This is a genomic window from Ruegeria sp. BI11 (assembly GCF_056538005.1).
The window spans coordinates 1-57671 of sequence record NZ_JBQFSM010000014.1; the positions used below are offsets into that span (position 1 = coordinate 1).

The window sequence follows — 57671 nt, forward strand, 5'->3', positions numbered from 1 at the left end:
CGCCCTCGTCGGCTTCACCGGCGTCAGGGGTGTTCGCGCCGGTATCCGGCTGAGTGGAGCCTGTGTCGGGTTGAGTGGAGCCTGTGTCGGGTTGAGTGGAGCCTGTGTCGGGCTGAGTGGAACCGGTGTCGGGTTGAGTGGAGCCTGTGTCTTCTTCCCGCTGAGTGGTATCGGGGGTGCTCGGGGACGAAAGTCCGCCAGTGTTAACAAGAGTGGAGCCGGAGCCAAGCGTATCCGCCAAGCTGCCTGCCTTTACGACATAGTTGTTATACCCATCTGCGTCAGCGGTCGCTGCAAAGGTGAAGTGCTGGGCGTATTCGCTGGGCTGGATCAACGCGTTATTGACGACGGTCCAGTCGCTTTGGCCGGTGTAGCCCAGGATATTCGACGTAATGTTCTGCTCGATCGTTACGTTCTGCGAGTCTTCCGAGATGTTGATGACCGGCACTTCGACGCTGCCTGACAGTGTCTTTTCATCCACGTGCAGGACGGTGTTGCTCCGGACTGTCAGCCCATCCACGCCATAAAGCGAAATGCCGTGCAGGTGGCCGTTGTAGATCGTGTTGCCTTCGATCAGTACATTGTGGTGTATGACACTCGGGTCGCTGATGTTGGCACCGTCACCGCCAGCCCAGATGGTTTGGGTGAAGTCCCCTTGCCCCATATCGAAGACGTTGTCGCGGATGATGATATTGTCACTGCCGCTGCCGTTGGCACGCTGGATCTGGATCATGTCGCGGTGATCGCCGGAACCGGCCAGGCCACCGAAGTCGTGAATGTGGTTCTGTTCAACCCGGATATTGTCGACGTTGTCAAAGACCAGACCGTCGGAGCGGATCGAGTGGATATCGTTGCCGATGACATCGATGCCGTCAGTATTTGCGGTGATGACGGCCTTCCAGAAGTGTTTGAATTCGGAGTTGGTGATGTCAACGTTGCTCGAGTCGCGGACGGTCAAACCGGTTCCGGTGCCGGTGCCGCCGGAGATATCGCCTTGGAAGACCGAATTGTTGAACGTGATGTCCGTGCTGTTGTAGACGCCGAAAACGCTTAGATATTCCGGATCGCCTGAGCTGGCGTTGTAGTCAAACAAGACGCTATCGAACGTGATGTTCGACGACTGGTTGATGTTGACCGCAGAGAAGCTTGCCATTGCATTTGGATCTGCGGATTGGATTGTCACATTTGATGCGAACTGTTCACCGCGCAGGTTCAGGCTACCGTAGTCGCCTGCTGCAAGCAGTATCGTTTCCCCACCTGTGGCCTGTGACAAAGCCTGATTTAGCTCCGCCGCAGAGGTTACTGTGATTGTCGTAGACATCTTCCACCTTCTGTTTCATGGGCGCTGTGAGTGGCAGCGCACGGGATTCCGCGCACCCAGGACAGAGGGAACAATCGCACAAGGGCGACAAATGGGCCTAAATGTGGCTATGCTGGAAACTGTTGCCTGTATTGAGACAGTTTTGCCCCAATTGCCTTCATTTCCGAGTGAACTCGATACTCAATACCGGGAATTGTTCCTCATCCCTTAGCGGTATTTGACTGTTCCCATAATTGATTTCGGTGTCGCAACAATCGCCATAAAAAAACCGTTTTTCCGGCGCGTCCTCGCGTATCTCTGCTAGGTGTCGGCAATGAATTGCCCGATTACCTAGGGTAAACTTGCTGAGTTCCCGAAATGAACCGCAGGTCCAGGGGGAGATTTATCGCCAATTGTGGTGCCGGGAGTGTGAGTTTTCGGGGGCAGGTCGCAATAGACAGTTTGAAATCGCTGGCCTAGACTTTGAGGCAGGCGCAGATCGGAAAGGTGTATTATGCCTGGATCAAGTCTTTTGGCTCTGGCAGGGGCGGTTGTGTTGATGTTGGGTACTGCGGTGACTGCCGGGACCTCTTGTGCGGGCCGGGATTTCAAGCCGCGCATGGCTGCGTCGACCAAAGGACAGACAATAGCAGACGCAAATGGTCTTGCGGCGGCGCTGCAGAATGCGCGGGGCGGTGAGATCTATTTGCTTGCTCCGGGCAATTATGGTGCCCTGAAACTGGGTAAGTCGTTTCGGTCGCCGGTGGTGATCCGGTCGGCTGATCCCGGCAATCCCGCGTGCTTTAACCGTGTGGTTCTTGACGGGGCCAGCAATCTTCATCTGGACGGCATTTATTTTGACTACACGTTCAAGCGCGGTGAGCCGGAACATATCGCTTACTTCGTCATTCAGAACAGTAACGATATCAAGATTTCAAACTCGGCCTTCATCGGGGATCGCGCCAGAGGCACGGGCACACTTGGCGACGGCGATGGCACCGGGCGTGGCCTGTTGCTGATCAATACCGCCGACATTGACATCATCAACACCGAATTCAGAGAGTGGTGGAAAGCCATCCTGACGGTCAATTCAAATGGTGTGAGTGTTATCGGCAGCCACATTCATTCGATCCGGTCTGACGGTCTGGCCTTCGATAACGTCGACAACATCCGGGTCGAGCGGAACTATATTCACAACTTTGGCAATGCGGCCGGTTCCAGCGACCACCGCGACATGATCCAGATTCAGCGCGCGAATAAAAGCGGCAGTTCCAACATCACCATTCGCGATAATGTTTTTGATATGGGCAGCGGCGGTTTTGCCCAGACGATCTGGGCTGGTGGTGACGGTCAGGACCTGGGCAACCGCCAAATGCGGCACCGGAATGTGCTGGTCGAAAACAACATGATCTACAATGGCCATATCCATGGCATCTCGATCCATGGCTCGGACAATATATCAATTCGAAAAAATACGCTGATCAGTGTTCCGGGGGGGCATTCGGCCCCGACCATCAACATCTCAGCGGATTCGACATCCGTGGTGATCGAACAGAATGCGACAGCGCCGATCATCGGATACGAAGGTCAGCGTAACTGGGCGGTACTCAATAACGCAATCATTCAGAACCAAAGCCCGTCGAAAGGCGGCTACTACGATAACGAGTTCATCTATTATGCGGTTGGTCGGCGAAATGGATACAATGAATACGGCGTGCGTCAGGGCGGTTTGGTCGATCAGTTGCAGGCTGGCTCGACATTGGCAAAAAATTACCCCTCGCGCAGGTAAGGCATGACTGGGGAAACTGAGGCATTGGCCCCGGTAGGCCAGAAGGTCTGGCCAGCTCTTCGGCAGACCTTTGGATTATGCGCTTCAGGAAGCGTCATTCATAAGAGAGCAAGGGTTTAGATGGCCACGCTTTTATCAACAAAAGCCAGAACCGAGGTGACAAAGCCGCTTGTGGTGATGCTTTTGATATTTTCCTTTGCAATGCCATTCTTCTTTTTCTTGGGCGGGATGAAGCTCAATGGACATCGGGTGGTCCTGCTTCTCTTTATGTTCCCGGCGGTTTTTGGTTGGCTCAGCGGTCGGGCAGGAAAGATCAGAGGGATCGATTTTCTAGTCATCGGTTTCGCGTTTTGGTCTGCGCTTTCGCTTGTCGTGAACCATGGTATCGCGAGTACTTGGGAATTCATCGGGATGCTTATTATTGAAACTCTGGTCCCATATTTCATAGCTCGGACATATGTACGGAATCTTGGGGCTTTCAGGCATTTCGTGAAGTGCTTCTTTGTGCTTGTCTTGATCCTTCTGCCGTTTGCCATGTTTGAGGCTAGTACGGGAAAGGCCCCGCTGCTGGAGATTTTCGGAAAAGTGTTAAACGTATATTCTTGGCAGGGGTGGAAGTTCGAACCGCGGTTGGGCTTCATGCGAGCTCAGACAACGATGCCTCATCCGATCCTGTTCGGGATATTCTGCGCGCCGGCCTTTGCGCTGACTTGGTATGTGCTGGGGTGGAATAAATCGCTTTCTTCCAGGGCCGGTCTTACTTCTATTGTCGGGGGGGCAGTTTTCTTTTCGATTTCGTCGGGCGCCTTCCTGAATGTCATTATACAAATGGCGCTGATGGCTTGGGACCGATGCCTTTATTTCCTCAAAAACAAGTGGAAAATTCTGATCATCGGTTTTGCCGTGCTGTATTTCATTGGTGAGATCTTCTCTAACCGAACCATGTTTCAGGTTTTTGCGACGCATTTCACGTTGTCGCCAGGAACAGCCTGGATGCGCATCCATATTTTCAACTTTGCATCTGACGATGTGCTGCAAAATCCGATTTTCGGCATTGGTCTAAGTGAATGGACCCGCCCCAGTTGGATGTGGGCACTAAACAGCGTGGACAATTTCTGGCTTGTGATCGCCCTGCGGTACGGCTTCCCGGGGCTGTTCCTGCTAGTTGGTACCTTGGCCATCCTGTTCTTCCGGATTGGGAGCATGCCGTTGAGTGGGCCGACAGCGGATGCCCGACTGGGATATCTAATTTCATTGTTTGGTCTGATCATGTCTGCCGTCACGGTGCACTTGTGGGACGCCACGTTCTGTTTCCTGATGTTTTTTCTGGGGGCAGGGGTCTGGTTTCTTGATGCAGAGGATCAGTCGGATCAGGATGGCGAGATGACTCAATCTGCCGAGAGTGCCAAGAAAATCCGCTATACGCGCTTTCCGGATGCGACGCCGGGTGAACTGCCGCTGGCGCGTACGACCCGATCGGTCACCCGGTGACTGTCCAGCGCCGCCGCATCATGCCAATGGCGCGCCGCAGACGGCGCAAGGGGGGCATCCGGCCTGCCAGGATCACCTGCATCTCATCTCGGGTCATGTCACCACGCAGCGATGTTCGGGGTCGTAAAAAGGTATTCTGACGGTAAACGCCGCCGTCGCTGGACCATGCTGTTGCATAGCCAGAATCGCGCAGGGCTTGCAGCACCCGAACATCGTAGCGACCAAAAGGAATTCCCGCCTCGGTGATCCGGGCGCCGCAGATCTGCTCTAGTTGCGCGCGTGACGTGCGCAATTCTTCGGTCAGCGCGGCATCATCCAATTCGGGCCAGACAACGTGGTCGATCCCGTGGCTGCCAATCATCATGCCCGCATCCCGCATGGCGCGTAGTTGCCCTTTATCCAAAGACCGCGCATGCCCAATCCGCCCGGTAAGAACGAAGAAGCGAGCCTTGAGACCTCGGGCGATTAGTGCGGGCAGGGCGACGTCATGATCAGAAGGATTGCCGTCATCGAACGTGATGGTGAAGGCATTTGGATCGGGGGCAGCGGCAATTTGATCGAGGACATATTCGAACTGATCGATCGACAGCCAATAGTCGGCTTCGCCGGGATCCAGCGGATATTCAGGTGTTCCGACACCGTGAAAGTTTATGCCTATTGAATGTGTCACTGACGCGCCTTCTTCAGGTGGGTATGAGCTGATTCAGCGGCGCGGATCAGGGTTGATATCGCACCCGGGGGGCGGAATTCGTACGGTCCGGCCGCTTGCAACTCTGTACCACCGGTGCGCTGCTTGTAACGTGTGACCGAGGGGTTAGTGTCAGGGTCTATTCCGCCCAAATCAAAGTCTTTCACGCCCTGTTCCCGGCAATGCAGTATAGACTGCCACATCAGGTAATGGCCGGCATTCAGCCGTCGTCCGGCATCCAGTGTGGCGCCAAAAAGATAGACGGCGCAGGTTCCTGCCCGTCCCAGCGTCATTGCCGCGATATCAGTTCCGTTTTTGCAGGCGAACAGGATCTCGTGGGAAAAATCCGGACCCTGCAGAGCGTAATAAAACTCCGGAGGGATATCCGGGTAAAAGCCCTTGGCCTCCTGAACCTGACTGTAAAGAGGGTGAAACCGGTCGGCGGCTTGCGCAATCGGCAAGATGTCCAGATCCAGGCCGGCTTTCAGCGCATTGCGCAGGGGGTTGCGCCATTTTCCGTGTAGGGCGCGCATCAGCGTGTCTTCGTCCTGCTCACAGTTCACTGTGATGGTCCGGTAAGGCGGTGAGCGATCTGTGGGATAAAAGCCTTCATCGGCGGCGAGTTGATCAAGGCTTGGAGCATCATGCCAGGGTGTCGCCGGAAACCGCAGGCGCAGAATATGTCTGGTGCTTTGGGCATATGCGCGCAGCGCAGCCAGAATGGCGCGCAGTGTGTCAGGGGTGGGATCGGGTTGGTCACGGTGTCGTACCAGCGGCCCGGCAGCGGCCCATGCGATGCCGCGCCGAAGACCGGGGACCTGTTTGATGCGCAGACACACGGCGGCGATGGGGTGCCCGGCTGGGGTCGCAAGCATGATAAAACGCGGCTCTGCCCCGATCCGTTTCGCTGCGGCGCGCGCATAAGTCAGACTCTGTTCATAGGTCAGATCCCGGAAGGACGCACTGAGTGCGGGCCATTCACTTTCGGTCAGAATCTGTATGGACAGCTGTTCGGTGATCATGCCGGACTCATATCCTTGTTCTGATCCAGGTGGACCACAAAGGTTTGTGCGCCAGCGGGATCACCGATCGCAGGCGCGGGGCGGTGCGGCCGAACCAGAGCCTGTAATAGGTCAGGTGCAGAAAGCGGGCCCAGCCGAGACAGATCTTAAGCCGGAAAGACGACCACGCCGAGCGTCGTGAGACGATCAGGCGATGGGTGGGTACGGGTTCACCGCCATAAACCAGCTTATAACCGTATGCGCCGATCCCAGCCTCGATCCGTGTCACGCCTGCGTTGATCAGCTGCTCGATCATCTGGATCAGGCCGATCTTGCCCAGGCTGAGGCGCTCCAGTTCCGGATCGGTTGATCTGGCCGGCAGCCGCCATTGGCAGACCTGCCCCGTGACCAGGCAGAATTGGGTGGCCAAAGGGCCTTGCGGACCGTGCTGTTCGACGAACCAGGTCTCACGGCTCTGCAAAGTTGCCTCTGCCAGATCGCTGTAGAACGCCGCGCTGCCAGGCCAGTCCACGAAATGGCCACCTTTTCCGATCTCTTGCCATTGTTGGTTGTGAAAGCCAACGAAGTCTTCGAACGCGCTGCTGCCGGGGTGGGTTAGCCGCGACGTCAACTCGTGATCCTTTTGCAGGTGTTTCAGGTCCCGCCGATATTGGTTGCGTCGTTTCTTGGACAGGTTTGCAAGGTATCCGTCAAACGTATCGGGCAGTTCGAAAACCGTGTGTGTGCCGGACGGTGTATCCGTCAGGATCAGCGCCGACGCGGTACTGTCTGGGGTCAGAGCGTTGCGAACGGCGGCGAGTATGGTACCACGCTCGGACGCAGGGCTGAAGCTGACCAGATGCGCGCGGTCATCCCCCAGAAGGCCGGTCAAAGCCTCTGCCAGACTTTGTTCGAGCACGTGCTTTTCGGCTGCAAGCTGAAGACCCACCGTATTAGGGTCTGTTGCGGCCAGCTTGGCGATACGTATCCTGATCGGACCGACCCAAGCTGAATGGATCATGAAGGGCAGCAGGGCGACCAGTTGGTCTTCGCTGTCGCGCGCGACAAGGGTTCTAAGTGTCCTGCCGTGCCCAAAATGCGCCCACCAGGTCAGAACCCAGACCGGTGTGGCATAAATATCCGCACCTGCCCGTTCAGCCAGATCCCCCCATTCAGCGGCCATACCCTCAAGGGGCTCTGCACCGTCGACCCATTTGAATATCAGCTGGGTGCCTATATCCCTCACTCTGTCGGCTCCTGGCTGGTCAGGTGATACCGAAGCGAGGCCCGGGCCAGACGCCGCCGTGCGGTGGCCTCGTCCCGCTGGTTTGCAGCTGACATGACAAACCGCAGGATGGAAGACCCGACAAAGATCACCCGGCCCCAGAAAACGCCCCAGAGGCCGTAATGCTTGCGCAGATAGATCATCTTGCTTTTCTGCATCTGGACGAACATGCGTGACCGGATCTGAGCGGTGCTTTTCCCGCCGCCTTCAAGATGCAGAATTTGCGCTTTGGGCGCAAAGACACAGCTCCAACCGGCGTCCCGGATGCGACGGCACCAATCGGCCTCTTCGGAATAGACAAAGAAGGCCTCATCCAGCAGGCCCACGGCGTCAAAGACATGACGGGGCACCAGCATGAACATGCCCGAGACCACATCCACTTTGCGCTCTGATTGTCGGTCCCAATCTCCGTATTCAGCGTGGCTCAGAAACCGATTATGCGGTGACAAACGGTGCAGCCCGAATTCGATCAACGCCAGATTGCCCGGCCCGGGATCGGCGAAACAGGTGCGCTGTATGGTGTTCTCATCTTCCAGAACCTGACACCCGACACAGCCCACGTCGGGGTGCTGCCCCAGCCAGCCCAACATGGTGTCGATGGCACCGTTCAGAATGATGGTGTCGGGATTGAGCAGCAGCAGGTTGTCGCCCCGCGCGATCTCCAGCCCCTGATTGTTGGCGGCGGCAAATCCCCGGTTCGCGTCGTTTGCGATCAGGTGGACATCGGGAAACTCATCACGGATCAGATCCGCGGAACCATCGCTTGAGGCGTTGTCGACAACGATGACCTCATGCGGCTGTCGGGTTTCGCGCGCAACAGAGATCAGGCAGTCACGCAGGATATCCCGGGTGTTCCAGTTCACGATGACGATGGAAACAGCGCATTCGATATGCGGGCTGGGCGACGATGAATTCATGAAACCCTGTTCTCTTTAACCACTCACATCTTCAAATTGTTTAGCCATTGTTCCGATCTGTGAATACACTGAACATGATCAAACGATGGCTGTTGTTTAAAAGTGGCTGTGAAATTCAAAGTAAATATATCAGTGCATTGAGGTATTAGTTTGGCAATGCAGCACCCTGAGGGGCAAGATAGCGTTGAGATTGAATGCGCTGAAGCCCTGACCACAGAACGGCATGATGAGTGGGTGACGTTCCTGAATGCGGCCAACCGTCAGCACCCCCGGCAATCTCCATTGTTTGCAAATTCGGAACAAAGACTCGGACGCAAGGTGATTTATGCCTCAGCAAGCCGTAATGGTGCGCTTGTAGGTGTCGCCCTGATTTCGTTGGAGCCGCACCCGTTCTTGTCTGGTGCCTGGTCCCGTGCCCATTGTCTGAGTGGCCCGGTTTGTGATGGGGCACCTGAAATGGCGGCATTTCTGGATATGCTGTGCGCACGCCCCGAGCTGGCCCGGGTCGGCAGTCTGAACGTCACTCCGTTCTGGACCGAAGAGGATGCGGAAACGCTTGATGCGGTTCTGGGTCGCAAGGGGTGGCGCATCGCTGAAGAAGACCGGTTTCGCCAAACCGGGTGGGTGGATATATCCGGAACGCCCGAAGAGATCATGAAGGAATTCTCCAAAAGCGCGCGACGCGAGGTTCGGCGCGCCGAGCGGCAGGGCGTTTCGATCCGCGCGGCAGAGACGCCCGACGAATTTCGCAATTTCATAGAAAGCATGAACCGGATGCGTGTTCAGCGCGGACTGCCAGAACTGGATGTCCCCGCCTATGAGACAGCGTTCGAGGATGTACTGCGCCCCGGCGATCTGGGAACTGTACTGATGGCCTGGCAACAGGAGGTCTTTTTGGCAGGCCTGTTGGTCTATCGCAGCAAAGATGTCGTGCATGGGCGGCATTTCACCACCGAACCTGACAATCTGCGGGCTGCCGGCAACCTGCGCATCGCTCCGGCCTTGTGGCTGGAGGCGATGATCTGGGCTAAGGAAAAGGGATGCACCATTCTGGATGTTGAAGGGTATCACGCACCGGTTCCGGGCGAAAAGAAGTTCAATATTCACAAGTACAAATCGGAATTCAGCCCGCGTGTTGTTCGGCGCATTTCCGCGCGAGAGAAGGTTGTGAACCGTTATATCTATCTGACAGGGAATGCGCGGGGGCTGATCCGGGGGCAGTTGAAAAAGGTCAAACGGGCGGTTTCGGGCTGAGCCCGGATACCTGCAGGAACGCTTGGAAAAACAGAACATGACGTTGGCGAAAAAGGGCAAGGTGCAGTTGATCCGGGGGGCCGCGAAACGTGGGCCAACGGTCTTTGCCCGACAGGTCTGGCTGGCCCTGATGGACAGTTTCGTGCGCAAGCGACATCTGGTTTTTCGGTTGGATGGGGATGGGTTTGACCAAAACCCCCGGGCCGGGTGTGACGCGATACAGGTGCGGGAAGTCATCTCGGCGGATGACTTGCTTGAGGAAGATCTGGATTTTCTGAAAGCTTCCGATGCTTCGCATGACTGGGGTGCGGTCGCGTGGCTGGAGGCTGGATGGCGGCTCTGGCTGTTGGAAGACGCAGGCCATGTTCAGGCGCTGGCCTGGGTTCGGGACGCTGCGCATAGCCGCGATTTTTTCGTACCGCTCAGCAACCGGGAAGAGTTGTTCTGGCATGTCTATGTCCTGCCGCAATACCGGGGCCGGAATTTGCAGGGTCAGCTTTGGCGCGCGATTGTCGCGAACAGGATGTCCGAGGGGGTTGAAGGCTTTTTGACCAACTGCCGGGATTACAATTTGCCGTCCCGGCGCAATATTCTGAGAATGGGTTTCCAACCAGTCGGGCATTGCGATGAGAACCGGTTTACCCGCCGCAGAGTCTGGCGGAGTTACTGAAACGTACGAGTTGATATGAGTGCCAACCCACATAAAACCGCGCCTGATTGTGCTGACCCTTCGATGAAGATGTCCAATCTGTTTCGTCGCGATCCTGCGGGCGGGTATACGGCCCTGTTCAAGGGCCGCTCGGTTTTCTGGAGCTTCAATACCCGTGTGGCGATCCGGGCGGCCTGCGATCTTCTGGAATTGCAGCCCGGGGATGAGGTTCTGGTGCCCGCTTATAATTGCGGCTCCGAGGCGGATCCGCTGATCGATGCGGGCCTCTCGGTCCGGTTGTACCCGGTTTCTGAAGACCTGATTGCCGATCCCGCACGTATTGCACCGCTGATTACAGAGCGAACGCGGGCCATTTATGTGATCCACTATTTTGGCGTGATCCAACCGGCTTTGGCAGAGCTGCGTGCGCTGTGCGACCAACACGGGTTGCGCCTGATCGAGGATTGCGCGCTGAGCCTGTTAAGCGGCGCGTCCCCGGCAGAAGGTCGTATTGGCGATGTGTCGGTGTTTTGCTTCTACAAGTTCGTTCCCGTCCTCGAAGGCGGTGCGCTGGTCATCAATGCACCAGACCTGACAACTGCGCATCCGTTTTCACAATCGCCACCGCAGAAAAAGGTCCTGAAGACGTTGGCGCGCGCAGGGCTGGCAAATGTGCTGGGTCAACAGCGCATGAAAGGATTGAAGCAAGCATTGCGTGGGCGCGATCCGGCGGAAACGGTCGCCAATTCTACTGAGGATCAACTCGAAGACATTCCATGGCATTACTATTTCGATCCAGCCCTTCGGAATACCCGCATGAGTTTCTTTGCATCGCGCCCGTTGCAGGCCTTTTCCGTCTCCGAGGCGATTTCGATCAGGCGGGCGAATTGGGACCGCTATCGGGATCTGCTGGCTGGCATGTCAGGAATACGCATGCTGCTGCCGGAGCTTACCCCTGAGACCTGCCCGCTCAACATGCCGATCATTGTTGAGAACCGGGACCGGGTTGTACAGCGGTTGCAGGATCGGGGGATCGGTGCGACGCCCTGGTGGGCAGGCTTCAATCGCAATCTGGACTGGACAGGCCAGGATGAGGCGATGGCGATCAAGAACAGCGCTTTGGCATTGCCGTTGCACCAGTATTTTTCAGGGGTGCATGTCGATCATATCGTGGTCGAACTGAAAGAGGCGCTTGCCACCTAACCTGCAGGAAAAAAACCCTGCCTCGAAAGGGGCAAGGTGTGGGGCAGCGCCTTAGTGCGCCGCGATAAATCTGGATTTGATTTTGGCGGCCATATCCAGTGCAAGGCTTTCAAACCCCTTGGGCCTGCCGGACAACTGCCAGAGCAGTAAGTGCGTTCCGACATAGGCAACCACGCCGACCAGAACCTTGACTCCAAACCGGATGCGCAGCAGCGGTAAGTCCTCTGCCGTGTTATAAGCCCAGCCCACTGCGTCGCCGCTGCCATAAGCGCTGCTGACGAACAAAACGGCAATCAGCATGACAAAGGTCGCAGCGAACGTCCGCCAGGCGATGAGGATCGGAGCCAGAAAGCTTTCGCTGCCAAAATCTCTGGCCATGACCAGCGCCAGACCAATCGCAAACAGGCTGCCTGCACCCGCCCCGAATATGGCCCCCAGAAAGCCATGATTAGAGCCCAGCAACATGAACATGGTCGTGACAACCAGCAGGATGCTATTGCGCAGGAACAGGCGTTTTGTGTCCCCCTGAACATAGCTTGCGGATCGGACATTGGCCTGCAGCGTTTCAATGGCTTTCAGCGGTGCAAGAACCCATATGACTTGTGATGCGGCCAGCCATTCGTAACCGGCGACAACCACTATCAGATGGTTCGCGACCAAGGCCAGACCTACACTTGACGGAATGACGATCCCCAACAGAACGGCATTGGCCTGTTCAAAGGCCTGCTTGTCGGTGCCCTGGGTTCTCGAAACGCTGGCCAGCCCGGGATAGATCACCCGCTCTAGTGGGCCGATGATTTGGTTGGTGAACAGATTTACAAGGCGATAGCCCACCCGGAAAATCCCCGCATCCGCCAGACCCAGTGAGAAACCGATGATTATCTGAGGCATGTTTACGGTCAGGAACTGTGTAATCTGGGCTCCCAGAGACCATGACGAAACATCGATGCAATCATGCCAGCATTTAAGAGTCAGCCGGGGCCACATCGGGGCGACGACAAAGGACCAGGTCACTCGAACGATCTGGGTTGCGATGCTGGCCACGACGATGGCCCAGAAGTCGCGCCAGAACCAGGCCAAGCCAACCGCCAGTGCCGTATATACGAATCTGCTGATGGCTTCTTCGGCCGCGAGAAAACCAAAGCGGAGATTTCTTTCCAACAAGGGAAAGCGGGTGCTTCTGAGCGCGCTTATGATGGCAATGAAACACAGGGCCGGAACAAGCGAGGTCAGTTCCGACAGGCCGAAGAATCCCACCAGAGGGGCGGTGATCCAGATGAGAACCGCCGCGGAAATCCCAAGCAGCAATTGCATCGTAAAGACCGTATTCAGATGATCGTCGGTTATTTCCGGCTGGCGTATCAGCACCATGGATATGGCGCGCTGAATGATTTCCAGAAATGCTGCGCCGATAATGAAATAGGCAATGATCCCAAAGTCGGTAGGTGTCAGCAGACGCGCCGTCACAACCAACGTCAGAATGCCCAGAACTTGGCTGAACGCCCCGGACACAAACAATGTTGCCGCACCCTTGGTCAGGGTGGTGCTGCGATTGGATGCCTCTTGGGTGTTCGGATTAGGATCAGAGGGCTGTGGCACCTGCGCCGTCTTTCCATTTTTGGTACAATAAGCCGTTTGACATTGGAATGTTTCCACCTTTCCTAACTTTAAATTAGCGCCCAAACCTGTGTGATCTCAAATCTGGAAATCTGATCGGGTGACTGTTAGTCAAGTTTCAGAACGCTTTTCCAGCCAGGAACGTATATTTTTTTGTTTCGTGTCAGAAAGTTGCTCAGCATGTTAAAGTATATCTTTGTTTTGTGTCAGAAGGGTGCCTCGTACTCCAAGGGGAATTTTCCGTAATTTTCACAAATTGGATCTCAATCATGCAAGGGCGATAGCCATACAGAGCACCGAATGTGAGCCAATATGGTTAGAGTAGTAAGTATTAGGTTTTAGAGCGACTGGACGAAATGAAGATTGCGATTTTCGGATTGGGGTACGTGGGCTTCACGGCGGCATGCTGTCTGGCTCGCGAAGGGCATGAGGTGGTCGGCATTGATGTGAATGCCGACAAGGTCGCGGAAATCACTGTCGGGCAACCTCCGATCAAGGAACCCAAAGTAGCCGAGCTGCTGACCGAGGCTCTCGGCAAGAACCTGATACACGCGGTGGCGGAAATACCGGACCTGTCCGATGTGGATCTGGCCATTGTCTGTGTCGGCACGCCCAGCTCGACCGATGGCTCGCATAACATGGATTTTGTGGCCGAAGTGACGCGCCAGATTGCCGAGACCGTATCGCCTGATCGGGTGCGGCCGTTGACGGTGGCGTATCGGTCGACCTTCCGGCCCGGTACGGTGCGTCAACTGATCGAGCCGATCTTCCGGAACTCACTGGGGGATCAGACGGCACAGGCCGTTGAAATCATCTACAACCCGGAATTCCTGCGCGAAGTGTCGGCGGTGGATGATTACTTCAACCCACCCAAGATCGTTGTCGGAACAGCGGATGGAAACCGTTCTGACGTGATGGATGCGCTGCACGAAAACCTGGATGCCCCGGTGTTCTATACCGCCTTTGAAGAGGCCGAGATCACCAAATTCGTCGACAACACCTGGCACGCAACCAAGGTGGCATTCGCCAATGAGATCGGCCGCATCTGCCACCGGATGGGGGTGTCGGCGAAAACCATGCATGAGATCTTTGTCTCGGACACCAAGCTCAACATCTCGCCCTACTACACGCGTCCCGGGGGCGCGTTCGGGGGGTCCTGCCTGCCCAAGGATGTCCGCGCGCTGCAGCATATCGCCAGTGAGGTCGGGGCACATACGCATCTGATCGACAGCCTGTTGCAGACCAATCAGGCGCACAAGACATATCAGGCGCAGGACATCATGGACCGGCTGCCCGAGGGGGGCAGGGTGCTGATGGCGGGGCTGGCCTTCAAGGCCGGAACCGATGATCTGCGCGAAAGCCCCAATGTCGATATTGCCCGGCGGTTGCTGGACGCAGGCTATCAACTGTCGGTCTATGATCCGGCTATCGAACCCGCCGACCTGCGGGGCCAGAACCTGGGCTATGCATTTACCCATTTGCCCAATGTGGGCAACCTGCTGGTGAGCCGGGCTACGGCCGAGGCCGGACCGTGGGATCTGGTGATCGGATCGAACCGGATCGTGCGTGATCTGAACCTTGGCGATACAGAGGTGGTGCGGACCTATGAATATGACTAGCCCGCCGCCTGCCGTTCAACCGATCTCGTTCGAGGAACTGCGCCAGACCCAACCCCTGAAGGGGCTGAAAGTTCTGATCGTTGTTGAAAACCTGCCAGTGCCCTTCGACCGCCGCGTCTGGATGGAGGCGCGCACGCTGGCTGCCGCCGGCGCGCTGGTGTCGGTCATCTGCCCCACCGGCAAAGGCCATGGGGAACGCGTGTGGGAAGACGAGGGGATCAAGGTCTATCGCCACCCTCTGCCTTTGGATGCCAGCGGGGCGCTGGGATATCTGCTGGAGTATGGCGCGGCACTGTTCTGGGAAAGCTGGCTGGCGCTGAAGATCAAGTTCACCCGTGGTTTCCACGTCATCCATGGCTGCAACCCGCCCGATCTGATCTTTCTGGTGGCGCTGCCGTTCAAGCTGTTTGGCGTGCGCTATCTGTTCGATCACCACGACATCAACCCCGAGCTCTATGAGGCCAAGTTCAACAAGCGCGGCTTCTTCTGGAAGCTGATGAAGACGTTCGAACGGCTGACCTTCGCCTCGGCCCGGGTGTCGATTGCCACCAATGAGAGCTATCGCAAGATCGCCATCGAACGCGGCGGCATGGCGCCCGAGGATGTATTCGTCGTCCGTTCGGGCCCGGACCTTAGCCGCCTGCAACACCTGCCGCCGAACCCCGACTGGCGCAACGGCCGACAGTATATGGTGGGCTATGTCGGCGTGATGGGCGATCAGGAAGGCATCGACCTGCTGCTGGAGTCGGTGGCGCATCTGGTGCAGGTCCAGGGGCGCAACGATATCCAGTTCTGCCTTGTGGGCGGTGGCCCCAGCCTGGACAAGCTGCGGGAACAGTCCGCCGATATGGGCTTGTCAGATTACGTCACCTTCACCGGCCGCGCGCCGGATCATGACCTGTTCGAGGTGCTGTCGACCGCAGATGTCTGCGTGAACCCGGACAGGGTGAACGAGATGAACGACAAATCCACCATGAACAAGATCCTCGAATACATGGCGTTTGAAAAACCGATCGTTCAGTTCGACGTGACCGAAGGTCGGTATTCAGCGCAAGAGGCGTCTCTTTACGCGCGCGCCAACGATCCGGTGGACATGGCGGACAAGATCACCGCGTTGCTGGCCGATCAGGAACGCCGCGCCACCATGGGCCGTTATGGTCGCGCCCGGGTTGAGGCTGAAATGGCCTGGCCCCACCAAGTGCCCGCCTTGATCGCGGCCTATAAGCGGATCTGGAAGGGGTAAAACCCGCTAAAACGGCACAAAGCGCGGCAGACGGTTCAGGCTTGGCTCCATGAACTTTTGCAGCCTTGCATCTGCGTCTGCCTCGGTTTCATCAGGCAGGATTGGGGTGACAAAGCGGACCAGGGCACCATCGGTACGGCCCATGGTGAAGCCATCCTGAATGACGCTCATCTTGGCGCGGAAGTCATTGACCATGCGTTTGCCACGCTGTTCGAACCAGTAATAGACCAGCTGTTTTGAAAGCTCTTTCTGGATCACCGCGCGGTTGACGGTGAAGCTGCCGTAAGGGGTGTTGCCGGGATTGATCTCGTGTGGTTCAAGGCTGAAAATTTCCCACCCGCCCACAGGCAGGCAGACCTGGGGCGAATGGATGCCGTCGCCTTCGGTTTGATTGTTGTAAAAGGCCACGAACATATTCACGAAATCGCCGGATTCCCTGTCAATATAGCTGGCATTCAGGTAATCGCTGGCAGCCAGCGTCTGTTCGACCTGAGGGTCAAGGCTGGTGATCGTACCGGACCAGGAACCAAGCTGGCGCGGGTACAGAACAAACGGATCACGTTCGATGGGCTGGATGTCCGAGGCGGGCCGCAAAGCCCAGGCCGTTGAGACGGCCAGCGTCAAGATGGCAGCCGCGGCCAGCGCCGCAGACGCTTTGATGCCAAAGATGCGCAGCGCAATGGGGCCGAACCCCTCGACATCCAGATCGATTGTCTCGGCAAAGGGTTTCGGATTGGAGGTCAGGCGCTGCAATCCAACCGCCATAAGGAACAGAATGGCCACGCACAGCAGGAAGATGATCCAGCCTTCGAAGAAATGCATGAACCCTTCGGCCTGTTCGATGCCGTTATGGTTCACCAGAACACCAATCACGCCGATGCGGACGGAATTCATCAGCACGGTCAGCGGTGCGGCCGAGAGCATCAGAACCACCTTGTGCCAGATCGGGCCGCGATAGAGCAGGGCAAAGAGGTACGAAAAACTCAGGATCGGGAACAGGTAGCGCAGCCCGGAACAGGCCTCGGCCACCTGCAGCTTGTAGACGCCCAGATCAATGACATTGCCTTCGATAAAGACCGCAACACCGGCCATCTGCACGAACCAGACCCCAAGTTCGGATGACACCCATTGCAGGAAGATCGTGAGCTTCCAATAGACGAATTGCGGCAGCGGCAGCATGAAAACAAGATGGACCACCGGCAGCTGATGGAGTTTTCCGCGCTGCCAGCCGAACACGGTCAGCATGACACCGCCGGTCCAGATGATCATGGCATAGGTAACGATATCCGGGATGCGGGTCAGATTGCCCAAGATGGCGATAGCCAACGCCGCAACAATCACCAGAACACCCGGCCAACGATCATGAATGGCGGGATGTGGGGGCGGGTAATTGCGCAGCTCGCGCAGGAACAGATACAGCGAGATGATGGGGATCAGGGGGCCGTGGCTGTATTCCGGGGTGCTCCAGGCCGCACCTAATGAGACGATCCCGATCCAGAAGATTGGCACCGACCCTGCCAGAAGCAGCATGAACCAGAACAACCCGCTGGCATTTATGGCCGGCAGGGTCTTATGCGCGGTTCCAATCGTATGGTTGCCGCCCTGCATTGGTGGCCCTTCGATTCGAGATGAACTGTCAGTGCTCATCATGCACGAAATGGAGGGGCGCTAACGAGCTCAGAAAATGGGCTCCGGATTTTTTGATCCGGAGCCGGGAAAATGCGGCTGTAATGGGCCGTTTGTTTTCGCTCTCGATGCAAACCAAAGCCACATCACGGCTTCAGGAAGAACCGCCGCCCTAGCGTGAAATAGACAGAGCTTGAGGTCCCTTCAAAGGTATCCTGTTCGTCTCTTTCATACTGGTAGCCCATGGTCATTGCCCAATCATTGGTAATTGCTCGGGTATATGCGGCAGAGATGCTAGCGCGCTGGCGAGGGTCAGCTGCCGTGGGCCCTTCGTTTTCCTGATCGATGAAGTTGACGTTGAAGGAAATCGCCGAAACAGGGTTGATGAAGTAATCGTAGGTCAGGAAACCAGTTGTCTGGCGGGTTTCCTCACTTTGCGTGCTGGTGCCGACCAAGCGCTGAATCGTGACGGCCACCTGGGAATTGCGCAGTTGATGGAAATAATTGAGTTCACCAATTGGCGTGACTTCGTCAAATGGCCCGCGCGTAAACCCGACGTTGAAATCCAGCGATCCGTTGGTGCGTTCATAGCTGCGCCCGACAGTTGCATTCGTTCTGGAGCCGTTGACCCCGAAAGTCTGGTCAAGCAGGATGCTTGCAACCCCGTCCGGAACTTGCCTGTTCCAGGCAAACGAGGCCACATAATCCTCATCAACTGTGTTGGTATTGAACGCGCGCAGCGTGTCGTCGACCTGAGAGAAACCCACATTGAAATCGACCGTCGTAACCGGAGAGACCTCGTAGTTGGCGCCGACTGTGACCGTCGTCGTTTTTGTATCGGTCTCCGGGGTATCATCGGCCCTAAAGTCGTTATACGAGAGGTTGAGGTTCCCCTGTAGCACCGGGTTGAACCGGAAAAAAGTCTCCAGCCTATAGAAGTCTGTCCTGTTATCAAAAAGGTTCGGGTCGATCGTGTCCTGATAGGTTCGTTCAAAATGATCGTATGTGAAGCGAAACCCAACCGGATCGTTGATGCCGACCTGCCAGGTCAGATTTCCACGGCTGTCGACCTGATCGCCGATGGTGCCCAGAACGTCGGCGGAATCGATGCGGCCATCAAGATTGACGTCGGTGATTGAGCGGTTGAAGGCCAGATCTCTTTCGCGATATTCCGCCAGTATTCCAAACTGGCTGTTGCTACTGTCGCGCTGATAGCTCAGCCGCGCGGAGGGGTCAGAAAAGCTCGACTCCGTGCCAATGATCGGCTCATTGGCGATCCGGTAAAGCCCCGAGAGATCGAAGGCCAAAGTCGAACCCGGCGCTTGATTGAGAACGCTAAGCGCCAAAGAGTTTTCCCACCACGTTGTAGAGCCAAGCGAGGGATCGGTCAGTCTAAGGTTGTCGTCCCATCTGAGGGACGACAGGTAATCGAGCGTGTAGCTCAACCCTTCGCCCGTGCCTTGTTGTTGCAGGCCAGTGGCAGGCAGGCCAATTCTGCGCGCAGGGTTTTGCCGCGCCAGATCTCGGATCAACTGCTGACTGGTGGCCTGCTGTGTCTCAGTTCGTGGCGTAGATGTCGGATCTACCGCTGTCTGCGTCGCAGAAATTTGCTGCGTCCCGGTTTGCGGTACCGATGCCTGTTGTGCCGTTGTTTGTTGCCCGGCTGCCGGTGCAAAAGTAACAATACAAGCTGTCCCGCTCGCTAGCGCGAAGGACAGCTTGTTCCGAATTTTCCCCACTTGTGTTCACCCCTATTCGAACAAGCGGCGAGCAGGTACGACTATAACGTCTCCGGTTTTGAGAATCGTGTTGCCTTTGATGCTGCTGCCCGTGCCATTGTAGTTATAAAGATATCGGTTCATTACGCCTGTTTTTTTGTCTGCCCTGCGCAGTTCGATGCGCTTGCGGGCGGCGAATCTGGTCAGGCCGCCAGCCTGAGCCAATGCTTGGAGAATGGTTGTCCCCTCCGAGGCCAGGAGCTTGCCTGGCACAGTGACTTCTCCCATCAGGAAGACATCAATTGTTGGTCCGGTTATCCCTTGTCCTGTGGTCAGGGAAGGTGGCGCCAGCGAGGCGATCGAAACAAATACCGTCGGCGGCGTATTGAAGTTCGACGCCAGAGCGGAGGAGAGAGACGATCTCAGACCATCCAGCGACTGACCGGCTGCCCGCATCGTGCCCACCAACGGAAAGTTAATGGAACCGTCGGGCAGAACCAGAAGCGTCCGGTTGAGGGTGGGATCTTCCAGTACCTCAACCTGCAGTCTGTCATTCGGTTGTATTTGATAAGAGCCTTGTGCAAAAGCACTGCTCGCCACGACAATTGTGGTGACGAATGCAATAAAAAATCCGATTACCGTACGCATTTGAATATCTTTCACCTTTCCCTCTTTATGCCTTTTTCGATTCACTGGGGCAATTGGCCAGTATTGTTATAGGTAAAATATGCGGCAGAAATGCAGCGGTGTATCTTACCTGTTTTTATTGCCCGGCAGCAGGAGCTGCCTCCAGTCGTTCAATCTCGGTTTCAAGCGTTGGTGTGACATCCAAAGACGGCTTCAGGGCTTCAGCCGTGCGATAGACGCGAAGCGCTTCCTCGGTTCTGTCCAGGGCCGCATATGTTCGGCCCAAATGATAAAGCACCAGGGGATGCTCCGGCAAAGCTCGTGCTGCGGGTTCAAGGTAGATCCGCGCTTCTTCGTAATTGCCCATCCGGTACGCGACCCAACCATAAGTATCCTGATAAGCGGGTACGCGCGTGCCCCGCAGACGTCGAACCAGATCATTGGCGCGTTGCAGGCTTTCGTCATCGCTGCGATAGGTTGTCAGCAGGCTTGCCAGATTGTTGGTTACAGCCAAAGAGCGATTGCTGAGCGGATATAGTTTTTCATAGACCGCGATTGCCTGGTCCAGCTCTCCGGCACGCTCGTGATTGACTGCCTGCAACATTAGAAGGTCAGGGCTTTCGGGCAGCACGGCCAATGCCTCAGCCAGGATGGCCTGGGCTTTTGCGGTTTGGCCGCGTTCGTTCTCAAGCGCGTATAGTTCCAACCAGGCTCGGGTCGCGTCCGGGTGATCTTCGAGAATTGCGCGATAGAATTGCTCGACTTCATCGAGGTTTCCCTCGCCGGACAGCGCCCGTGCCTTGAGGAACCGCAGCTGCAGAGAGTCGGGATCCTCTTCCAGCAACTCGTCAAGACGCTCGAAAGCAGCGGCGGCCTCTCCTCTGGCGAACATGGAGCGGATAAGTGCGATATCGGCGGGCAGGCCAAATTCGGGGTCGTTGGCCAGCTCATTCAAAAACTCGGCCAATTCTTCCGAACGTTCCTGAGTTGCCAGCATTTGGGCTTTCAGCTCATTTGCCATGCGTCGGACTTCGGGATCGTCCAGCTTATGGATTGATCTCTGCACAGCTTCCAGCCGTTCCCAATCCTGCATGCCCAGATAGACCTCGCCCAGCTGGAAAAGCAGACCTGGGTGATCCGGGGATTGACGGAGGGCATCCAGCAGAACGCGTTCGGCTATTTCAGGATCGTCCTCGGCAATCAGGAACCGGGCGTAATGCAGGGTTTCTTCCGGGGCATTCCGAGAGACTTCCACCGCCAGGGCCAACATTTCACCCATCAGTTCCCGGTCGCCGTTGCGCTCATGCGCGGCAGCCATGAGGGACATCAATTGAGGATCGCGAGGGGCCTGGGCAAGCGCTTCGCGCAAAAGCACGATTGCGTCGCCTGTATTGTCCTCTTCAATCAGCCACGAGGTCTTGAACTTGAGCGCATCCACCTGAGACGGATCTTCTGCCAGCACCTTTTCGATCAGGACGCGCGCCTGTTCAGGCTGTGCGGCGTTGAAAAGCATCCGGGCGAATTCCACCTCGTTTTCCCGGGTCTGGGTGGTTCTTTCCGCGCCGTCCGTCAGGGCCTGCATTTCTGCGATGGCGGTTTGTTCATCACCGGATTGAAACCTCAGCGTTGCCCGCAAGGTTTTTAACCGGGATGTATTGGGGCCGTCTTCGGAAACGATTTTATCGATTTCAGAAATTGCCGCCGCAGTGCCAAGGTGTTCATTCAGGAAAGCGATAAGTCTTTGAACCGGCGTATAATCTTCGGATTGCACGTCCATTTCTTTGCGCAGTATCTGCTCGGCGGCATCCAGATTGCGCTGGTCGATATAATGCTGCACGAGCATCTGCTCTATGCCCGGATCATCGGGAAACACCTGCGCCTTCCGTTTAAGCAGTGCTTCGATTTCCGCAGGTTTGTCCAGTTCCTGCAGCGCACTGAGCCGGGTCGTGTAAAGACTTCTCAATTCGGGTGAGATCGCCAGAGCTTTATCCGTTGCGTCCAGCACACCGTGCCAGTCCTGGTTCCTGCTCAGATAATCGATCACAGTCAGCCGCGCCGTCATCAGTTCGGGATGGCTTTCAGTTATTTCCCGAGCGGTGCGTACGGTTAAATCCACATTGGCCTGATTGTTGGCCCTGACTGCGTCGGTATAGGACAGCATATTGTTGATGGATTTGACCTCGACATTGTCTGGGGCCAGCTCCGCCGCAAAGGCGCCATGGCGGCGCACATCCTCCCAGTTGCCTAACTCAAGGGCCATTTCGGCCAGGGCCTGATGACCTTCGAGATTGTCTGGATATTGTTCGATCAGCCGCAGGTACTGGCCATAGGCGCTGGAAGTGTTGCCGCGATCGCGTTCTAGCTTGGCGAGCGTAAGACGGGCCTCTTTGTGCGTGCCATTCAGTTTGAAAACATTCTGGAATTCGACCATCGCCCGCGCGACATCACCGTCTTCCAAAAAGGCGAGCGCAGCCTGGTAATGTGCTTCGGCCCGTTCCTCGGCCGTGTCGCAGGCGCTGAGCAACAAGGTCATCGCAACACAGGCGGTGGCCAGATATTTGCTGATGGCGGCTCGGGTTCTGCTCAATGCTGCACTCCCGTAGAATTCACGAAAAGCACTTAGGTGCTGGAGGCGCCCGATCGTACGGGAGCTCAGCAACCGGTGCAGCGCAGAACGGCGGTGATGGTCTGTACCAGAATCGAAGTATCTGTGCCGAACGACATGTTCTTCCAATATTCAGAATCGTGGTACGCGCGCTCTGCAAATGTGGATTGATTGCGTTTGGAAACCTGCCAAGGCCCCGAAATGCCAGGGCGCATGGCAGTGTAGAATTTACCGGGGTAAAGCTTTTGCTGGTTCACCATCATCGGGCGTGGCCCGACCATCGACATTTCCCCGATCAGGACATTCCAAAATTGAGGCAGCTCATCCATCGAGGATTTGCGCAGAAACGATCCGAACTTGATGACGCGCGGATCGTCGCGGAGCTTCTGATTGCGGTTCCATTCATCCCGTGCGTCAGGGTTGGCCTCCAGATGTTTCTTAAGAACCGCCTCGGCATCATGCACCATGGTGCGCAGCTTGAGCATTTTGAAGATCTGACCGTTCTTGCCGACACGTTCCTGTCGGTAGAACGGGGTCACGCCCTGAAAGGCCAGAAACACGGCGAGGAAGAAAATCAGCGGCACAACGAATGGTGCCGCAAGCAGCACAAACACAATATCAAAGATGCGCTTTCCCTTACTTCTGTAGAACCCCGGGTAATGCACCGTGGCCGGTATTACAGAAATATTCGAGTAGCCCGCGCCAGCGTCGGCCACTTCTTTGGAATGACTTGTCACTATTTAAACCCCCAGCGCACACAAATACTCAGGAACCGATTACGCTCGACCTCAATTTACATCCAAAAACCGTTATATTTTTATGTCTTTCAAAGCCCTGCCGCTATACACATGTTGGCAGGCCCCCGCCCTTTGATTGTTAGCAAATTATGGTCAGTTTGCAAAACATTAATCCTGTCAGCCCCCTCCCGCAATCGATGGGAAAAGTAAGCCTGTCAGCGGTGCTGAAGCCCACTGCTTGATTTGTCCCAGTGAAGTTTCTGAGGATGTTGTTTCGTATTTCGATACAATGATCTTGTTTTGCGCATATTGATCTAAAATAAGGGCTTATCGGCAGCGTGCAGAGGAACACTCGGCGCTGGTCCTGTTCGATCTGTTTGCGCTGTCCTGGCCTGCCTAATTTAAGTCTTGGTGGAAACAATTATCGGAAACCGCCCTGATTGGGGCGTCAATTCATCATGTGTGAAGTTAAGTGATGCTTGCTACATTGATTTTGTGGCAGAGTAATACCCAAGTACTTCTGGTTTATGTGATATATACGGTGTGTAAGGGTTTTCTGGTGGTTCAGAGTATGGGTTTGGGTGATCTCGGGGGGGCCAGTACGAGGTTTGACAAGGCGGAAGGCAACCGTGGTGCAATGGCGTCCAACGATGGATTTTATCTAGATTCTTTCGGGCTTGACCGGCGGCCTTTCACACTGCTTCCGGATCCAGGGTTTATGTATTGGTCACCGCTGCACAAGCGCGGTTATTCGGTCTTGCAATTCGGCATTATGAGCTGTGCGCCGATTACGGTGCTGACCGGAGAGATTGGCGCCGGAAAAACGACGCTCATTCAACAACTTCTGAGTGAAATGGAGCGGGAGATTACGGTTGGATTGATCTCGAACGCTCAGGGCGGTCGGGGAGAGCTGCTGCAGTGGGTGCTGCATGCCTTGGGCCTGCCGATCGAAAAAGATGCAGCCTATGTGCAGCTGTTCCGGGCGCTACAGGATTTTCTTGTCTCGGAATATGCCGCAGGGCGGCGTGTCGTTCTGATTTTTGACGAGGCGCAGAACCTGACGGTCGAGGGATTGGAAGAAATCCGCATGTTGACCAACATCAACGCAAACACGGATGAGTTGATCCAACTCATTCTGGTGGGCCAGCCCGAGCTGCGGGATATGGTTATGGATCCCAAGATGCGTCAGCTGACGCAGAGGGTGGCTGCAAGTTTTCATCTGGAACGGATGGATGTGACCTCGGTCGAGCGCTACATCAGACATAGAATGCAAATCGCTGGCGGCTCGGGCGGGGAATTCACGGAAGACGCCTGCAAGATGATTTTTCACCAAACCCGCGGCGTCCCGCGCTTGGTGAACCAGTTCTGCGATTTCGCCCTGCTCTATGCCTGGACAAATGAATCCGAGAAAGTGGATGAAGGGATTGTCAATCAGGTGATCGAGGATGGCGTGTTCTTTGGTGGCAACTCACTTGAGAAGGAGCTGACAGTCTGAGATGGGCCCGGTTCGTTATTATAGTTCCATATTTCTGAGGCGATTTCCGTATTTTTTGATCGTCGCCACGATTATTTCAGCCGTATCTATTGTTGTGGCAATAAACTTGCCGCCCACCTATCAATCGCAGATGCGGTTGATCGTTGAATCTCCGCAGATTCCGGGAAATCTGGCGGCCAGTACCGTGAACACACCTGCGGTTGAGCAGCTTCAAATCGTCGAGCAACGCCTGCTGACGCGACCGGTTCTGCTCGATATCGCGCGGCAGTTCGAGGTTTTACCAGATCAGGCCGAAGCAACCCCGGATCAGATCGTCGATACCATGCGCCGAAATACATCCATCTGGATTAATGCGGGTCTAAATCAGGCCAACCTGATGACAATCGCATTCGAGGCCCGGTCCGGCCAAATCGCGGCGGGTGTGCTCAACGAATACCTGACGGAAATCCAGAAACTGGACGTGGATTACCGCAAGACGCGCGCCTCTGGCACATTGGATTTTTTTCAGCAGGAAGTTGAGCGTCTCAGTGACGAGCTTGCCAAGCGCAGCGCACTTATTCTTCAGTTCAAGAATGAAAACTCGGGCGCTCTTCCCGACAGCCTGCAATTCCGGTTGGCGCAGCAGGGGGCGCTGCAGACCAATCTGGAACAAACCGACCAGCAGATTTTTGCGCGCCAGGGCCAGCGGGAAAACCTTCTGGAAATCTACGGCTCAACCGGGCAGGTCGTCGGTGTCGGGCAACAAAACATGACGCCAACCCAAGCACGATTGGACGAGTTGCGCAGTCAACTTGACAATCAACTGGTGATTTACTCTGAAAACAACCCGCAAATCCGACTGCTGCGGGCCAGGATCAGCAGGCTTGAAGAGGTTGTTGCAGCCGAGCAAGCGGCAAACCCCTCCGAAGCTGAAACCGGCAACTCTGCCCTGGACCTCCAGTTGGCTCAGCTCGACTCTCAGATCGCGGCGCTTGAGGATCAGAGGATCGTGATTGAAGAGCGTCTTACGAAGCTGACACTGACCATTGATCAGACCCCTGCAAACGCGATCACACTGGGGGAACTGCAGCGTGACCATGACAACATACAGACACAGTACAACAATGCCGTCGATCGCTTGTCTGCGGCCTCGACCGGAGAACGCATCGAAGTCACATCTCAGGGGCAGCGCATTTCGGTGATCGAACACCCGACCGCGCCAACCTCACCGAGCAAGCCCAACCGCCTGATGATTGCCGGTGGTGGCACGTTCGCAGGTATCGGTGCGGGGTTGGCGCTAGTCCTTCTGCTGGAACTTTTGACCCGATATGCACGCAGACCCGAAGATATAATCAACAAGCTTGAGGTCTGGCCAATCGCCACCATCCCTTATGTTCCCACCCGGCGTGAAATCGCGGTAAAGCGCGTCGCCTGGGTGGCAGTGATTTTGGCTATTCTAATTGGCGTTCCCGCAGGTGTTTGGGCGGTACACACATATTACCTGCCCCTTGATCTAATCGCTGAGAGAGTGATGGACAGGCTGGAGGTATACTGGTGACTTTTACTACGATCAGGCTTGGGAGGAAGTAATGGACCGTCTTCAGATGGCGATTCAGAAAGCCCGCCAGGCGCGTGAGACGCGCCAAACCCAACCGCTGATCCTGGAGGAAGCGCTGCAACAGCACCCTCCGGCGGACAATACGGATGATCTCTGGCAGAGCCTCCCAGAGATCGTGATCGATCAGAAATTCATATCGCGCAATCGTCTGATGTCGTATCAGGGCGGCCCTGAGGCAACACCTTATGATATGTTGCGCACCAAGATGCTGCAGCAAACTTTGACCAACGGCTGGCGTCGCGTGGCACTGACCTCTCCTTACAGCGGATGTGGCAAGAGCACATCAGCGGCCAATCTGGCTTTCAGCCTGGGGCGGCAGGAAGATCTGCGCACGATCGTAATCGATTTCGATATGCGTCGCAGAGGGCTGGCCGACATATTGAAGCAGACCGGTAGACACAGTATGGCCGATGTTCTTAGGGGGAAGGTGCCGTTTCACGAACACGCCCGGCGTCACGGTAACAATGTGATTTTCGGGTTGAATTATGTTTCGGCGCGCAATCCGGCTGAAGTTCTTCAAAGCCGCCAGACGATCGAAATGCTTGAGCAGATCGAGGAGGAATACAAACCCGATATCGTCCTGTTTGATACCCCGCCTCTGATGGCAAGCGATGATAGCCACGGCTTCCTCAGAAACGTCGATTGCGCCCTGCTTTTAGCCGCGGCCGAGGAGACCAGCATCGACCATATTGATGTGGCCGAGCGGCAATTGGCTGAGCTGACGAAAGTCATGGGGATCGTATTGAACAAATGCCGTTATATCAGCGGGGCCTTTGGCTATGAGTACGGCGCCTACTGACCCGGCCCCGGTCGATGCCGTCATCATCCCCCACTACAACGACCTGCCAAGGTTAGAGCGGTGTCTGCGCGCTCTTCGGGAAAATGATCTGGCGGGTACGGAAATTGTCGTTGTTGATAACGCGTCGCCGGTTTCTCTGGACGATATGTGCCAGACCTTCCCCGAGATACGTTTTGTGACAGAGCCACGGAAGGGCGCGGCGCATGCCCGCAATCGGGGGGTTGCCGAGACCACCGCATCAAGACTTTTTTTTATCGATGCCGATTGTGTTCCCGCACCCGATTGGCTGACCGTCGGCCGACAGATTGCTGATCGTGCCGACCTGATTGGCGGTCGGGTCGATGTTTTCGATGAAACCCCGCCCCCGCGCAGTGGGGCCGAGGCGTTTGAGGCGGTATTTGCCTTTAATTTTCGCCGATACATTGAGGTTCAGGGTTGTTCCGGCGCAGGCAATCTGCTGACCCGACGCGACGTATTTGATGCCATCGGCGGATTCATCAATGGGGTGTCGGAAGACCGGGAATGGACCATGCGTGCGGTAAAGCACGGCTATAGCCTAATTTATGAAGACAGTTTGCAGGTCAGCCACCCCTCCCGGCAGGATTGGCGCGCGCTCAAGGCGAAATGGCGCAGGACCACACAAGAAGCATATCAACTGAACGGGACGGGACTACGTGCGCGTTTGCGTTGGGCTGTCCGGGCAGCGGCGATGCCTGCCAGCGCCGTGGTGCATACCCCAAAAATTTTAGTCAGCGGCAAGCTGACTTCGACTGGTGAGGTTTTGCGGGCAATCGCGACATTGTTCCGCCTGAGATGTCAGCGCATGATTTGGATGCTGCGCCAAGCAACCGGTGGTGCGATCTGAATCTGGCCAAATAAAAAGGGGCCGTGAAACGGGCCCCTTGTCACAGGTCCTGTGCAGCTATCACGCAGTCTTGCGGCGGCTGATCAACACTAGGCCACCAAGGGCAGTCAAGAGCAGCAATCCACCAGCTGGCAACGGAACAGCTGCCACGTCAGTGTTACCGTTGGTCCCTGACGGTGGTTTGGTAGTTGACCAGGCAAATCTCAGATTCTGAGTTGGGCTGTTGCCGGTAGATACCGATCGGGGCGTGTTAATACCGGGTTTCACGCCCGACGTGCCCCGAATAGTACCCGCTATGGCGTCGGCCCAATTCACTGTCAGGCCGGGAAAGAACCCCAGAATGTTTACCGTGATCGACGATTTCCTCGGACGATTAGCGCGCTTAACATTTGAGTAGGAGCCCAATTTGAACACGCTGGCCCGGCGTTGGGTAAAAACCGAACCCACAAACAAGGTGTCTGGATTGATGCTGCGGTGATTGTGATTATTCCAGACTGTAGCTGCGCTGGCCGCACCTGCTATGAACACCGAAGCAGCAAGTACTGTCGCCATCAGTTTCAATTTTCTAAGCATCTGGCTTCCACCCTCAATCCCACTCATACACAACCCGCACGTATCTTTGGCGTGGTCCCTCTCATTGGATTATAACCAAAAGTTACCTGATCACGAAGCCTTCTTTGCAGGATTGTGGCTTTTTTTAGGCAGACTGCAGCTCTCAATAACGCAATGATGCGCTCATCTTTTTTGCGTTCCTTTTGGGGTCGAAATATCTTGAAACGCGTCGGCGGCCTTTTTCTTATGATTATTTGGCGACTTAAGAGATTTGTCGGCTTTGTCATTTGCCGCCAAAGTTACGGATGAGCTCGGCCGCACATCTCTCTGTGAGGTTGCCCATTCCTAAGGCAGGAGGAAGGGTATTGCCAAAACGAGGGCCTGCTCTGCGCGCAAGGGGTGAAACAAAGAGGTGCATGCCTTACGATTGTTTACAAAAGGCAGTTCATGGCAGGGCGGTTGGCCCGCGCTTAGCCTGGGATCAGAACAAAACTGGAGGTCATTTGCATTTAGGCTTCGTTGCACGCTGAGATTGGTGTAGCTTCAATCCAGTCGTGAATACTGAATTCTGGCACCTGATTTTATGACCGAAGTCGATTTTTTACCGATCATAGTACCTTCCCAATCATTGAAGAGGCGGTTCTGATGGGTGTTGGCCAAAACGTAGTTATTGAGTGTACTGATGAATGTGCCTGACTTTTATCCCAGCGACATGAATTTGAATGCCAAGCGCATTCTGGTGACCGGCGGAGCCGGATTTCTGGGATCCCATCTCTGCATGGCGTTGCTGGAACAGGGGCACGAAGTTCTGTGCGCCGATAATTTCTTTACCGGGCGGCGCGCCAATCTGCGCCACATACTGAACCATCCCCGTTTCGAGGTCATGCGCCACGATGTGACCTTTCCTCTCTATGTCGAAGTGGATGAGATTTATAATCTGGCCTGCCCTGCCTCACCATTCCACTATCAGCACGATCCGGTGCAGACGACCAAGACGGCAGTGCATGGTGCGATCAATATGCTGGGGCTGGCCAAACGGGTCGGCGCGCGCATTCTGCAGGCATCGACATCCGAGGTCTATGGCGATCCGCAGATACATCCGCAGACAGAAGACTATGTCGGCAACGTCAATCCAATCGGCCCCCGCTCGTGCTATGACGAGGGCAAGCGTTGCGCAGAGACTTTGTTCTTTGACTATTATCGACAACACAACTTGCCGATCAAAGTGGCGCGTATCTTCAATACATATGGGCCGAACATGCACCCTGATGACGGCCGCGTGGTTTCTAATTTCATCATGCAGGCCCTGACCGGGAAGCCGATCACGATCTATGGGGATGGCAGCCAGACCAGATCCTTTTGCTTTGTGTCCGATCTGATCGACGGGCTGATCCGGCTCATGAACTCGCCGGAAGAGGTGACCGGGCCGATCAATCTGGGCAACCCGGTGGAATCGAGTATCCGGGAGTTGGCGGAAAACGTGATCCGCATGACCGGATCAACCTCGGAACTTGTGTTCCATCCCTTGCCACAGGACGATCCGATTCAGCGCCAGCCGGACATAACCCGTGCGAGTGATCAGTTGGATTGGGCGCCTCGGGTACCGTTGGAAGAGGGGTTGGAAGCAACGATCGCCTATTTCCGGAAAATAACCGTAGCAGCAGAGAGTGCTGCCCAAGAGACATGAGCATTTCCACCTGCTCTGACAGCCCGACCGGGCGGGTCGGAGTGCTATTGCTGGTGATCGCGGTCGCCCTTGTTTGCCTGTCAGCACTGCTAATCAACGGTGGACCTCTCTTCTACTATGACACTGGCAGCTATATTCGCCAGGGTACCGTGGCGTTGAATACCGTCTTCCCCCCACCGGTTCAGGCGGACGGCACGTTGGCCTCGACCTACGGGGCCGCCGATGATGATGGCACGGCAAGCGGTTCAAGATCCGTAATCTACGGGTTGATCGTGGCGATGTTTTTTCGGGCCAACTCCCTTTGGGGTGTTCCCGTCGTGCATTTGGCGGCAGTTTTGCTTGCGACCTGGTTGCTAGCCAGAACCGCCAGCCGGTTTCTGGATGGGCCTCGGCAAACAACTGTAATGATTGCAATTCCGCTGGTGGCTGCCTCCTGCGCCGCACTGCCGTTTTACATCGCATACCTGATGCCCGATATATTCGCACCGGTCCTTCTGATTGCGATAGCCGCGCTTGGTGCGTTCGGTCATAAGATGGCCCTTTGGGAGCTTCTGCTGATATCTGGTCTGGCACTGTTCGCCGTCGTTTTGCACCCGTCCCATATCGCAATCGAGGCGCTAATGATCCCTATTGTCTGTCTGGTGGCTCTGGTTCGGAAGGTATCGGGCCGCTGGCGTGCCCCGGCCCTGCTTGCGTTGATTCTGGTGCTTGCAATTGCCGAGCGGGAAGCCTTTCGGGTTGTCGTGGTCACCAAGACAGACAAAGAGGTTGTCTATGCCCCGCACATCACCGCTCGATTGATCGTCGACGGGCCGGGGATGGATTATTTGAACGAGGTTTGCCCGGATGAAAACATACCGACCTGCGCGCTGCACGAGGCGCTTTCCTGGTCCGATAACCCGGAGCGGCTGACGGCATCCCACATAATTTTTGAACTCTCCCCCGAGCTCGGATCGTACCGGCACCTGTCATTTGATGATCAGAAAACCGTGGCCCTTTCCCAGCGGGACTTTGCCCTGCAAGTTCTGATTACGCGACCTGTCGCGACCTCTCTGGCTCTGGCAGGAAATGCGCTTCAGCAGCTTCTGACTTACAGTATTGAAATGACAATTCCGTCAGACGACATGCTGGATAACGCACGCCAACTGGCCAGGTTGGACGAAACCCAATTTGACCTGATCCCGGACGGATTGCTGAAACAGGATCAAAGTTGGATCCCGTATATTGAAGCGGCTCATCATGCCGTTTACGCAATTTCGTCTGTGTTCATTTTGTGCCTGCTGCTTTGGCCGGGCAGCGTGCCGCGTGAAATAAAACTGTTCGCGTTGCTTATTCTGGCCGGGATTGCGGTTAACGCCTTGGTTTGCGGAGGCCTGTCCCAACCCGCAAACCGTTACGGGGCGCGGGTCATGTGGCTATTGCCATTTACCGCTGCCTTTCTTTTTCTTGTCAGGTGGCCATTGTCGCTACGGCCCAATGCCGGAAGGATTTAACGATGTCAGATGCTGCCCTTTCGATCAGCGTAGTCATGCCTGCCTATCGGGCCGAACATCTGCTGCCGCGGGTCTTGCCGCCGCTGATTGATATGCTTGAGGCGGGTCAGGTGCAAGAAGTTCTGGTAGTCGACGACCAATCTCCGGACGGCACCGCCGCACTTGCAAGCCAAATGGGGGCGACGGTTCTGACAACACCCGTCAATGGCGGACCGGGGGCGGCGCGCAATTTGGCAGCCAAACACGCGACGGGCGATGTTTTGTGGTTTGTGGATTCTGACGTCATCGCCTGGCCGGATGGGCCGGAACATATTCGCCGGGCGATGTCCGAAGACAATGTCGCCGCAGTATTCGGCTCTTATGATGATGCGCCGGACGGGCAAGCGTGGTTCTCACGCTATAAAAACCTTTTGCATCGTTATCACCATCAGCGTGCGCAGCGCGAGGCACGAACCTTCTGGGCCGGTTGTGGTGCAATTCGGCGGGATGTGTTCAATGAAGTCGGCGGGTTTGATGTCAAAACCTATGAGGTGCCGTCGATCGAAGATATCGAACTGGGTTATCGGATCGCCAATACCGGGCGCCGCATCCTTGTCGAGCCCCGCCTGCAGGGCAAGCATCTGAAGGTTTGGACCATCCCCAACAGCCTGAGCACGGACATCTTCTGCCGCGCCCTGCCCTGGGCCCGGCTGATGATCTCGCGCGAGGGGCTGACGGATGATCTCAACACCTCGACCGCTGAACGGGCGCGGGCGGCGATTGCGGGGCTTTTACTGCTGTCGGTTCTGGCCTTGCCGTTCTGGCCGGGGACGTGGCCTCTGCCGTTGCTGTTCCTGACGCTGGCCTTTGTCGCCAACCTTGATCTGGTGCGCACGATGGCTGGGCATGGCGGGCCGTGGTTCGCGTTCAAATGCCTGCTCTATCATCAGGTCTATTATGTCTATTCAGCCAGTATCTATGTCTGGTGCCTGTTTGAGTATCATGTGCTCAGACAGAAGCAAAAACTGAATGTCAGCCGAAACTAAGACCCTTCGGAGGGGTAACATGACGAAAGCGATCATCCTCCAACCGTGGGCAATAGTAGCCGCCCCCCCTGTTTTTGTATTCCGGGCGATCACTCGGCAAAATGCACGATGCATTAAATTTGGCGGATTGGCATGTCGGTCAGAAGCGTAGTTACCTTCGTAGTGACGGGGGGGATCGTCACAGCTGTTCATGTCGCGGTTGGGCTGATTGCACATCACCTTGGCGGCCTTGATCCGTTCGATGCCAACCTTGTGGCGTATTCGGTGGCATTCTTCGTGTCCTACTTTGGTCATCGGAATTATTCCTTCCGGTCGCCCGGGCAGATTCGAAGGTCGATGCCGAAGTTCTTTGTAATTTCAGTTATTAACTTGTTTCTGAACCAGATTATCGTTTTCACCGTCTCAGATATGTTTGGGCAACCCTATTGGGTGTCGCTAGGTGTCATGATCGCGATTGTGCCGACATTTACCTACGTCATGAGCAAGATCTGGGCGTTCAGTGACGGTGATTTTTGATGGATGAGTTCGAGGGCATGACGGAGTCGATGGAAATCCGCCCTACGGACAGACCGTCAGAGACACCCGCACCCATCCATGTTCCGAAATTCGCCGTCCTTTGCCTTGCAATCATCCTGTGCGGCCTGGCGCTTGCTTACCTGATGTTCAAGATCGTACAGTTGGCGGATATGCCGGGGTTCGACTTTCGCTACATCTGGCTGGCGGGGGATATGTGGCTTGATGGCATAAACCCGTATGGCAGCAGCTATGAGGCGACAGGTGCTGCCAAGATCGATACGGGGCATATACCGATCATGTGGGTCTATCCGCCAACATGGTGGGCTTTCGTCACGCCCTTCGGGGCGCTGGATTTGAATGCGGCGAATGTTGCCTGGAACATCTGCGGAATTGTTCTTGTCATGGCCATTTGCGGTCTGGCGACCAGCGCGTTCCTAAGGGCGTTCCCCGGGCACGGTCAGGCAATCGCCGAGCGCGCCGGGGGTTTGAGTTTCCTCCCCGTCTTCAGCGTGTTGTTTTTTCTCATGGCGCTGCTGGAGGCCACCGCAATCCTGTTTTCGGTCGGGCAGACGACACTGATCATAGGGTTTGGGATTGCCCTCATGCTTTGGAGCAGGGTCAACACGAACCTCTTCCTCGAAGCGGTCGGGCTGACCCTGGTTATGCTCAAGCCGCAGATCGGGGCGCCAATTGCGATCTTGCTGCTTTTTCTTGATCCGCGTTCGCGCAAGGTGGTTGCCATCGCGTTTGGGCTTTCAATCCTCCTCATGCTGCCATCATTGGCGACGGCGCACAGTTCCATCTTCGATTTCATGCACAACATGGGGGCATATGATGGGTTCACGGCCGCCAATCTTCCGCAATCCATGACCGGGGTCCGGCTGGTTCTGTGGGAGCTGACCGATATTGACATTGGAAACCCCGCAGCCGCCGTGATCGCGCTGATTTTCGTTTTGCTGCTTTGTGTTGGTCCCGGGTGCATGACGCGGGCAATCGACCCCAAGGTCAGGGCCTGGCAGATATATGGGCTTACAAGCGCCATCATCGTCGCGGTCGCGCCGCTGCATATTTATGACTTTGTATTACTCGCCGTTCCGCTGGCACTGCTTTTCACAGGAGGGTGGTTGAGTTCGGCATGCGCCGCACTTGGGGCGCTGCTGATCTGGCGTTCGGAAAATCTTGCCCAAGTATGGGCCTTTCATGCGCCAGATGTAGAGATATTTCCAAGTTCACGCCTAGCGACAATTGGTGCTTTTTTGGCCCTGTTTGCAGTCATGATTATTGTCCTGCAACTAAATAGGCAGGACGCCGATCAGGTGGTTTCGTCATGACACGCACGATCTTTTTCACCGGAGCAACAGGGTTTCTGGGGCAGCATGTATTGCCGGTTCTTGTTGACCAGGGCTGGCAGGTACGTGTTCTTGTGCGCGATGCAGCCCGCGGGAAAGACCTTCCCGATGGGGTGAAAATCTGCGTTGGAAATCTGGAAAACCCAGACAGCTATCGCGCGGCTCTCGATGGGATTGAAACGGTTCTTCATCTTGGTGCGCTGACCGGCAAAGCATCAAAGCAAGAGCATGAGCGGGTAAACCGGCAGGCGACGAAACATCTGATTTCCTCCTGCGTAGCGCAGGGCGTCAAACGCTTTCTGTTCGTCAGTTCCATAGCAGCCGGATATACGGACAAGTCCTTTTATCCTTATGCTGCCGCGAAGGCGCAGGCTGAGCAGGATCTCATGGAGTCCGGTTTGCTATACGCAATCCTGCGACCGACATTGATCCTTGGCAAAGGGTCCCCGATCGCGGATGCCATGGGCACATTGGCGGGTTTGCCGGTTGTGCCTCTGCCGCAGAAAGGCGGCCCTGTCAGTGTTCAGCCGGTTGCTGTTGAAGATGTCGCGCGGGGGATCATCGAAATCCTTAACCGCGACGCATTCAACAATGAAGTGCTGGAGTTCGGAGGGCCGGATGTGGTGCCGATGCAGGCGTTCTTAAGCACAATAGCGCAGCTGCATTTTGGGCGAACGCCACGGATCATGAAACTGCCGCTTCGATTGGTGCAGTGGCCGCTGGCGATACTGGAACCGCTTGCACGTCCGGTGATGCCTGCGACGGCAGGGCAATTTGCAGTTTTTGGTAATGACTCCACGATATCACCGAACTGGTTGGTGGAAGCTTTGCAGCCGCAGATGGCAACGCTGCATGATCAGATCGGCGCGGGTTCCCAAAATGACGACCAGGATGGGCCAACTGCCCCTCTTGGGCCCGCGACGTCACAAGACGATGTAAAAACCGAGGCGAAAGCGCTTGGCAAACACATGACCGGGCAAGAGCCAACCGAGGCCGCGATCCGACATTATTCCAACGCGCTGAGCGAGCTTGGCATGCTGAATGAAGGCAGCCGGTTTGACCAGATGTCTCTGTCCCTTGCTCGCCGCGGTGGGATCGGCTTGTGGCTTGTGGACGGGTTCTGTGGGTTTGCAGACCGGCATGGTGCGCTGCGTCGACGGCAGGTTCTGTGCGCCGCAATTCTGGAAAATGACGCGGCAACACACCTGTCATTTGACGGATCACCAGATATCGGCCCCATCCGGGCACTGTTGCGGCTGGCCGGTGTCGGTATCTCGTCCGGGGCCGCTACATTGGCTGGGATTCTGCTGTTTCTTCCAGTGCGCTTTTGGATGAATCGATCGGCCCCGGCACCGACGGCAGGTTCAGAATAAGATGCATGTCGTTGTCGTGGGATCAGGCCCCAGCGGGGTACATTTCGCTCTGACCGCACTGGAACGCGGGCATGATGTGACGATTGTCGACATGGGAAAGACCGGTGCCGATACGCCGCTTCCGCAGGCCGGGTTTTTTGATCTGAAAACAACCCACCCCGATGCCGTGCGTTATTTTCTGGGTGAGCACTACAATGCAGTGACCCTGCCGGCAGCCGCCGCCGATCAAAACGATGAATATTACGGCCTGCCAGCGTCCAAAGATTATGTCTTTCAACACCCTGATCGTTTCAGTATGCAATCGGATGGCATGTCCTCGCTTGTGTCTTTTGCTGCGGGCGGTCTGGCGGAGTGCTGGACTGGCGGGGCCTATGCGTTCAACGATGACGATCTACGCGACTTTGGCTTCGGTCACGATCATATCGCGCCATATTATGCGAAGGTTGCCGAGCGGATCGGGATCGGTGGGCAGGCCGATGATCTGATGCGCTGGTATCCCATGCATGACGGTTTGCGCGAGCCCATTTCACTGGACCAAAGCAGCGCAGCCCTGATCGAAAAATATCAGATCCGGCGAGACAAGCTGGGGCAGAAGCATCCTGGTATACGCCTGGGCCGATCGCGGCAGGCTGCCTTGTCACGCAGCCTTGGCGCGCGCGATGCCTGCACCAAATGCGGCCGCTGCCTGTGGGGATGTCCCAACGGAGCATTTTATACGCCGTCCCTGACATTGAACGTCCTAAGAAAGCACCCCCGTTTCACCTATGCATCGGGTCGCTTTGCAAGCCATTTCGTCACCACGGGATCAAAGGAACTGGACAGTCTGGTCACTTACTCCACCAACGGAGAGGTTGAAGAAATCACAGGGCAGGCTTTTGTGCTGGCCGCGGGAACGATCAGCAGCGCCAACCTGTTTCTCAGGACGATCTACAAGGCCACGGGCGAAATCGTCAGGTTGCCGGGTCTCATGGACAATCAGCAAGTGCTGGCCCCATTCTTGAACCTGTCCATGTTCGGTCACAGCTATGACCCGTCATCCTATCAATACCATCAGCTGGCGGTCGGCATGGAGGCCGGGCAGCCTGCAAAATTCGTGCACGGGCAGATCACAACGATGACAACCGGCAGCGCCCACCCGGTCATTGCGCAAATCCCCTTGGGCATGAATGCCGGGCGGCAGATATTCAGAACGATCCGGTCAGCGCTGGGGGTCGTGAACCTGAATTTCAATGACACCCGCCGGGCGGAAAATTACGCGACCCTCGATCCTCATAAGGACGCAGGCGGATGGCCCGCACTGTCGCTGACGTATCGATCTCCCGAGGGACAGGATCAGGAAATTGCCGATGCGCTGTCACGGCTAAAGCGGTTTATGCGCGATCTTGGGGCTCCGCTTGTTCCCGGCATGACCCAAATACGCAGCCCCGGAGCCAGCGTGCATTACTCTGGGACATTGCCGATTTCACCCACGGGGGGTGAATTTACTGTCACGCAGAATTGCCGCTCAAACGACTTTGAGAATCTGTTCGTTGTCGATGGATCGGTCTTTCCGGCGCTGCCATCCAAGAACCTGACATTCACGCTGATGGCAAACGCAACAAGGGTCGCGACAAAAGCTTTCTAGCTTTTCTCGGGTCAGCTCAATTTTCCGGGGCTAAAAACCGCAGACTTATGGAACCATACTGTTGCGCGAAACTATGCCTCAACCTTATCATTCTTACGTTTCTGATTTTAGGCACTTTGCCGCGTATGACAGTTGAATATGGTTAAAGAGTTCGCGAAGGATATTAGTATAGATGGGTACAACTGGCACGATTGACGATATTCCGCCACGACCCACGCAGCGATGGCGGATCACATGTGCAGCCTTGGCCAGCCTGGCCGCAATACTGGCATTCATACTTGCCGTGCAGCATACGTTCATTGATTTGCGCGAACTGGCCCGTTGGTGGCTGCTGATGGCGGCTTGGGCGCTGATCCTTATGGCCTTGTTTACACTATGGGGCGCAATGCTATCGGGCCTTTTGACGTTACTTTTGTTCATAGGGGGGGCTGCCCAACTCTACGCAACTGAGCCGCTTTGGTATCCCGAGCTTTATCTTCCGCCACGCTCGACAATTGAAACGGCGATGTTGGGCCTAGTGTTGATACAGGCCATAATCTCTTTTGCTGTAATCTTATCGCGCGTAGATCGCGGTACACTGCAACGCATCACCGATGCATTCGGTATAATGCGGATTGTTCTATTCCTGTTGCTAAGCGGCGCATTCACAGTTCCGATTCTCAACTATCTTCGTTTGGATGATATCGGCGGCTACATTGTGCAATTAACAGTTGGCACAGGCCTTATTGCCGCAAATCTGGCAACAGTCATCGCAATCGCGTTGACACTTCCCAAAGGCATAACCCTGCCAACCGGCTGGCGATGGGTGTGCTGCCTGGCGGCTGGTTTTCTGGCTGCAACACTTCTATTGGCATGGTTTTCTTTTGAGCGGATTATGCATGTTCAGGACGAACTTGCATATATTTTCCAAGCCAGAACCTACGCAAACGGCGCGCTGTTTGTGCCCGCTTTACCAGAAGCTGCCCGTGATGCATTTTCCCATTTTCTGATGGAAACCCAAAATGAACGCTGGATTTCCGTCGTGACGCCCGGATGGCCCGCTGTATTGGCCGTGGGTGTTCTGATCGGAGCACCCTGGTTGGTCAATCCCACCCTCGGCACCGCGTCGATCCTTCTGGCCTACGGCGTATTGAGAAGATTAACGGACGCCCGTCTGGCGGCAATTGGTACTTTGTTGTTGGCGACATCCCCCTGGCTTATCGCAATGTCCGCGTCTTTTATGGCCCACACCCTTACATTGTTCCTTCTCTTGCTTGCCTGGCTCTGCATCCTCAAAGCCGAAGAGACCAGGCTGGGAACAGCAGTCTTGATGGTTTTTGTCGCTGGTCTGGCGATGGGGTGGATATTTCTGTCACGTAACCTTGATGGTTTGCTGCTTGGAATTATGACCGGCCTATTTCTGTTATGGCGTGGTGGCGTATTACGTCATCCGCTCACCCTGCTCAGTTACAGCGCGGGTTGTGTGGCGGTCGGCGGTCTGATCTTCCTTTACAATGCCTACCTCACCGGAGACCCGCTCCTCACGCCATTGTCGGACTACACGAGTCGGTTTTGGTTAGAAGGCTCCAACGCTTTTGGGTTTGGACAAAATGTAGGTCCGGTGCCCGGTTGGGATTTCATGGAATTGTATGAACACGAGCATTCTCTGTTTGAGAGCGTCGTGAATACCCTCGCCAATATCAGTGCGCTTCATACAGACTTTCTTGGTTGGGGGCTGGGATCGCTTGCCCTGGTCTGGGCCTTGCTGCTCTTTGGGCGCATGAATGGGACCGACTGCATGATGATTGCGATCATAGCGGTGATCATCGTTGCACATGCCTTTTATTGGTTTGTCGCAATCTTTTACATAGGACCCAGATACTGGTTCATGACCCTCATTCCCCTGGTGATACTTTCGTCCAAAGGATTTGTGGCAATCGGCGCACGACTGGAAGCCGCTGGCTTCCGATCCGCGCCAGGCCGGCTGAACATGGTGCTGCTCATCCTGTGCCTGTTCTCTGTCACGGTCTTTCTAAGCTACAGAGGCCTTACAAGATATCACGATCACCGCGCCTATAGTGACCACTATCGTTTGCTTGCGCTCCCTGAAACAGAGGCGGGTGCAAAACCGCTTCTACTGATCAAAACCGGCCGTCAGCTCGCATCCGCGTACTTCCTGAATGATCCCTGGTTTCCATCAAACAAGCCCGTCTACGCCGCAGATCTCGGCCCCGAGAGCAATGCCGCGGTTATCGCGGCTTTCCCGGATCGGCCTGTTCTTTACTATGATGAAAGCAGCAATACCTTCCGGCAGGAATAGCGTCGGCATACTTAACCGGCCTTCTGCTCTTTCGAATAGTGGTTCTGAACGTCCGTGTCTTGTCTTCGGGTTGCATCCCTTACGGACTTGGCTTCGAACTCCTCATGATAGGACCGTTCGACATTGACGTCCCACACGTCGTTGTCCTCACCCATGATGTTGCGGACCGCATACATCGCCGACAGCATCGAATGATCCTGATTGTTGTAGCGATGCAAGCCATTGCGTCCGACAGTCTGGAAGTTTTCGAGCGTCTTCAACCAACCACTGACCGTCTCAAGGGCCTCTTTGTAGTCACCGTCATAAACGGGATAGGCCTTGGGTTGCCGGATCACGGCACAATCGATGACATCGCTGGCTTTGGCCAGATTAAGCTCTTCCAGTTCTTTACTAGCAAGCTCTTTGAGATCTTCGTCAGCAGCCGACCACAGGCCATCATCCTTCTGGCAGAAATACTCCATCCCGATTGACGACGTGTTCTGGTCAGGAAGCATTTCCTTGGACCAGGCGCGGAAATTCTGGATACGGCCCACTTTGACTGACGGGCTGTGGATGTAAATCCAGTTGTCAGGGAACGGGTCCGCGTGATCAAGGATCAGCGTCACGATCAGAAAGTCGCGGTATCTCAGACGGTCGGCCGCCTCGACGATTTCTGGCGGTGGCGGCGGATCGAAAGCATGGATCAGATCACGGACGGCCATCGAGTTGACGAAATGCTCGCCTTCGACCCGCTCGATCTTTTCACTCTGTCCGTCATTTTCATCCCACCGGCGAATGTCGACCGAGGTCACGCGATTGCCATCACGGTTCACCTTCACCACTTCCGATTTCATCTGAACGGTGCCGCCCTTTTCCCGGATCAGATCGCGGGCTTTTTCCCACATCATTCCGGGGCCGAGGCGCGGATACTGGAACTCTTCGATCAGGCTGGCCGTGTCATTGGCGCCTGAGATGGCATTCCAAACCGCTTTTGGCAAAGACAGGTTCTTGATCCGTTGCGCCGCCCAGTCGGCCCGGATTTCAGATGGCGAAATTCCCCAGACCTTTTTGGTATAGCTGTGGAAGAAGTGCATATACAGCCGCCCGCCAAAGCGGTTGATGACCCACTCTTCGAACGTGTCTTCCTGCTTTTTCGGCCGCAGCTTCCATTTGATGTAGCTGCCGATAATCCGGTATGTCTCGTAAGGTCCGATATTCCCGAGCGCGTTGAAAATCCGCAGCGGATAATCATAGAATTTTCCTCGGTAGAAGATACGGCTGAGGCGCGGAACGGTGATAAAATCGTCGCCCATCACCTCGTGCCACATATCTTCAACTTCGCGTACCTTGGTGAAGTACCGATGTCCCCCGATATCGAAACGGTAGCCCTTGTGGGTTTCGGTCCGCGAAATGCCCCCGACCATGTCCGAGGCCTCATAGACCTGAGGAACATGCGTGTCGCTTAATTTCTGAAGCTCATAGGCTGCTGTCAGCCCGGCGGGTCCGCCACCAATAATGACGACTGGAACAATATCCTGTTTCAAATGACTAACACCCATACTCATACCAATACCTTTGCATCAGGCTACAAGAGGTTCCCTCTGATTCACAGACAATTTCTGTTTCGGCGTCAGAATAGCGGAATCGTTTCACCTGGGTAGATATCTGGCTACCCCAAAAGGATGCCATCTTTCCGGTTTTTTATATGCGCGCCACTTAACAACCAGATGGAAAAACCGGCGCGAGGGTCAGAAAACTTTAGGCCGTAACCACGCTGCATTCATCTTGGAAATGAGCAATCACCTTTTGCAGGATTGTTTTCTGACCTCCGGCAACCAATTGAATTAATAAAGCATTTGGTTCCTGACGGAGAGAGCAAGAGAGACCCACAGCAGTTTTGGACCGGTTCGACAGGTCATTCCCATCCAGCGTTCTTTGGATCAGTTGTTCAAATCGCGTTACGTTTGAAAGTATTGAGGGATGCAGATCAAATGACGCCCGGCAACAGGATCAACAATACGCCCCCACCCTTTGCATTGTGCACGCCGAAGGATTGGCCGATTTGGAAAAACCCGGTCAGCCCTGTCGCCAGATGCGTAGCACAATTCGCGGCATTCACCACAACCGCCTCATCCTAATCCTTTGCGCGAATGCGGCTGAAATACTTGCCCTTTTGGACCTGCCCGATTGTTGTGTCGGGCAATTCAATAGTCTTTAATTGTTCATATGAACCGTAAACTGCGCAACATCCTCTTCAGGATTCACCTCTGGCTGGGGCTGCATCTGTCAGTCTTTTTTACCCTTATGTTTCTGACAGGTACGTTCCTTGTTGCCGGGGTCGAACTCACGTCGATCGGACGGCCGGGAATCTGGACAACCATCGCCAAAGAGGACCGCACCGCCAGTTTCGGAGCAATCTATGACGGCATCAAAAGGACCCATCCCGAAAGCAGTGTTTTTGTAATCGAAAAGCACCCGGCCCCTTGGTTTGCGGTGCTTTCTTATGGTCGCACAGGGTGGGGTGAACCAGTTAATTTCTGGACGGACCCTTCAACTGGACAGGTTGCGGCAGCTTATGAGGCCACAACTCCAAACCTGCGCAGCATTGTGCGCGAGTTTCATGACTCATTTCTAACCGGGAAAACCGCAGTATTCCTTCTGATCTGCTCCACATCGGTCCTCTTGTTTTTTCAGATTGTCAGCGGACTGATCACTTACCGGCGATTTTGGAAGGGGTTTTTCCGATGGCCATCCCGCTCCGGTGGTCTCCGGTCATGGGCTGGTGGTTTTCATCGGCTGGCCGCTGTCTGGGCCACACCTTTGATCGTTGTGATCGCAGTGACCAGTTTCTATTTCATGTTTGAAGAGCTGGGATTTAAGAGTTCCTACCCCACTCCACAATCGCCTGTTGCGCGCTCGTCCACCCTTCCGCCCGGTTTCGATGCCGCCTTGATTGATCGGGCCGAGGCCCAGGCCCGCGCCGCATTACCGAACTTTGAACCGACGGTCCTGGTCCTGCCCCGCGACATATCTGAAGGCCTCGAGTTTATCGATCACGTGAAAGGGGTGTCAGAATTCTGGGGGGAAAGAGTTGTCCTCATCGACCCGGCAACGCTGGACATTCTTGGCGCCTTCACACCCGAGGATAACGGTGGGCTTGCCCGCTGGAATTACATGATGAACGTACTGCATTATGGAACTTGGGGTGGCGCTTTTTCAATAGTGCTTTGGGTGTTTTTGGGATTGGCCGCCATTGGCGTTGCCTTTTCCGGTGCCCTGATTTTCGCGGCACGGCTTGATCCCGAAGCCGCGCAGTATGGGCCCCTCAGGCGCGTCTGGCGCGGGATGGGGATCTTTCGATGGGCTTATGTGTTGCTTTTGCTGGGCGTTCTGTTCGCCGGGTATGCGCGCCATGGCCCCGGTTCCCAGGTGTCAACGGTCGTCCACCCCATTGACGCCTCCGGGTCTGAGGCCCGCCTGGTTCTGAGATCCCCTTTCAGGCACGGCACTCCGCTTGATATCGAGTTGCTGGTCGGGGAAACGGGTGTCGACACCGCCTCGGTCGCATTCAACGGTGACGCGGCCCAGCCGGTCGATTTGCTGCCGCATGAAGCAACAGCGCAGGCGTATTTCCGGTATGAACCTGACATTTCGGAAAACGAAATCACTGCCCGGCTCACAAAAAAGGATGGAACCGAGCGCATCGTCACCTTCCGAATGGGACGACCCATTTGGTAAACCTGCCGCTTCAGGTCTGGCCCGCCAATACTTTGAGCAAAACAAACCTGTTGCGCATGAACACAAGTGCGAGCCCGGTGTAAATCACGACACCTGACAGCGTTCCTGTAACCAGCAGCATGATTTGCGGCTGACCTTGAATAAGGTGCAAACTCCCCCAAACACCTACAACCATAATTCCCGCCGCGACCAATGGCGGAATATGAATAGAAACAAGGCCCAGAACCGGCTGCTCTGAGATCATTGCCAGATTGGCGAATTTAAACGGCCATACGATGAGGAATGCGGCAACAAAACCCGCCGTCACTGCCGTGATCCCGTATGGCGCGGCAAGGAAGATCGCAGCCGCCGCCAGTGCCACCTCGATCCAGGACAAAACGGCCAGTCTGCCTGCCTTACCTGCAGCCAGACAATAGGTCTGCTGAACCTTCTCGACGCACAGATACATTCCAAAGATCGACATCAGGCTCAGAACCGGGGCAGCCGGAGCCCATTTCTGTCCAAACAGTAACACCAGTGCCGGCTCTGCCAGAACCGCCAGTCCGGCAAAGGCCGGAAAGGCCACAAACCCGGTCAGCCGCATGACCTTGAACAGCAAATCCACAGCCCGCTCCTCTCCTCCGCTGGCCGCTCCGAAAGCGGGTTGAGCGACGGTGCGCAATGGCGTGATCAAAAGGAATGACGCAATCTCGATCACCCGCCAGGCAATCGAATAATATCCAGCCTGCACCGGCCCAAGAACCGCGCCGATGACAACCGCCGGGGATTGCACCGCGGCCAGTTCGGCGGCCCGCAACCCAATGATGCGATGACTGAAATGCAAGATCTCACGTATATGATCCCGGGACACCTGAAAGGCCGGACGCCAGGATACCGCGCCCCAGGCCATCACGATATTGGTGGCCGTCATCGCCAGCCGCTGACCAACCAGACTCCAGGCTCCGTACCCAGCCAGGGCCATGCCGATGCCAACAACCCCTCCGACCATAGCCCCCAAGGCCGCCCGGATGGCCAAAACGCGGAACCGCATCTCGCGCCGCAGGATCGCCACTGGCACCGCCGTCAATGCGATCATCAACACGGTTGGGGACAGGCCGACCAGCAACGGACCCGCAGCCGGTTCCTTATAGAAATCCGAAATCAGCGGTGCGCCCAGATAGAGCACGAGGGTCAGAACCGCCCCCAACAACGCCAGCAGCCAGAAAACCGAATTCAACCGTTCGGGCGACAGCGCATCATGGGTCAGCAGGATGTCCGAGATCGTTTCGCGCACCAGAAATTCGGAAAACAACACAAATGCCGCCACCATCGCCAGCAGGCCAAACGCCTCGACCCCTAAAAGCCGGGCCAGAATGGCGAAAATGATGAAGTTGAAGGCCTGCTCGACCCAAATTCCGACGGACATCCAGGCTACACCGCTGGTGAAACGCCGTTCCAGTGTCATCAAACCCCTTCCCGCAGCTTAGCTGCGACACGAAACCGCCTGCCTTCTCAGCTGCACCGTAGCTGTTGACGGATAATACTGTCGAGACGGCCAACCCCTGTTCAAACCCCTTCGGACAAGAGTCGCAGACCTTTGGTTTATCCTGCCAACGTCTCAATAATCCGCCAACGGTAAGCTGCGCTGCACGGCAGGAGTTTTCATCCACTTTGGGATCAAAGGGGTGAAGAGGCCACTATAGGTGCCGTTTCGGAAATAATCGTGCCAAGGCGCCACAGCCTAAAAAACCCCACGGTTGAGCGGGCCTGTTTCCATGGATACCGCCAAAGCCCTTGCTGTCATTTTTGAAATACAGGGTAGGATTACAACACGGTGGCAAAAAATACGGCAGATGACACACAAGGTTTGATGCTAGAAAACCCGAATTTGGTCAAAAATATTGTCTATATTCAGCTTGTCTGTGTTTGAATACTATAGGCGGCGGAAGGAATTGAGCCCGTCACACGCTGAATATCACGCATGCCATACGAACGAGGCGGGGCAGAATATATATTAAGTACGTAAAGGGTTTCCATTTTCATGAACAAGGTTGCCGAGCAGATCACCCCGGACAACACCACAACCGGTGCGCCGGACACATCAGGCATGAGCCTGAGCGTGGTCATCCCTGCCTATAACGAAGAGAACGCCGTCCGTGGCACTGTCGAGGACGTGCGCACCCATCTTGAACCGCTGGGCATTCCGTACGAGATCATCGTGGTCGACGATGCCAGCCAGGACAACACCCGCGCAGAGGCCGAGGCCAGTGGCGCCACCGTCACTTTCAACGATGTCAATTCCGGCTACGGCGCCAGCCTCAAACGGGGCGTGCGGATGGCGCAGTATGAATATGTGGCCATCTTGGATGCTGACAGCACATACCCCGCGCGCTATCTGCCCGGGATGCTGGCCATGTGCCGCGATCAGGACATGGTGGTGGGCGATCGGGGCGCCGCAATGAAGAACGTGCCGCTGCTGCGGCGGCCGGCCAAGAAGTTCCTGTTCGCCTTTGCCTCATTCCTGGCTGAGCGCAAGATCAACGACCTCAATTCCGGGCTGCGTGTGTTCCGCAAATCCGAGCTGATCCCGTTCCTGCCGCTGCTTCCACAGAATTTCTCGTTCACCACCACGATCACGCTGTGCATGACCTCGAATGGTAAGCGGATGATCTATACACCGATCGAGTACGGCAAACGGGTGGGCAAATCGAAAATCCGGCCGATCGACTTTCTGAACTTCATCATCCTGATCCTGCGCATCAGTACCCTGTTCAACCCATTGCGGGTGTTCATCCCGCTGGGGCTGGCGTTTTTCACTTTGGGCACGGTGAAGTTCATTATCGACATGTTCTACTGGAACCTCAGCGAAACAGCGGTGTTTTCCTTCCTGGCGGCAATCATGATCTGGTCTCTGGGGCTGATCGCCGACATGATTTCGCGGCTGCACCTCAGACCCTGACATGAGCGGCGGTATGCTTTCCGATCCAAATCAACGGCGCTGGCTGATCCGGGTGGTCGGGTCGACGTTGGTGCTGGCGATCCTGTTCTGGATCCTTCCAGCCGAGGCCATCGTGGCGGCATTCAAGGCGATCCCGATCTGGGTGTTCCTGAGCGTACTGGTCCTGTTTTTGTTGGCCCATGTGGGTGCGGCGATGAAATGGTGGCTGTTGTTGGGTCGGGGGCTTCCGCCCCTGCTAGCCATCCGGGCGCATTTTGCCGGTCTGGCCGCTAATCTGTGTCTGCCCGGTGCGATTGGCGGCGATACAGTGCGCGCCGGGATAGCGCAGACGGCGATGAAAGACGGGGCACGGGTCGTCGCGGGCGCAACCGTGGATCGGCTGATCGACATGGTGGCCTTGTTGACCTTGTCCTGTCTGGGACTTGTCCTGACATGGGAACGTGCCGAGGGCGGACATATGATCGTGCCAGTGGCGCTGATCTTGCTTGCGGCGCTGGCGGGTATGGTTGCGCTGCCGCGCCTGCTGCCCCTGCCCTGGCGCTATATTCCGTCTCTGCCCGGCAAGGGCTTTGCGCATCGTCTGGCCGATGCGCTAGCCGGGATGGGGCGCAAGCCGGGCACGCTGGCTGTTGCCTTCATTGCGTCGGTTTTGATCCAGCTGCTGCTGGTCATGCTGGCCTGGTGGCTGGCCATCGCGGCCGGTGTCGATGTGGCAGCCGGGCCGTGGATATTTGCCTGGCCGCTGGCCAAGATTATCGCAGTTCTACCCGTATCGCTGAACGGGTTGGGCCTGCGCGAGGCAACGTTGGCGGGCTTTCTGGCCCCCTTTGGCGCCAGCGCGCCGGCGGTCGTTGCCGCCGGGCTGGTCTGGCAGGTTGTTCTGTTTACAGCGGGCGGGTTTGGCGCGCTGGTTCTGACCATGTCCGGGATGCGGTTCAGCGCTCCGGCAAATTCCCAAAAGGAAGAGTGCAAGTGACGGATGTTTCCCGACCAACAGGCGAGGACAAGCCTGAAATCATCATACTCGGTGCCGGACCCGCAGGTCTGGCCGCCGCTTACGCCCTGACCGGGCAGGCAAAGGTGACCGTGATCGAACGCGCACCCATTGCAGGTGGCAATTCGGCCTCTTTCCCGGTCGAAGGCGTGATCTGCGATTATGGCTCGCACCGGTTTCATCCAGCGGCAGAGCCTGAGGTGCTGGCTGATGTGAAAACTTTGCTCGGTGACGATCTGCTGCTGCGCCCACGGCATGGCCGCATCCGGCTGGGCGGCAAATGGATTCACTTCCCGTTAAAACTGACCGATGCGCTGATGCGCCTGCCCAAGCCTTTTGCCGCGTCGCTGATAGGGGACATGGTGCTGAAGCCGTTCCGCAAGAAAAGCACGGGTCCCGAGACATTCTCGACCGTGCTTTATGACGGGCTGGGGCCGACGATTTCGGACAATTTCTATTTCCCCTACGTGCGCAAGCTGTGGGGGCTGGACCCGGACAAGTTGGCGGTCAAACTGGCCGAGCGCCGGGTCGGCAGCGGATCGGTCGGCAAGATCCTGATGAAAATGCTGCGCCTGCTGCCGGGGCTGCGCAGCGAAACCGCCGGACGGTTCTTCTATCCGCGCAAAGGGTTCGGACAAATCTCGGACGCGATGCTGGAAAGCGCGCGCGCAAATGGCGCCACCTTCATGTTCAACACCGAAATCACCGGGATTGACCGGGACGGCGACCGTATCACCGGCCTGACGATCCGCGACGGCGATAGCGAGCGGCATGTGACCGGCGATCTGATCCTGTCGACCATTCCGCTGACCGGCCTGACGCGCCTGATCGACGCGCCTCCGGCGGAGGTGGTCGAGGCTGCCCGCGCCATCCGGTTCCGGGGTATGATCCTGCTGTATCTGGTGCTCGAGACAGACCAGTTCACCGAGTTCGACGCGCATTACTTCCCGGAACTGTCGATCCCGATCAGCCGGATGTCAGAGCCCAAGAACTATAATGCCAGTGGCGCGCCGAAAGGCGTGACCGTGCTGTGTGCCGAACTGCCCTGTGACCCAGATGAAAAGTGGTGGTCCATGTCCGACGAGGAACTGGGGCAGGAGTTCACCAAATGGTTGGACCAGTTGGGTCTGCCGGTTACCGTTCCGGTCCGCCGCTGCGAAACCCGGCGGCTGAGCCACGCCTATCCGGTCTATGATGTGGGGTACGAGGTGCGGTTTGATGCGGTTGATCAGTGGCTCTCAGATCTGGACGGATTGCTCGTATTTGGACGTCAGGGTTTGTTCGCCCATGACAACACCCACCACGCCTTTGCCATGGCCTATGGCGCAGCGGATTGCATCAACGGCAAAGGGCAGGTCGACCGCGCGAAATGGAATAAATATCGCGAGGTCTTTGCCACCCATGTGGTGGAAGACTGACCAATGACCGCCTGGCAGGCCGATATCCTGATGTATCATTCGATCTCGGATGCGCCTGGACCGACTTCAATCGCGCCCGAGGTGTTCAAGGCCCAGATGCAGGCGCTGGCGGACTCGAACTTGCCGGTGGTCACACCCGATGCGCTGGCCAACCCGCCCGGCCCCCGTGTGGTCATCATCAGTTTCGATGACGGGTTCGAAGATTTCGCCGATACCGCCTGGCCGATCCTACGCGATCACGGGTTCTGCCCGATTGTCTATCTGCCCTCGGGCCTGGTGGGCAGCATGGACCGCTGGGCCGGTGGCAACATCCCGCCCCGCCCCCTGATGGGTTGGGACAAGATCGAAGCTCTGGCAGGGGAAGGGGTCTGTTTTGGCGCGCATAGTGTCACCCATCCCGATCTCACCACGCTGGATACGCTCATGCTGGAAGAAGAAGTGAGCGGATCCGGTCAGGACATTGCCGCGCGGCTGGGCCAGCCTGTCCGGCATTTCGCCCCACCTTACGGGGCATCGAACAACAGCGTACTCAGACAGGTCGCGCAGCATTACGACACCTCGGTCGGCACCCGGCTGGGCGTGGCCAAAGCGGGGGATGATATTCACGATCTGCCCCGGCTTGAGATGTTTTATTTTACCGACATCGCCCGCTGGACTGCGCATCTGGAGGGGCGCGGCAAAGCCTATCTGGCGGCGCGCAAAACAATGCGGGGGGTACGCGCGGCGATACGCGGGAAACCGTGGTGAACAGATCTTTTCCGTCTGCGGCTATAGCCGGATACGCAGCGCGGGTTGTACGATCCGGGTATATTGGTTTTCAACAAGTAACAGGTACGAACAAATGCATATTCTGGTTACCGGAGGCGCCGGGTTTATAGGCTCTCATCTGACGGAACAGCTGATCCGGGATGGCCACACGGTCACGGTCTTTGATGATCTCTCGACCGGGCGGGTGGCAAATCTGGCCTCTGTTGCGGACCACCCAAATTTCACATTCACGGAAGGCTCAATTCTGGATCGCCAGATGGTCACCGATCTGGTTCCCCCGGCCGACGTTGTTTTTCATCTGGCCGCCGCCGTTGGTGTCAAACTGATCATGGATGAACCCAGCCGCTCGATCCTGACCAATGTCGCGGGCACCGAGAACGTTCTGGATGCGGCCTTGCCGAACAAGACCTATACATTTGTCGCCTCCACTTCCGAGGTTTACGGGAAAAGCACGAAATTCCCGTTTCAGGAAGACGACGATCTGACCATCGGCGCCACGCGCAACCTGCGCTGGTCCTATGCCTGTGCTAAAACACTGGATGAGTTTCTGGCGCTGGCCCATGCCCGTGAATCCGGCCTGCCGGTCACGGTTCTGCGGTTCTTCAACACCACCGGGCCGCGACAGACAGGGCGCTATGGCATGGTGTTGCCGAATTTCGTGAAAGCCGCGCTGGAGGGTGCGCCCCTGATGGTGCACGGCAGCGGCGAGCAGTCGCGTTGCTTCGGTCATGTGGCCGATGTGGTCAAGGCGCTGGGGTTGCTGATGAGCACGCCGCAGGCAAAAGGCGAAGTGTTCAATATCGGCTCAAGCGAAGAAATCACGATCCGCGCCCTGGCTGAAAAGGTCATTGAGCTCACCGGGTCCAGCTCGGACATCCGTTATGTCCCTTATGACGCGGTTTATCCCGAAGGGTTCGAGGATATGCAGCGTCGGCTGCCCGATGTGTCAAAGCTGGAGCGCGTGACCGGCTTCCGTCCGATGCTTACGCTGCAGCAAATCATCGAGGACATCATTACCGAAATGCAGTCCCCGGTTTGTGCATGAGTGGTCAGGTATCCACCTGTGACTGATCTGGTGATCGGCTCGGGGCCGTCCGGCGTGTCTGTGGCCATGGCTCTGCTGAACCGGGGACGCCAGGTTCTGATGCTGGACCCGGGCGGCCGGCTGGAAGCCCCTGCGCAAGACCGTCGCGACAGATTGGCGGCTTTGGATCCTGACACCTGGTCCGTTGATGACGAAAAAGCCTGGCAAGCCCCACAATTCGACACGCCGCCCGGACAAGTGCGCCGGTTCGGATCGGATTTCGCCATGGTGCCAGGCGCCAAGACACTGGTGTCGCCGGCTCAAATCGGCTTGCGTGCCTCGCATGCCACTGGCGGGTTGTCCAACCTTTGGGGGTCGGCGGTTTTGCCCAACCGCGCCGAAGATATCGCCGACTGGCCGATCGGAATTGAGGACCTGTCACCGCATTACCGGGCTGTTGCTCAGTTCCTTCCAATAAGCGGCCGACAGGATGCATTGCAGGCTCTGTTCCCCGCCCTTTCGATGCAGGATCGGGTGCCGTTGATCCCGTCCCCACAGGCGCAGCAGATGTTGCAGCTGCTGGAGCATCAGAAAAGCGACCTGTCAGTATTGGGTGCCCATGCTGGGTTGGCCCGTTTGGCCGTTGAGCCCGATTGCCGGTATTGCGGTCAATGCCTGCATGGATGCCCCTGGGGGTACATCTATTCAGCCAGAAAAACGTTCGATGACTTGCGCCATCACTCTGCGTTTCAGTACCGCACCGGTCTGGTCCGCCGGTTCCAGGAACATGCCGACCACGTCGCGGTCACGCTGGACAATGGGGAAACCCTGCAAGCGGCCCGTGTCTTTGTTGCCGCCGGGGTTCTGGAAACGGCGCGTCTGCTTCTGTCCTCATCACCGGACCCAACCACCGGATTGCAGTTGCAGGACAGCCAGCATTTCTTTCTGCCCAGCCTGCACCGCTGGCGCACATCGCGCCGTCCGAACCAAAGGCCCTATCACACCCTGCCGCAGATATTCATAGAACTGGACGACTCCGAGGTCTCGCCCCATCTGGTCCATGCGCAGGTCTATACCTGGAACGAGTTCTATGCCCATGACCTGATCAACAGTTACGGCTCTAAACTGCCCGGATCGGCCCCCTTGTGGCGGCGGCTGGCGCGACGGCTGATCGTGGCGCAGGCCTTTCTGCATTCGGCCCATTCTGCGCGGATCAATCTGACGCTGGCCGCGGACGGGCGGCTTGTCCCGACTGTGCAAGCCAATGACGAAACCGAAACCGTTATGGGGCAGGCAACATCCCGGCTGGCGCAGATCATGAAGCTGGCGGGGCTTATACCGCTGAGTTTTGCCCGCCGTCCGGGCGATGTGGGGTCAAGCTTTCACGTAGGCGGCTCGGTCCCCATGGCCAAAGCACCCAGTTCGGGGCAATCCGATATCCTTGGGCGGCCCAAAGGGTTGTCACGGGTGCATCTTGTCGATGCCTCAAACCTGCCCAGCATCCCGGCCACGACCATCACCTTCTCGGTCATGGCCAACGCACATCGTATTGGGTCATCGACTCCTTAGAGAAACGACCTGCTACCGAAGCGACTGCAGCAGCAATCCGGTCAGATATCTGTCCCGTGCACGGTTCTGATCCTGCGTCGTCGCACCTTGCACTTCGTCATATCCGTTGCGGCTCAGAGCCGGATTTACAATCGGTGCAAGCATGCCAATCGTGTCGGGCGAAAGCTTTTTCCAGCGGGCAACGCTGCCCTCCTGTACCGAGCTTTTCGAGAAGGTCTTCCAGTCGCTGAACCCTTTGGGATCACGTTCCTGCAAGGCCGCCTCGAGCATATTGGCTTCGAACTCTTCGCCCAGGTTTTTCAGCACTGCGGCCAGGACTGTTTTCGGATCTGCCACCAGGTCTTCGTAGCGGATGATTTGGGCGTTATCCGGATGGCGCTTGACAAAATCGCAAATGGCATCGGTACTGTCGCGCCAGGCAAGCGCAAAAGCTTCCAAAAGCCGCGGGGTCCGCTTGACGTAATCGTGGATCTCATCGGGAATGGTCTGAGCCTTGACTACCCAATCCAGCATGGAACACGCAACGTCCAGACCGTGCCGGACAACACAGATGAATTGCGCATGCTCTGCGCATAACCGTTCGATTTCGCTAACGTGAAAGGCGTCAATGGCGGTTTTCTCTACCCAACGGGTCTTGCCTTCTTCCGCGGCATGCTCGCTATGAAAATCAAAGGCGAACTTTCTAAGTCGCGCGATGATCTCGTCATCGGAAAACCCAAGAAAGCCCAGCCCGTTCAGAACCCCCACGTTTATTCCATCCACAACGGGGGCTTCGCGCAGGAAACGGGCGCAGGCGGACAGCAAATAGGTCTCACCCGGGGCTGAAATGTGCGAATGCCCCCCCAGCAACCGCCGTAAAAGGGTCGACCCTGATCGCGGGCAACTTAAAACGATGATCCCTTGCGTTTGTGCCATCGGTTACACCCGGGTTTCAGCGAATGCGACGATCCTGTCTACGGTGTCCAGATTATCCAGCGTGATGTCTGAGGGGCTCATACGTGTGCCGAGGCTCTGTTCGATAAACGATACCAGATCGATCATCGCGAAAGAGTCGATCAGGCCATTGCTGAACAACGGGGTTTCACCGCCGATCTCGGACGAAGCCACACTGTGTATGTCCGTCAGATATTCAATGACTGCGCCCTTCGTTAATGCCATCTATTCCTCCAAATTCGATCCTACAAAAGCTCGGACAATGCGCGACGATCTATTTTCCCATTCGTATTATTGGGGAAATCGGGCACGGCGACCAGCTTCTTTGGCAGCATATATTCGGGAAGGTCCTGTGCGATGGACGCCCGGGTGGCGACCTCATCAAACGAGGTGCATTCGACAAACGCAACAAGCCCCTGTGGCTGCCCGTCCCGGATCGGCCAGCCAAGGACGACAGATCTTGTCGCGCCACTGGCACGGCGAACAACTGCTTCGATCTCGCCCAGCTCGACCCGAAAGCCACGGATTTTGACCTGATGATCGCGCCGCCCGACATATTGAATTGGCTCGTGTGCGGCGGCCGGGCGCGTGACCAGATCACCGGTACGATAATAAAGCGCATCACTCTCGGGATGAGTCACAAATGCGCCTGCGGTCAATTCAGGATCACGCCAATAGCCAATCGCGACCTGCGGGCCACTCATCAGCAACTCACCTTCCGCACCGGGCGCGACTTCGGAAAAATCCGAGTTGGCCACAAGCGCGGTCATTCCGTCAAAGGGCGCGCCGATGGGGACGATATCGCCATGGTCCGCCTGATCGTCGAACGCGTACCACGTACAGGCAAGGGTAACTTCGGTCGGGCCATAGATGTTGTGCAATGGCGCGTTTGGCGTGGCCGCGCGCCAAGCACGCGCCGTTTCCGTCAAAAGCGCCTCGCCACAAAAGAGGCTTACTCGGATGTTCGGAAAACGCCCCGGCTCAAGCTGTCGTAACCGATCCATAAGGGTTGCCAGCGACGGAACCGAAAACCAGACGGTGATCCGTTCGCGGGTGATATACTCAACCGGCAGGGCACGGTCTTCCTCGGTCGGCACGCACATGCACCCGCCAACCTTCCACGTCATGAACATATCAAAGACGGACAGATCAAAGCTGAGATCGAACAAATGGGTAAAGCGGTCATTGGCCGAGAGATCCAGACGGTGTTCCGCAACCGAAAGGAAATGCGCCACATTGGCATGAGACACCGCAACGCCCTTGGGGGCTCCGGTACTGCCAGAGGTATAGAGGATATAGGCCGGGTCCGTTACAGGCGGCACAGACGGCTTCAGCGGCGGAGCAACCGCCGGGACGCCAAGAACTTTATGATCGGGATAGGTTCTCGCCAGATCGGACACATCGTGGCGATCAGCAAAAATCAACGTCAGCCCTTTGAAGTCCTGAATGACGTCTTTGACCAAAGCCTCGCGTTCGCGATCAATGATAACGGATGTACAACCGGAATGGCCCAGCATGAAGTTCAACCGGTGCGCCGGCATCTTCGGATTGAGGGGAACATAGCCATTCCCCGCAAAAAGCGTCCCCAAAATCCCGGCATATGCCGTAGCACTATGGGTCGCCAAAATGGCGGTCAAACGGTTGTCTCCGACCGCAGTGCTTTCGCACGCGCTGGCAATGCTCATGACCCGGTCCAGCAGATCACCATAGCTGATCTCAGCACCTGCTATGGACAGCGCCGGTGCGTCAGGGAACGCCGCGGCGGACCGCAAAAAACCACTTGCCAGCCAGTCACTATTGGGGGTTTCGTCGAGCGCATTATTCATAGTCTGATACCGAATAAGGCCAGGAAAACGCGCAGTGAATCCCCAAGGCCTCCGCCCATGGATGAAAAGGCATAGCTTCCTGACACGAACGCAAAGGTAATCAGGATACCCTGATATTTCAAAGGGCTCTGCACCAGTTTGCGCCACAAGGGAAACCGGCGCGCATATCGGGCCCAAGTCATATAAAGCGAGACGCCGGTCGCATGATAAAGGCCCCACATGAGCCAGCCGGCGGTGGCGCCATGCCACAACCCCATAACGGTGAACGTGGCAAAAACAGCGGCATAGGGCGTTCGGGTTCGCGCCAGCACCGGAAGATAGATGTAGCTTTGGCACCATCCAGCCAGCGTCATATGCCAGCGTCGCCAAAAATCCTGGATATTGACGGCCAGGATCGGCCAGTTGAAGTTTTCCATAATGCGGAAGCCAAACAGTCGCGATGCGCCGATGGCGATGTCCGTATAAGCGCTGAAATCCAGATAGGCGTACAGGTACAGTATCGCCAGGAAAATCCAGATCTGAAACGCAGTGTAGCTGTCAAAATGCGTCAGTAAATTCTCGCTGCTTGTCGGCATGATGCTGGCAAAGTGAAAAGGGTTCAGTAACTGCGCCAGCAGAAAAACCTTGATGAGACCATGTATGATGCGGGTCAGGCCATCGATAGCGAACTGTCGGTCCCAAGTCTCGGAGGTGTTTGCGATGAAATGGTCAAATCTTTCGATCGGACCGGCGGTAAAAATCGGAAACAGAAAGATATAGCAGAAAAACCGCGACAGCGATCTGTCCGTAATGTTGCCGCGCGCAACTTCAATCGCATAGTGGATCAGCTTGAACGTGAAATAACTGACCCCCAGCGGAGCAGCGATGGCCACCCCGGGCGTGGCCTCCCCCAAAAGCTGGATCAGAGCGGGCAGGTATTTGTAGCAGAACAGATAGGCGAGAATGGTGCCGACAAGCGTCAAAAGGGTGAGGTGACCGCGCCTGTTATCTGCCACGGCCTGAGGGGCAAAATAGAAAAACACCAGCACAAACCCGATCAATATCGTCGATCCGATCGGCTCTAACCATGCCAGATAGAGATATGAAGCGGACGCCAGGAACGCAAAGCGAAATCGCTGCGGCAGGTTCCAATACACCAGTACCGTTGTCGCAAGGACCAGCCAGAATATGGGGCTTTGGATCATCTAAAAACCGCGTGCTGTCAGAATTTCTGATAGCGAAACAGGCGAACATCTCCGGCCAGGGTCGCCATCTCGGCAAGCGCCAGCGTCAGCAGACAGCCCAGCACGATCCCCTGAATGATCTGTCCGACAAGTCGCCAGTCGATTCTTGAATGCTTTTCGTTCATGACCCCCTCTGAAATTCATTCAATGATATTGCCATCGCCTGCGAACATTTCAGGCGCGCCTCGTCAGTCTTCATATGGCCTTCGAAGTCCAAAAACTCGTCTTCTTGAAAATGCACGTGGTCTTGAATCGAGAAATAAGTCGCACCGCTGGCGTCTGCTAAATCGCGCACATCCTGTTTGAAGGTCTCAAACAATGCTTCACCGGCTGGAATCCTGTACCATCCCGGATTGATCGGCGCCTGCAGCAAAATGAACGACGCTCCACTGCGCGCGCGTTCCCGGTCAATCATCCGATGGAGCGCCGCAAAATTCTGCTGACTCCATTTTCGATATTCTTCAGCATTCGTTTCTATTTTAGCCATTTCACCGGCGCGAAACTCATCATTGTTCACTATTTCAACCCAATACGCCGTCAACGGATCCGCAGATTCGCGACCGCCCCGAAGCAGGTTGAGCAGAATTTCCTTCTTTCTGGCCAGGAAAAATTTGGAATTTTCCAGAGCGTAAATACCAGGGCGGAATGGCATGTGCAGTCCGAGAAGCGCCGCTTCCTCCTCCAACACCTCAGAATGGAACGCAAAACGCGGATTTATGAGAGTTTCATTCACCTCGCTGGCTTCCTCACCAACGATTGCCTTAAAAAACGTGTGAACATTCAGGCCGACAATGACAACGCTGTCGGGTGGAAAATCCAGCTCGGCCAATATGGCGGCCATTTCAAGTGGCGTCTGGGAGGATGTCGGCAGGTTGAGAACCCTGTATTCTTTGTCTGATTTCGCACTGACGAGGCCATCCAAATCCAAAGCCTCATTGACGCAAAAATCCATGATGGACGTTCCCAGGATCGTCACTGCAGGACGATCAGAAGGAATGCCACTTAGGACCCGGTGGCTGACCAATGTATGCCGATCAAACGAGTCCACCATAAAGTACTTGAAGGAATCGCCGGTCAAAAACCGGGGTCCTACGATGATTGCTGATAGGACACAGAGGACAGGAACTGAAAACACGATTGAAAGTGCCGTCATCGAGGGTTTGGTCAGCCCCTCAAATAAATGACTCCACCCGCGTTTGAAGTAATCAAACATTCCCA

At 56.1% G+C, this 57671-nt stretch carries 46 protein-coding genes; 26 read left to right on the forward strand and 20 right to left on the reverse strand.

Annotated features, from left to right (window positions below):
- Window positions 1-1321 (reverse strand): right-handed parallel beta-helix repeat-containing protein (locus ACR0DT_RS21455; RefSeq protein WP_480712715.1); only part of this gene is annotated, 1321 nt, incomplete at its 3' end.
- 493 nt (window positions 1322-1814) lie between these two features.
- Here ACR0DT_RS21455 and ACR0DT_RS21460 point away from each other — a divergent pair.
- Together ACR0DT_RS21460 and ACR0DT_RS21465 are read left to right on the forward strand one after the other, a co-directional pair.
- Window positions 1815-3089 (forward strand): hypothetical protein, encoded by a 1275-nt coding sequence (locus tag ACR0DT_RS21460; protein WP_480712716.1) that lies wholly within the window; start codon window positions 1815-1817, stop codon window positions 3087-3089.
- A gap of 120 nt (window positions 3090-3209) precedes the next feature.
- Window positions 3210-4580: an O-antigen ligase family protein gene (locus ACR0DT_RS21465; RefSeq protein ID WP_480712717.1), complete on the forward strand. Its 1371-nt coding sequence runs from the start codon at window positions 3210-3212 to the stop codon at window positions 4578-4580.
- On the opposite strand, the gene ACR0DT_RS21470 is transcribed toward ACR0DT_RS21465, so the two are convergent.
- From ACR0DT_RS21470 to ACR0DT_RS21485, 4 genes are read right to left on the reverse strand one after another with little or no spacing between them, the layout of a single operon-like run.
- Entirely contained in the window at window positions 4570-5250 is a 681-nt protein-coding gene (locus ACR0DT_RS21470; protein ID WP_480712718.1) for a polysaccharide deacetylase family protein, read from the reverse strand. The two genes, ACR0DT_RS21465 and ACR0DT_RS21470, sit on opposite strands and share 11 nt — an antisense overlap.
- The gene (locus ACR0DT_RS21475) at window positions 5247-6290 is read right to left on the reverse strand and encodes a lipid II:glycine glycyltransferase FemX (protein ID WP_480712719.1); all 1044 of its coding nucleotides are present in this window, start codon (window positions 6288-6290) and stop codon (window positions 5247-5249) included. Before ACR0DT_RS21475 ends, ACR0DT_RS21470 begins: the two co-directional genes overlap by 4 nt.
- A 7-nt stretch (window positions 6291-6297) precedes the next feature.
- Entirely contained in the window at window positions 6298-7515 is a 1218-nt protein-coding gene (locus ACR0DT_RS21480; protein ID WP_480712720.1) for a GNAT family N-acetyltransferase, read from the reverse strand.
- Window positions 7512-8471, reverse strand: a complete 960-nt coding sequence (locus ACR0DT_RS21485) for a glycosyltransferase family 2 protein (RefSeq protein ID WP_480712721.1) — start codon at window positions 8469-8471, stop codon at window positions 7512-7514. The genes ACR0DT_RS21480 and ACR0DT_RS21485 overlap by 4 nt, the downstream gene beginning before the upstream one ends.
- A gap of 156 nt (window positions 8472-8627) precedes the next feature.
- On the opposite strand from ACR0DT_RS21485, the gene ACR0DT_RS21490 reads away from it, so the two are divergent.
- Genes ACR0DT_RS21490 through ACR0DT_RS21500 form a run of 3 tightly spaced genes read left to right on the forward strand, consistent with a single transcriptional unit; the run spans window position 8628 to window position 11577 of the window.
- The gene (locus tag ACR0DT_RS21490) at window positions 8628-9725 is read left to right on the forward strand and encodes a GNAT family N-acetyltransferase (RefSeq protein ID WP_480712722.1); all 1098 of its coding nucleotides are present in this window, start codon (window positions 8628-8630) and stop codon (window positions 9723-9725) included.
- 37 nt (window positions 9726-9762) lie between these two features.
- Window positions 9763-10395 (forward strand): hypothetical protein, encoded by a 633-nt coding sequence (locus tag ACR0DT_RS21495; protein WP_480712723.1) that lies wholly within the window; start codon window positions 9763-9765, stop codon window positions 10393-10395.
- Between the two features lie 15 nt (window positions 10396-10410).
- Complete coding sequence (locus tag ACR0DT_RS21500) at window positions 10411-11577, forward strand: DegT/DnrJ/EryC1/StrS family aminotransferase (protein ID WP_480712724.1); 1167 nt, start codon at window positions 10411-10413, stop codon at window positions 11575-11577.
- Between the two features lie 51 nt (window positions 11578-11628).
- Here the strand turns inward: ACR0DT_RS21500 and ACR0DT_RS21505 are convergent, their stop codons facing one another.
- Window positions 11629-13176, reverse strand: coding sequence for an oligosaccharide flippase family protein (locus ACR0DT_RS21505; protein WP_480712725.1), 1548 nt, complete (start codon window positions 13174-13176; stop codon window positions 11629-11631).
- 374 nt (window positions 13177-13550) lie between these two features.
- Here ACR0DT_RS21505 and ACR0DT_RS21510 point away from each other — a divergent pair, with 374 nt between their 5' ends.
- Together ACR0DT_RS21510 and ACR0DT_RS21515 are read left to right on the forward strand one after the other, a co-directional pair.
- Complete coding sequence (locus ACR0DT_RS21510; protein WP_480712726.1) at window positions 13551-14813, forward strand: nucleotide sugar dehydrogenase; 1263 nt, start codon at window positions 13551-13553, stop codon at window positions 14811-14813.
- A complete protein-coding gene (locus ACR0DT_RS21515) occupies window positions 14806-16056 on the forward strand; it encodes a glycosyltransferase family 4 protein (protein WP_480712727.1) in 1251 nt (416 codons plus the stop codon). Before ACR0DT_RS21510 ends, ACR0DT_RS21515 begins: the two co-directional genes overlap by 8 nt.
- Before the next feature lie 6 nt (window positions 16057-16062).
- On the opposite strand, the gene xrtD is transcribed toward ACR0DT_RS21515, so the two are convergent.
- The 5 genes from xrtD to ACR0DT_RS21540 form a co-directional block, all read right to left on the reverse strand.
- The gene (gene xrtD / locus ACR0DT_RS21520) at window positions 16063-17664 is read right to left on the reverse strand and encodes a VPLPA-CTERM-specific exosortase XrtD (RefSeq protein WP_480712728.1); all 1602 of its coding nucleotides are present in this window, start codon (window positions 17662-17664) and stop codon (window positions 16063-16065) included.
- Between the two features lie 164 nt (window positions 17665-17828).
- The gene (locus ACR0DT_RS21525; protein WP_480712729.1) at window positions 17829-19127 is read right to left on the reverse strand and encodes a hypothetical protein; all 1299 of its coding nucleotides are present in this window, start codon (window positions 19125-19127) and stop codon (window positions 17829-17831) included.
- A gap of 306 nt (window positions 19128-19433) precedes the next feature.
- Window positions 19434-20063, reverse strand: coding sequence for a polysaccharide biosynthesis/export family protein (locus ACR0DT_RS21530; protein WP_480712730.1), 630 nt, complete (start codon window positions 20061-20063; stop codon window positions 19434-19436).
- Window positions 20064-20163: 100 nt separating this feature from the next.
- Window positions 20164-22614 carry a tetratricopeptide repeat protein gene (locus ACR0DT_RS21535; protein WP_480712731.1) on the reverse strand — a complete coding sequence of 817 codons (2451 nt, stop codon included), beginning with the start codon at window positions 22612-22614 and terminating at the stop codon, window positions 20164-20166.
- A gap of 65 nt (window positions 22615-22679) precedes the next feature.
- Window positions 22680-23369 carry a sugar transferase gene (locus ACR0DT_RS21540; RefSeq protein ID WP_480712732.1) on the reverse strand — a complete coding sequence of 230 codons (690 nt, stop codon included), beginning with the start codon at window positions 23367-23369 and terminating at the stop codon, window positions 22680-22682.
- 718 nt (window positions 23370-24087) lie between these two features.
- On the opposite strand from ACR0DT_RS21540, the gene ACR0DT_RS21545 reads away from it, so the two are divergent.
- The 4 genes from ACR0DT_RS21545 (at window position 24088) to ACR0DT_RS21560 (ending at window position 28125) form a co-directional block, all read left to right on the forward strand.
- On the forward strand, window positions 24088-24864 hold the full coding sequence (locus ACR0DT_RS21545) for an ExeA family protein (RefSeq protein WP_480712733.1): 777 nt from the start codon (window positions 24088-24090) through the stop codon (window positions 24862-24864).
- A 136-nt stretch (window positions 24865-25000) separates the two neighbouring features.
- Window positions 25001-26401 carry a GumC family protein gene (locus ACR0DT_RS21550; RefSeq protein WP_480712734.1) on the forward strand — a complete coding sequence of 467 codons (1401 nt, stop codon included), beginning with the start codon at window positions 25001-25003 and terminating at the stop codon, window positions 26399-26401.
- 31 nt (window positions 26402-26432) lie between these two features.
- Window positions 26433-27260 (forward strand): CpsD/CapB family tyrosine-protein kinase, encoded by an 828-nt coding sequence (locus tag ACR0DT_RS21555; protein WP_480712735.1) that lies wholly within the window; start codon window positions 26433-26435, stop codon window positions 27258-27260.
- Complete coding sequence (locus ACR0DT_RS21560; RefSeq protein ID WP_480712736.1) at window positions 27241-28125, forward strand: glycosyltransferase family 2 protein; 885 nt, start codon at window positions 27241-27243, stop codon at window positions 28123-28125. Before ACR0DT_RS21555 ends, ACR0DT_RS21560 begins: the two co-directional genes overlap by 20 nt.
- Before the next feature lie 60 nt (window positions 28126-28185).
- On the opposite strand, the gene ACR0DT_RS21565 is transcribed toward ACR0DT_RS21560, so the two are convergent.
- A complete protein-coding gene (locus ACR0DT_RS21565; protein ID WP_480712737.1) occupies window positions 28186-28698 on the reverse strand; it encodes a VPLPA-CTERM sorting domain-containing protein in 513 nt (170 codons plus the stop codon).
- A gap of 661 nt (window positions 28699-29359) precedes the next feature.
- Here ACR0DT_RS21565 and ACR0DT_RS21570 point away from each other — a divergent pair.
- The 8 genes from ACR0DT_RS21570 (at window position 29360) to ACR0DT_RS21605 (ending at window position 40043) form a co-directional block, all read left to right on the forward strand.
- Window positions 29360-30364: a UDP-glucuronic acid decarboxylase family protein gene (locus ACR0DT_RS21570; RefSeq protein ID WP_480712738.1), complete on the forward strand. Its 1005-nt coding sequence runs from the start codon at window positions 29360-29362 to the stop codon at window positions 30362-30364.
- The gene (locus tag ACR0DT_RS21575; protein ID WP_480712739.1) at window positions 30361-31857 is read left to right on the forward strand and encodes a hypothetical protein; all 1497 of its coding nucleotides are present in this window, start codon (window positions 30361-30363) and stop codon (window positions 31855-31857) included. The genes ACR0DT_RS21570 and ACR0DT_RS21575 overlap by 4 nt, the downstream gene beginning before the upstream one ends.
- A gap of 2 nt (window positions 31858-31859) precedes the next feature.
- Complete coding sequence (locus ACR0DT_RS21580) at window positions 31860-32882, forward strand: glycosyltransferase family 2 protein (protein WP_480712740.1); 1023 nt, start codon at window positions 31860-31862, stop codon at window positions 32880-32882.
- Window positions 32883-33014: 132 nt separating this feature from the next.
- The gene (locus ACR0DT_RS21585) at window positions 33015-33398 is read left to right on the forward strand and encodes a GtrA family protein (RefSeq protein ID WP_480712741.1); all 384 of its coding nucleotides are present in this window, start codon (window positions 33015-33017) and stop codon (window positions 33396-33398) included.
- Entirely contained in the window at window positions 33398-34729 is a 1332-nt protein-coding gene (locus ACR0DT_RS21590) for a glycosyltransferase family 87 protein (RefSeq protein WP_480712742.1), read from the forward strand. The genes ACR0DT_RS21585 and ACR0DT_RS21590 overlap by 1 nt, the downstream gene beginning before the upstream one ends.
- Window positions 34726-36120, forward strand: coding sequence for an SDR family oxidoreductase (locus ACR0DT_RS21595; protein ID WP_480712743.1), 1395 nt, complete (start codon window positions 34726-34728; stop codon window positions 36118-36120). The genes ACR0DT_RS21590 and ACR0DT_RS21595 overlap by 4 nt, the downstream gene beginning before the upstream one ends.
- 1 nt (window position 36121) lies before the next feature.
- Window positions 36122-37744 carry a GMC oxidoreductase gene (locus tag ACR0DT_RS21600; RefSeq protein WP_480712744.1) on the forward strand — a complete coding sequence of 541 codons (1623 nt, stop codon included), beginning with the start codon at window positions 36122-36124 and terminating at the stop codon, window positions 37742-37744.
- A gap of 172 nt (window positions 37745-37916) precedes the next feature.
- Window positions 37917-40043: a glycosyltransferase family 39 protein gene (locus ACR0DT_RS21605; RefSeq protein WP_480712745.1), complete on the forward strand. Its 2127-nt coding sequence runs from the start codon at window positions 37917-37919 to the stop codon at window positions 40041-40043.
- 11 nt (window positions 40044-40054) lie between these two features.
- Here ACR0DT_RS21605 and ACR0DT_RS21610 read toward each other — a convergent pair whose 3' ends face one another.
- Window positions 40055-41566 carry an NAD(P)/FAD-dependent oxidoreductase gene (locus ACR0DT_RS21610; protein ID WP_480712746.1) on the reverse strand — a complete coding sequence of 504 codons (1512 nt, stop codon included), beginning with the start codon at window positions 41564-41566 and terminating at the stop codon, window positions 40055-40057.
- Window positions 41567-42248: 682 nt separating this feature from the next.
- Here ACR0DT_RS21610 and ACR0DT_RS21615 point away from each other — a divergent pair.
- Complete coding sequence (locus ACR0DT_RS21615) at window positions 42249-43760, forward strand: PepSY-associated TM helix domain-containing protein (protein ID WP_480712747.1); 1512 nt, start codon at window positions 42249-42251, stop codon at window positions 43758-43760.
- Window positions 43761-43770: 10 nt separating this feature from the next.
- Here the strand turns inward: ACR0DT_RS21615 and ACR0DT_RS21620 are convergent, their stop codons facing one another.
- On the reverse strand, window positions 43771-45204 hold the full coding sequence (locus ACR0DT_RS21620; protein WP_480712748.1) for a lipopolysaccharide biosynthesis protein: 1434 nt from the start codon (window positions 45202-45204) through the stop codon (window positions 43771-43773).
- Window positions 45205-45780: 576 nt separating this feature from the next.
- Between ACR0DT_RS21620 and ACR0DT_RS21625 the strand changes: the two genes are divergently transcribed.
- The 6 genes from ACR0DT_RS21625 (at window position 45781) to ACR0DT_RS21650 (ending at window position 52471) form a co-directional block, all read left to right on the forward strand.
- Window positions 45781-46698: a glycosyltransferase family 2 protein gene (locus ACR0DT_RS21625; RefSeq protein ID WP_480712749.1), complete on the forward strand. Its 918-nt coding sequence runs from the start codon at window positions 45781-45783 to the stop codon at window positions 46696-46698.
- Window positions 46699-46711: 13 nt separating this feature from the next.
- The gene (locus tag ACR0DT_RS21630; RefSeq protein WP_480712750.1) at window positions 46712-47674 is read left to right on the forward strand and encodes a lysylphosphatidylglycerol synthase transmembrane domain-containing protein; all 963 of its coding nucleotides are present in this window, start codon (window positions 46712-46714) and stop codon (window positions 47672-47674) included.
- Window positions 47671-49110, forward strand: coding sequence for a protoporphyrinogen/coproporphyrinogen oxidase (locus ACR0DT_RS21635; RefSeq protein WP_480712751.1), 1440 nt, complete (start codon window positions 47671-47673; stop codon window positions 49108-49110). Before ACR0DT_RS21630 ends, ACR0DT_RS21635 begins: the two co-directional genes overlap by 4 nt.
- 3 nt (window positions 49111-49113) lie before the next feature.
- Window positions 49114-49857: a polysaccharide deacetylase family protein gene (locus ACR0DT_RS21640; protein ID WP_480712752.1), complete on the forward strand. Its 744-nt coding sequence runs from the start codon at window positions 49114-49116 to the stop codon at window positions 49855-49857.
- 94 nt (window positions 49858-49951) lie between these two features.
- Complete coding sequence (locus ACR0DT_RS21645; protein WP_480712753.1) at window positions 49952-50923, forward strand: NAD-dependent epimerase/dehydratase family protein; 972 nt, start codon at window positions 49952-49954, stop codon at window positions 50921-50923.
- An 18-nt stretch (window positions 50924-50941) separates the two neighbouring features.
- Entirely contained in the window at window positions 50942-52471 is a 1530-nt protein-coding gene (locus ACR0DT_RS21650) for a GMC oxidoreductase (protein WP_480712754.1), read from the forward strand.
- Window positions 52472-52483: 12 nt separating this feature from the next.
- On the opposite strand, the gene ACR0DT_RS21655 is transcribed toward ACR0DT_RS21650, so the two are convergent.
- Genes ACR0DT_RS21655 through ACR0DT_RS21680 form a run of 6 tightly spaced genes read right to left on the reverse strand, consistent with a single transcriptional unit; the run spans window position 52484 to window position 57666 of the window.
- Complete coding sequence (locus ACR0DT_RS21655) at window positions 52484-53386, reverse strand: sulfotransferase family protein (RefSeq protein WP_480712755.1); 903 nt, start codon at window positions 53384-53386, stop codon at window positions 52484-52486.
- A gap of 3 nt (window positions 53387-53389) precedes the next feature.
- A complete protein-coding gene (locus ACR0DT_RS21660) occupies window positions 53390-53629 on the reverse strand; it encodes an acyl carrier protein (protein WP_480712756.1) in 240 nt (79 codons plus the stop codon).
- Window positions 53630-53649: 20 nt separating this feature from the next.
- Complete coding sequence (locus ACR0DT_RS21665; RefSeq protein ID WP_480712757.1) at window positions 53650-55230, reverse strand: amino acid adenylation domain-containing protein; 1581 nt, start codon at window positions 55228-55230, stop codon at window positions 53650-53652.
- Entirely contained in the window at window positions 55227-56414 is a 1188-nt protein-coding gene (locus ACR0DT_RS21670) for an MBOAT family O-acyltransferase (RefSeq protein WP_480712758.1), read from the reverse strand. Before ACR0DT_RS21670 ends, ACR0DT_RS21665 begins: the two co-directional genes overlap by 4 nt.
- Before the next feature lie 17 nt (window positions 56415-56431).
- Window positions 56432-56578 carry a hypothetical protein gene (locus ACR0DT_RS21675; protein WP_480712759.1) on the reverse strand — a complete coding sequence of 49 codons (147 nt, stop codon included), beginning with the start codon at window positions 56576-56578 and terminating at the stop codon, window positions 56432-56434.
- Window positions 56575-57666, reverse strand: a complete 1092-nt coding sequence (locus ACR0DT_RS21680; RefSeq protein WP_480712760.1) for a hypothetical protein — start codon at window positions 57664-57666, stop codon at window positions 56575-56577. The genes ACR0DT_RS21675 and ACR0DT_RS21680 overlap by 4 nt, the downstream gene beginning before the upstream one ends.
- Between the last annotated feature and the right edge of the window lie 5 nt (window positions 57667-57671).

Excerpts from the sequence above, each read along its gene's own strand:
- ACR0DT_RS21500 (WP_480712724.1), top strand. The coding sequence starts at position 10,411 with ATGAGTGCCAACCCACATAAAACCGCGCCTGATTGTGCTGACCCTTCG.
- ACR0DT_RS21655 (WP_480712755.1), bottom strand. The coding sequence starts at position 53,386 with ATGGCACAAACGCAAGGGATCATCGTTTTAAGTTGCCCGCGATCAGGG.
- ACR0DT_RS21665 (WP_480712757.1), bottom strand. The coding sequence starts at position 55,230 with ATGAATAATGCGCTCGACGAAACCCCCAATAGTGACTGGCTGGCAAGT.
- ACR0DT_RS21660 (WP_480712756.1), bottom strand. The coding sequence starts at position 53,629 with ATGGCATTAACGAAGGGCGCAGTCATTGAATATCTGACGGACATACAC.
- ACR0DT_RS21460 (WP_480712716.1), top strand. The coding sequence starts at position 1,815 with ATGCCTGGATCAAGTCTTTTGGCTCTGGCAGGGGCGGTTGTGTTGATG.
- ACR0DT_RS21515 (WP_480712727.1), top strand. The coding sequence starts at position 14,806 with ATGACTAGCCCGCCGCCTGCCGTTCAACCGATCTCGTTCGAGGAACTG.
- ACR0DT_RS21675 (WP_480712759.1), bottom strand. The coding sequence starts at position 56,578 with ATGAACGAAAAGCATTCAAGAATCGACTGGCGACTTGTCGGACAGATC.
- ACR0DT_RS21645 (WP_480712753.1), top strand. The coding sequence starts at position 49,952 with ATGCATATTCTGGTTACCGGAGGCGCCGGGTTTATAGGCTCTCATCTG.
- ACR0DT_RS21490 (WP_480712722.1), top strand. The coding sequence starts at position 8,628 with ATGCAGCACCCTGAGGGGCAAGATAGCGTTGAGATTGAATGCGCTGAA.
- ACR0DT_RS21620 (WP_480712748.1), bottom strand. The coding sequence starts at position 45,204 with ATGACACTGGAACGGCGTTTCACCAGCGGTGTAGCCTGGATGTCCGTC.
- ACR0DT_RS21555 (WP_480712735.1), top strand. The coding sequence starts at position 26,433 with ATGGACCGTCTTCAGATGGCGATTCAGAAAGCCCGCCAGGCGCGTGAG.
- ACR0DT_RS21640 (WP_480712752.1), top strand. The coding sequence starts at position 49,114 with ATGACCGCCTGGCAGGCCGATATCCTGATGTATCATTCGATCTCGGAT.
- ACR0DT_RS21680 (WP_480712760.1), bottom strand. The coding sequence starts at position 57,666 with ATGTTTGATTACTTCAAACGCGGGTGGAGTCATTTATTTGAGGGGCTG.
- ACR0DT_RS21495 (WP_480712723.1), top strand. The coding sequence starts at position 9,763 with ATGACGTTGGCGAAAAAGGGCAAGGTGCAGTTGATCCGGGGGGCCGCG.
- ACR0DT_RS21630 (WP_480712750.1), top strand. The coding sequence starts at position 46,712 with ATGCTTTCCGATCCAAATCAACGGCGCTGGCTGATCCGGGTGGTCGGG.
- ACR0DT_RS21545 (WP_480712733.1), top strand. The coding sequence starts at position 24,088 with ATGTATTGGTCACCGCTGCACAAGCGCGGTTATTCGGTCTTGCAATTC.
- ACR0DT_RS21510 (WP_480712726.1), top strand. The coding sequence starts at position 13,551 with ATGAAGATTGCGATTTTCGGATTGGGGTACGTGGGCTTCACGGCGGCA.
- ACR0DT_RS21570 (WP_480712738.1), top strand. The coding sequence starts at position 29,360 with ATGAATGTGCCTGACTTTTATCCCAGCGACATGAATTTGAATGCCAAG.
- ACR0DT_RS21465 (WP_480712717.1), top strand. The coding sequence starts at position 3,210 with ATGGCCACGCTTTTATCAACAAAAGCCAGAACCGAGGTGACAAAGCCG.
- ACR0DT_RS21590 (WP_480712742.1), top strand. The coding sequence starts at position 33,398 with ATGGATGAGTTCGAGGGCATGACGGAGTCGATGGAAATCCGCCCTACG.
- ACR0DT_RS21670 (WP_480712758.1), bottom strand. The coding sequence starts at position 56,414 with ATGATCCAAAGCCCCATATTCTGGCTGGTCCTTGCGACAACGGTACTG.
- ACR0DT_RS21595 (WP_480712743.1), top strand. The coding sequence starts at position 34,726 with ATGACACGCACGATCTTTTTCACCGGAGCAACAGGGTTTCTGGGGCAG.
- ACR0DT_RS21615 (WP_480712747.1), top strand. The coding sequence starts at position 42,249 with ATGAACCGTAAACTGCGCAACATCCTCTTCAGGATTCACCTCTGGCTG.
- ACR0DT_RS21600 (WP_480712744.1), top strand. The coding sequence starts at position 36,122 with ATGCATGTCGTTGTCGTGGGATCAGGCCCCAGCGGGGTACATTTCGCT.
- ACR0DT_RS21560 (WP_480712736.1), top strand. The coding sequence starts at position 27,241 with ATGAGTACGGCGCCTACTGACCCGGCCCCGGTCGATGCCGTCATCATC.
- ACR0DT_RS21585 (WP_480712741.1), top strand. The coding sequence starts at position 33,015 with ATGTCGGTCAGAAGCGTAGTTACCTTCGTAGTGACGGGGGGGATCGTC.
- ACR0DT_RS21475 (WP_480712719.1), bottom strand. The coding sequence starts at position 6,290 with ATGATCACCGAACAGCTGTCCATACAGATTCTGACCGAAAGTGAATGG.
- ACR0DT_RS21605 (WP_480712745.1), top strand. The coding sequence starts at position 37,917 with ATGGGTACAACTGGCACGATTGACGATATTCCGCCACGACCCACGCAG.
- xrtD (WP_480712728.1), bottom strand. The coding sequence starts at position 17,664 with ATGCAGGGCGGCAACCATACGATTGGAACCGCGCATAAGACCCTGCCG.
- ACR0DT_RS21580 (WP_480712740.1), top strand. The coding sequence starts at position 31,860 with ATGTCAGATGCTGCCCTTTCGATCAGCGTAGTCATGCCTGCCTATCGG.
- ACR0DT_RS21625 (WP_480712749.1), top strand. The coding sequence starts at position 45,781 with ATGAACAAGGTTGCCGAGCAGATCACCCCGGACAACACCACAACCGGT.
- ACR0DT_RS21485 (WP_480712721.1), bottom strand. The coding sequence starts at position 8,471 with ATGAATTCATCGTCGCCCAGCCCGCATATCGAATGCGCTGTTTCCATC.
- ACR0DT_RS21565 (WP_480712737.1), bottom strand. The coding sequence starts at position 28,698 with ATGCTTAGAAAATTGAAACTGATGGCGACAGTACTTGCTGCTTCGGTG.
- ACR0DT_RS21575 (WP_480712739.1), top strand. The coding sequence starts at position 30,361 with ATGAGCATTTCCACCTGCTCTGACAGCCCGACCGGGCGGGTCGGAGTG.